Below are 43,321 nucleotides of genomic sequence, written 5' to 3'. Positions count from 1 at the left end.
TGCGGGGGGTTCGGGGCGGTGCCCGGGGGGGGGCCTGGTTTCGGGCTCCCCCCCCCCGCACCCCCGTGCGGGGCCCGGGCGGGGCCGGCCCACCGGTCCCTCCCCCTACCACCGAGGATCAGCGATGACCATGGACGTACTGGACTCCGCCGCAGGACCGGGCATGAATCATCTGTCCTTCCACGACATCGTGGGCGCGGCACCGGTGCTGCGGGGTGTCGTGGAGCGTACCCCGCTGCTCCGCTCGCCCGAGGCCGATGCCCTGCTGGGCCGCCCGGTCTATGTGAAGGCGGAGAACACCCAACGCGCCGGCTCCTTCAAGCTCCGCGGCGTCTACCTGACCGTGTCCCGATTACGGCGGCTCGACCGCCTCCGCGGCGTCGCCACAGCCTCGGGCGGCAACCATGCCATCGCCCTGGCCCTGGCCGGGCATCTGCTCGACGCCCCGGTCACCGCAGTCCTCCCGGCTGACACCGACGACTCCACCCGCAGCGCCATCACCGCGCTCGGCGCCACCGTCATAACCCACCAGCCGGACGAACCGGCCGAAGCCCTGCTGCGCCCGCTGCTGGCCCAGGGCCGCACCCTGATCAGCCCCGACGGCAGCCGGGACCTGATCAGAGGAGCCGGAACGGTGGCGCTGGAGATGATGGAAGACGCCCCACATCTGACGACCCTGCTGGTCCCGCTGGGCAGCGGAGCCCTGGCCGCCGGCACCGCCCTGGTGGCCCAGTGCCACCCTGGGGTCCGCGTCATCGGGGTCGAGCCGGAAACATCTGCTGGCACGCTGAGCTCGCTGAGTGTCGGGCGGCGGCTTGCCGATCGCGGGCCCTCCACCGGCGCGGGGTGCCTGCGCCAGTATCCGGCCCGCCTGCCGTTCGAGATCCTGCGACAACGCCTGACCCAGGTGATCACCGTCTCCGAAGCGGCCATCACCCAGGCCACGGCCATGCTGGCGCGGCGCTTCGGGCAAGTGGCCGAGCCCTCGGGAGCGGTGGCCCTCGCCGCACTGCTCGCCTACCCGCAGCGCCTGCCGGACGGCCCCGTGGGCGTGATCCTTTCCGGCGGCAACGCCGACTTCAAGCACTTCCCGCACATGATCGACGGCCCCAGCCGGACCACCGCGTCCGCCCCGCAGCCTGCTCCCTCGGTATAGGCCCGTCCTCGCCCCGCGGTTCTCCTGACCTTCGCTGTCCTCATACCGCCCCCTTCTGACTGAACGGCTCCTTCATGTCCCCCACTTCCTCTCCCTTGGCCCCGGCCGATGCTCCACCGGTCGCCGACGTCCTGATCGCCCTGTATATACAGGCGTTGCGCACCGGCCGCGGCTGGACACGGCGGGATCTGGCGGCCTCGCTCGGCCGGCAGCCGCACTGGATCGCCGACCTGGAACGAGCCCGCAGGCCTGCCACGGCAGAGGACCTGTCCACGGTCCTGCTGCGCTGCGGCATCGTGGACTACAACATCGTCCGCGGCCTGCAGGCATGGCTCATGCCGTCCCCGGATCCGCACACACTGACCGACCGCGCTCCCGGTGGTGACGAGCGGCTGCATCTTTTCGAATACTCCGCCAGCGCGATACGCCTCTGCGCCCCCTCTCAGCTGCCCGCAATCTTGCGCACCCCGGCTTACGCCCAGGCCCTGAAGAACGCCGCGGGCGACAGGGAAGAGCAGGTCAGCTCCGGCAGCCGCCTGCTGCCCGTCTGCGCGTCGTTCCTCGTGGTCCTGGACGAGACGGTGCTCAGCGAACTGGCGGGCAGCCCGGCCGTCAAGGCGGAGCAGATCGCCTACCTGCAGGAGATCGTCGAACGCGACGAAGTGCGGCTTCTGATCACGCCGAAGAACGCCGTGGGCTTTGCGGAGCAGCTGTGCGAGCTGACCCTGTACGACTTCGACCAACCGCTCTACGTCGTTGAGCAAGGGCACCCCACCTACCTCAACGGCCCTCCCGCCAGCTGCCACTCCCGCCACCAGTTGATCACCAACGCCCTCGAAGCCGCAGCCGACAACGACCACAGCCAGCGCCTGCTGACCAAGTACCTCAAACGCTTCCGGCGCCAGCTCACCGGCCAGGGCGCCGCTCGCCGCGACCAGCCGCACACCAGCGCAGCACCCGGTGGCGCCACAGCCGCCACGGCGGACCTCCCAGTTCCCGTCCCCTCGCCTGCCGCCTCGAGGAATCGATGAGTGCCCACACTCCGCCCCCACACGCCACCCCGTCCTCGCGTCACCGACGGCCGTCGTCGACTGTCCTGGCCCGAGCGGTTCTTGCCGGGGCGCTCATGTCGCCTGTCGTGGGCGGCGCGGCACTGGTGAGCGAGAAGGACGCCGGTGCCGACACCCATCATGTCGTGCGGTGGGGCGAGCGTGCTCCTGCCTCGTGGGACGATGCCATGCTCGGCCGCTTCTACGGTTACAGCGGGGGTGCCATCGCCGCCTACCTCGGCGCACGGATGCCGGCCGGGGCCGCTGTATGACTGTCCGCCTCAATCCCGCCGCGCCGTACGGCGCTGCCTGCTGCGGCCGCAATGCCGCAGGGTCGCCTTGGTGCCTGCCGCGGCGGCTCCGCACCAGTGGCTGTCCCTCCGAAACGGCGTCCTGCGCCAGCGCCCGGTCGGCGCGACGCCCCACCCGTCACGGAGCTGCTGGCCCGTTTCTACTGGTCGTGCGGCCGTTCGCCGGCGTCGGCCCAGTAGGCGGCCAGCATCTCCGTCGGCCAGGACGGCTGGACCACCGGGCCGCGCGGCAGCATCTCCCGGAAGGCGGCCACGACGTCGATGACGGGCGTGCCGTCGTCGGCGTCCAGGTCGGTCACATGCAGGTCCAGGCCGTCGACCCGCAGCAGCCGCGGGAACGAGGTCCCCAGGCGGGGCGGCCGTCGGTGGTTGTGGTGCACGAAGGTTCCCGTGGCTGGCCAGGCCGGATTGTCGCGCGGGCTACGGGCGTGCAGCGCCACATCCTCCGGGGAACCCTCGCTGAAGTGCCAGATCACCTGAAGGTGACTGAACTTCTCGATGCCCTGGAGCGTCTCGACGGGGTAATCGTCGTTGAGGCGGATGATCGACTCCACGCCTCCCTTGTAGTCGTCGAGGCGTCCGGTGTGGCCACCGACGACCCTTCCGATCACCGGCACCGTGATGAACTGCTCGGACACGAGCTGTCCCCCATCTGTTCTCGCAGGTGGAACGCTGAGCGGTGCGCTGGGCGCCGCACCGCCGCCATGGCCGCGTCAGCCTACGCCGCGCAGCACCTCCCGTGCGCGTTCGTCCAGCTCGGCGGCGACGCTGCCGCCGCGCTGGCGCAGCGGGGACAGGGCACGGCGCATCCGCACGACCGTCTCGCGGACCCGGCCGGACTGGATGCCGGCCATGGTGTCCAGGGCGGTCGACCAGGTGGCACAGGCCAGGTCGAGGTGTCCCTGGCGGGCCTGGACGTCACCCAGGTACCCGAGGGTGACCACGTGCGTGCGCGCCGAGGTGGGCAGGGCCCGGGTGCGGACGCTGCGCCGGAATTCGGCTTCGGCGCCCTTCAAGTCGCCCAGGTCGCGCAGGGTGCAGGCCGTCTCGTGGGCGAGCGAGGCCTCAGCGAAGAAGACGACGCGTTCGGGCTCCTCGCCGTCGGCGCGGCTCAGGTCGTCTTCGGCGCGCCGCAGAGCGGCCAGCGACGCGGCCTTGTCACGGTTCGCGGCCAGAGCCCGGGCGTGCACCACGCCCAGCAGCGCCTTTTCCCGTGGGCTCGCCAGGCAGTAGCGCCGTTGGTTCACGGAGCCGGTGGCCAGGTCCAGCGCCCGCGTCGGGTGGCCGAGGTCGACGGCCTGGTGGGCCGCGGCCCGCAGGATGTGTCCGGCCAGGGGGGCGTCACCGGCTTCGGCGGCCAGGCGCAGGGCGAGGTCGAAGGTGCGCTGGGCAATGGCGTGCTCGGAGGAGTCGAAGGCCTGCCAGGCGGCCAGGTAGACCAGTTCGGCTGCGGCCGCGAACATGCGTCGGCGCAATTGTTCGCCGGGGAAACGGGCTTGCAGATAGGCGGCGATGTCGGAACGGAGGTAGGCCAGGAGGGCGTCGCGGCCGGCGTGGCCGCCCAGTCGCTGGTCCTGGCGGCTGTAGAACCGCATCGCCTCACGCGCGCTGTCCACGTGGGCGCTGGTGATGGTGAGCCGGGAGACGGCCTGGCGGCTCTGCGCGGCCTGCAGGGTCTGTGGCCACCAAGCGTCCGGCGGAAGCGCCGCTCCGGCCAGCGAATAGGCAGACCTCTGCAGTATCTGCCGGCGGTTCATGTCCATGTACGCGTCCCCGAGATCGACCAGCGCAGCCACGACGTTCGTGCCGACGTCCCAGCTGAGCGCAGCCGAATCCGCCGCCGCAGCGGGCGCAAGCCCGATGTGTGCCGGCGTCACGAGACGTCCGAGCCGCCGCGAGAGCGTCTCACACACGATATGCGTGGCCTGCTCCCCCGGACAGGTGCCACTGATCCACATGGCGATGTGCGAGCGCGTCACCGTCATCGCGTGCGTAGCGCCCGCTTCGGTGGCGACGCGGACGACGTGGGCGGCTGTTTGCGACTGCGACCAGCCCGTTTCTTTGATGACTACCGCCAGCATGTTGTTACGCGTGCGCGCCATGGTGCATCCCTCGGTGCCGTAATGATCTTTGACGCCTTTGACGGCATCCGCGTTGACGGCCGGGTAGCCCGACGCATCGCTTCGCGGTTCGCTGATCACAACGATATTCCCCCTCAGGTCAACGCAAAGCACCGATTGGCCAGTTCAGGCCTCCTGCCCGTGCTGCGCAGTTCCTGCTCTCCCCCTACGTCTGGAGTCGTTTTCGTGGCAGCGATGCCCGCATCCGCCGGCTTGTACCGGTGTCTTCCACGCGCCCGGAGGCGCGGCGTATCCCGTGGCGAGGTGGGTCGTGTCTGACCGTGCCGCCCACGCTGTGGCCCCTTCGGACTTCGCTGGCACCGAGGCCCCGTTGCGTCTTCCTCCGGCGAGGTCCGCGGCCGCGCTGGCGGCTGCGGCGGTCGGCAGCGGATGGCTCGTCGACACCCTGGGGCTCCTGCCGGGCACGGGCAGCGTCGTCATCTCCTGCACGGCGGCCGCAGGCGTGCTGGGGTGGACCGCTGTCCGCACCCGCGAGACCGCAACGCGTGCTAAAGAGCTCCGTGCCGAGCGTGATGCCGCGCAAAAGAGGGTCAGCGAACTGCTGCATTCCCTGGACGGCGTGATGCCGCTCATCGAAGGCGGCCGCGCCCACGTGCAGTGGGCCCTCGAGCAGGCCAGCCACGGCACCGTGCGGGTCGACTACGAACCTCCGCGGGTCAAACCGCGCACGGGCGACATCATCGTCGATCTCAAGGCCGCCTTGGAGCGGGCATCCACCGAGGCGTGGCAGGCGGTGCTGACGACGGCGGCCCATACCCATCAGCAGCTGAGCCCGCAGGCGGAGCTGGCCGAGCTGTTCAACTCCATCGCCCCGCGCCTGCAAGGCCTGGTCAACCGTGCCATCCAGGACATCGAAAAGGTGGAGCGGCCGTTGGAGGACCCGGACTTGTTGCACGGGTTGTACGGCATCGACCACCTTCTGACGCAGATGCGACGACTCGTGGAAAGCCTGCTGGTGCTCGGCGGCAACCTGCCCGCCCGTGACTGCGAGGCGGTCCCCCTCATGCAGGCCCTGCGCCGCGCCGCCTCCGGAACCCACGATTACGCCCGGGTGCGGATAGCCCAGGCACCGGTGTCCACGGCAGTGCTGGGCTACGTCAGCCCCAACCTCGTGCATCTGCTGGCCGCGTTGATGGAGAACGCGACGCGGTTCTCCACAGAACGGGTGGAGGTCCACACCCGTCAGACGAAGGACGGTGTCGTCATCCGGGTGATCGACAGCGGCACCGGGATGTCGCCGGGCAAGTACGAGACGCTCAACCGGCTGCTGACCGCCCCGGAAGCCGAGGACCCCCGTGTCCGCCTGCGTAAAGGAACCCTCGGCCTGCTGGTGGCCGCGCTGCTGGCCCAGCGCCACCGCATCACGATCGAGCTGCGGCCGAACATCACGGACGGTACCCAGGCCATCGTGGTCCTGCCGGCCGCCCTGCTCGCCGAAGCCCCCACGCCCGCACGTAATGAATCGAGGGGACTGCCGGCACGGGCAGAGCAGCGCCCTGCCCTGCCCGGCGCCGCTTCATCCGCCGGACACCCGGAGGAACAGCCCCGGAACACACCTGCACCCCAGGAGCAGGCAGCACCTCCAAGGCCCCTCAGCGACGGCCGGCCCGCGCTTCCCCGCCGGGACGTTTCCGCTGCCGCGGCGCCTGCCACAAGGCCGCCGCAAGAGCCGCACGGTCAGCCGACCGGCGGGCTGATGGCCAGCTTCACGTCACGCACCCCCCGCACCCCGCAGCCCGAGCCCCCGGAAGCACCGGCGGCCGAGCCCGAGACCTCTGATACCCCCGCCCCGCACCCGATGCAGGAGGACCACCGTGCACGCTGAGCCCACCGACCTCGACACGGCACACGCCCGGGAGAAGCTGGCGAAGTTGCTGGAAGCCCTCGTCCAGCAGATCCCCGGGGCGCAGTGGGCGCTGCTGTCGACCGGCGACGGTCTCAAGCTCGCCTTCTGCAATCGGAGTGTGGCCGATGCCGACGACGGCGCCGCTGCCTGCACCGGCATCCGCTCGGCGGCCCGCCAGCTGTTCAAGGACTGCCCCGGCGGGGTGCGGCAGGTCGCCGTCGAGCACGATGACGGCTTCTGCTTCGTGATGGGCGCCGGGCTGGCGGACAAGGAAGCCGTCGGCACCCTCCTGACCGTCATGACCGGGCACGATGCTCACCCGGGCCAGGTCGGCCACGAGATGGCCCGGTTCGTCACCGGCCTGGATGAGCAGCTGGTCGTGGCCGCCCGCCGAAACGGCATCCTCCGGCTGGGCGCCCCCCGCAACGGCATGCGCCAGTTGGAGCAGTGACATGGCGGCCGGCGGCGGCTGGACCAGCAGCATCCTGGGCGACGTGCGCCCGTATCTGATCACGGCAGGACGCACCCGTCCGAAATACACGCTGCACCTGTCCAGCACGCTGATCACCAGACCCGCCACCCGGCCGCTGCACACCACCGCCGAACACGACGCCCTGCTGCTGCACTGCAGCGCCAGCGCCCAGGCGGTATCGGAGCTCTCCGGCCGCCTGGGGCAACCGGTGCAGGCGGTCAAAGTCCTGGCCAGCGACCTGATCGACGCGGGCGCGTTGTTGCTGGTCAACCCCGACGGCCCCACGGCCCCCGAAGTCCCATTACTGGAGGCGGTACTTGAAGGCCTGCTCAACAGCCACTGACGAGCCCGGGACCACGTCTGCTCCGCTCGACTTGAAGATTGTCATCGCCGGTAGCTTCGGGGTCGGCAAGACCACGCTGGTCGACACCCTCAGCGAGACCGGTGTTCTGCGCACGGAGGAGCTGCTCACCACCGCCAGCACCGCCACCGACCATCTCGACAACGCGACGGACAAGACCACCACGACCGTGGCCATGGACTTCGGGAAGATCACCTTCACCAGCCCCCGGTACATGGTCCTCTACCTCTTCGGCACCCCGGGCCAGGACCGTTTCGACTACCTGTGGGATGACCTGCTGCTCGGAGCGCTCGGCGTCGTGGTCCTCGTCGACACCCGGTGCCTGGCGTCCTCCTTCCACACGGTCACCTGGTGCGAGCAGCGCCAGGTGCCCTTCATCATCGCCGTCAACGAGTTCGACGGCGCCCACCGCTACTGCCCCGACGAAGTCCGCCACGCCCTGCGCCTGGCCCCTGCCGTCCCCGTCATCACGTGCGATGTCCGCCGCTACCCCTCCGCCCGCACCACCCTGATCAGCCTGGTCAGCCACAGCCTGCACCTGCGCCGCGCCGCCACACCTGGAGCCCGCCCATGACCCATCCCGCCCCGCCGCCACAGCACGAGACGGCCCCCCACCCCCTCGACCGTGACGCCGTGCTCCACGCCCTGGGCCTGACCGGCCCCGACCCGCAGTTGGATGCCCTCGCCCAGCACCTGGCCCAGGCCGCCGACGTGCCCTACGCCATGGTCAACATCTTCGGCGCCGAGCAGCAGCACTTCCTGGGCCTGTGCACCCCCGGCCCGGACAGCGGCCTGCCGGTGGTGGGCCGCTCGATGGCCCTCGAGCACGGCTACTGCCCCGAGGTCGTGCAGCGAGAGAAGGCCCTGGTCCTGCCGGACGTCCTCGTCCACCCGCGCTTCGCCGGCAACGAGGTCGTCGACCGCGTCAACATCCGCACCTACGCCGGCGCCCCCCTGATCCACCACGGCACCGTGCTGGGCACCGTGTGCTTCGTCGGCCCCGTGGAGAAGCCGAAGGCCACCGGCCGGGCCTCCCTGGCCCTGATCAAGGCCCACCGCGACGAGGTCATGGACTACCTCCTCCGCCGCTCCGGCCTCACGCCGCCCTAGCAGCGCTGTGCCGGATCGCCGTACACCGCCTTCATTCGAGGAGAAAAGGGGAGCTCCACGATGTCCGACTGGTTCTTGACGCCACACCACCAGACGCTGCGCCAGGAGGTGCGCACCTTCGCCGAGCGCGAGGTCGCCCCGCGCGTGGCGCACATGGAAGCCACCGGTGCGATCGAGCGCGAGCTGGCGTCGGCGATCGCCGCGCAGGGGTGGATCGGCGCCACCATCGACCGCTCCTACGGCGGGATGGGCGCCGGACATTTGGCCAAGACCGTCATCATCGAGGAGCTGTCGCGGGTCAGCGGCGCCATGGGCGCCATGGTGCAGGCGTCCCAGCTCGGCACCGCGAAGATTATCCACTTCGGCAGCGAGGAGCAGAAGAAGACCTGGCTGCCGGCCATCGCCGCGGGCGAATGACTGCCGACCATCGCCGTCACCGAGCCGCAGTCGGGCGGCCATGTGCTCGGCATGAGCGGCACGGCGGTCCGCGACGGCGACGACTACATCCTCAACGGCCGCAAGATCTACGTCGGCAACAGCCACATCGGTAACCTGCACGGCGTCGTGATGCGCACCGGCGAGGGCTCCTCGGGCCTGTCGGCGTTCCTGGTGGAGGCGGACCGGCCGGGCCTGCGGGTCGGCGAGCAGCAGCAGACCATGGGGCTGCACGGCTTCAGCTTCGGCGAGCTGATCTTCGACAACTGCCGCATCCCGGCGGCGAACCTGCTGGGCCGCGAAGGCGAAGGGCTGGCCGTCGCGTACTCCTCCAGCGTGCTGTACGGCCGGCCGAACCTGGCCGCGGTGGCGCTCGGCATCCACCAGGCCATCCTCGAAGAGACCGTGCGCTTCACCGCGGAACGCCAGCGCTACGGCCAGCCCCTGCACACGCTGTCCACCATCCGCCTCAAAGTCGGGCAACTGCAGTCCCGGCTGATGACCGCGCGCCTGGCCGCCTACCACGCCGCCCACCTGCTCGACCAGGGCCAGCCGTGCGACGCGGAGCTGATGAACGCCAAGCTGCTCAACACCGAGCTGGCCCTGGACTCCGCCCGCGCGGCCATGGAGATCCACGCCAGCTGCGCCCTGTTCACCGACCGCCCCGTCCAGCGCTACCTCCGCGACGCGCACCACCTCTTCGCCCCGGCCGGCACCTCCGACATCCAGCTGCGGCGCCTGGGCGAAATCGCGCTCGGCCTGGACAAAGGCCAGTGGTCGGCCCGCCTGGCCCCGGGCCACGGCCGCCCCGCCGACGACTGCGTGGAGGTATGACCATGCCCCCCACCCCCACCCCCACCCCCGTCCCCGCCCCCGCCCCCGCCCGGCGGCCGGGCCTCCTCGTCCGCCCGGGCGAGCACGCCGATCGCCGCGGGGGCGGACGACCTGGAGCCACTGCGTGATGTCCTGCTCCGTCGCCTTTCCGACCCGTTGGCAGGACTGGGAGGGTGACGCCCTGCGATGGCAGTTGGTGGGCCCGGGCTGGGATATCGTCCTGGTCCCCGAAGACGTGGCCCGCCGTGCCGTACGGGACCTCGACGCGTTGCCCCTCGACCCGGTGGGCACGGTCTTCGCGCTGGACGGCCGGTGGGGCTTCTTCCTGCCCGCCCACTCCGACGACCCGCCGTGGCCTGCGGACACCACATACCTGCGGGCCGGTTCCGAGACCTTCGTGCCACCGTCGCACTGGGTACGGGACATGGACGGCAGCGACCCCGGGTGGGTACGCCGCCGCCGCGACCTGCGCCTGCTGACCCCGCCACTGCTCCTCCAGCCCGTCGTGGCCGTCCTCAGCTGCTCCTGGCCGCCCCCGGGCGAGGCCCGGCCACCACCCCGCCGCGGCCGCCCCACAAGCCCGCCGGCCGCACGCGGCATCCAGCCGCCCGGCTGCCCCGTTCCGCGGCACAGCCCCGCCCGCCATGTCCGCGCCCTTCCCCGACGCTTTGAAGGAGCACCGCCCATGCCCAGACTCGAAGAACTCGCCCTGATCGGCGACCTGCGCACCGCCGCCCTGATCGACACCAGCGGCACCGTGCAGTGGTACTGCCCGCAGCGCTTCGACTCCCCCGCGGTCTTCGCCGCCCTGCTCGGCACCGACGACCACGGCTCCTGGCAGCTCGGCCCGGCCACCGGCATCGACACCGCCCCGCCGCCGGCCACCCACCGCCGCTACCACGACCAGAGCCTGGTGCTGGAGACCACCTGGGTCACCCCCGACGGCACCTTGCAGATCACCGACGTCATGCCGCCCTGGGACGGGCACGAGGCCCCCACCCGCCTCGTGCGCATCGTCCACGTGATCAGCGGACGGGTCACCGTCCGCTCCCGCCTGAGCCCCCGCTTCGACTACGGCTCCAGCATCCCCACCGTACGGACGCTCGACGGCCGTACCCAACTCGTCGCCGGCCCCGACGCCCTGTGGCTCGACCTCGACGCCCCCGCCGTTCCCGACGCCTTCGCGCGACTTCACGACGGGGTGCTGTGCCACGACCTGCCGCTGTCCGAAGGGGACCAGGCCTGCTTCACCCTGACCTGGCGGCCCTCCCATCTGCCCGCCCCGCCGGAGCCCGAGCCGCTGGCTGCGCTGAAGGACACCGAGACGTTCTGGCAGCGGTGGGCGGCTCAGTGCACCTATCGGGGCTCCTACCGCGACGCTGTGGGGCGTGCCCTGATCCTCCTGAAGGCCCTCACCTACGCGCCGACCGGCGCCATCGTCGCCGCTCCCACCACCTCGCTGCCCGAGGAGATCGGCGGCGCACGCAACTGGGACTACCGCTTCGGCTGGCTGCGGGACTCCGCGATCACCGTGTCGACGCTGCTGCGCACCGGCTACCGCCACGAAGCCGAAGCGTGGATGCAGTGGCTGCTGCGCGCCGTGGCCGGTGACCCCGAACACCTGCAGATCATGTACGGCATCGCCGGGGAGCGGCGCCTGCCCGAGACGGAGCTGGACTGGCTGCCCGGCTATGAGGGCTCCCGCCCGGTGCGCATCGGCAACGGCGCCGCCACCCAACGGCAGCTCGACGTCTACGGCGAGGTGATCGACACGCTGCACCACGGCCAGGCCGCGGGCCTGCAGCTGGCCCCGACCGCCGGCCTCCAGCTTCAGCTGGTCAAAAAGCTGGAGCAGACCTGGCAGCAGCCGGACGAGGGCATCTGGGAAGTGCGCGGCCCCCGGCGGCACTTCGTCCACTCCAAGGTGATGGCCTGGGTCGCCGTCGACCGCACCGTGCGCATGATCGAGGACGGGTACCTCGACAGCCCGGTAGAGCACTGGCGGGCGCTGCGCGAGACCATCCACCGGGAGGTGTGCGAGCGGGGCTACGACGCCGAGCGCAACACCTTCACCCAGTCCTACGGCTCCCCGGAACTGGACGCCTCGCTGCTGCTGATCCCCCGTATGGGCTTCCTGCCGGCCGACGACAAGCGCGTGGTCGGCACCATCGAAGCCATCCAGCGCGAGCTGTCCACCCCCGACGGCTTTCTCCTGCGCTACCGCACCACCGGGGCGGCCGCCGGGGTGGACGGCCTGGCCGGTGACGAGGGCGCCTTCCTGCCGTGCTCGTTCTGGCTGGTCGACGCCCTGGCGATGATCGGCCGCATCGACGAAGCCCACGAGCTGTTCGCGCGGCTGCTGGCCCTGCGCAACGACCTCGGCCTGCTCGCCGAGGAGTGGGACGGCACCGCCCAGCGCCAGGTCGGCAACGTACCCCAGGCCTGGAGCCTGCTCGCCCTGGTCGACGCCGCCATCACCCTGGACGCGGCCGCCCTCGCGACAGGAGCCACATCGTGACCGGGCAGGCGCCCGTCCTCCCCGGCCCGCCGGCCGCATACCGTCTCACCGCGGCGGTACGCGGCAACACGGCATACCGCCTGCAGCTCCTGCGCCAGACATGGACCGCCGAGGTTCTGCGCGGCCGGGCCCCGGGGGGCGTGCGGGTGGCGCCGTACGCGCTGGTTTGGCCCGGCCAGGATCCCGCGGACCTCCTCGCGCGGGCCCGCTCCGTGACCATCGGCGCCGGTTGGCCGGCCATCCCCCCTCTTCGACACCACCGGGCCGACCGACCCGGCCACCCGCCCCCAGCTGGCCCGGCTGTTCGCCGCCGTCACCCGCGGCGAGCTCGACGGCATCACCGTCACCTCCCGCACGGACATCTCCCCCTACGACCACGACTACACGACGGCCTTGCGACACCTGCGGGACCGCGGGGGCTTCCTCGCACTGGCCATCGCCGAGACCGCCCCCTGAAACCCACTACCTCCCGCCAGCTTGCCCAGACATAACAGCCCGCCAGGAGCACCAGTGAACAGCCCCGAACCCCTCCTCACCGACCACCTCAGCAACCACCAGCTCACGAACGCGCTCCCGTGCCGTATCGGGTCGCGGAGCCTGATCCGCAACGAGAAGGACGAAATCCTGCTGGGGCAGTCGCGTCTGCTCCCGGAAAGCGACCAGTTACTGACCTGGGACCTGCCGGGGGGCTGGGCCCAGCCGGGCGAAGAACCGCGTGCGGCCTGCCGGCGGACGATACGCGAGGCGTTCGGCGTGTCCGTCGATCCCATAGACCTGCTGCTCCTGCACTGGCAGCCTCCTCAGGACGGAGCCGCCGAGGAGCACACCTACGTCTGGAACGCGCCCCGGTTGCCCTCGCGCACCGCCTTCCAACTCGCCGACGACGAGGTCGTCCAGGCCCGCTTCGTGCCCCGCAACCAGCTGACCGCCTACGTGCCGGACAGCGTGGTCGAGCGGATCGACGCCGCGCGGGAATCCCTCGGCCGCGGCCGCCCCGACTACCTCGCCAGCCGTGCCGCGTCATGACAGCCGGGCATCCTGCGCACCGCCACCGGCGCCGGATGAGACCGCTCTTTGCCGCCCCCGCACCCGGTGCCGGGGCGGCACGGACAGCAGCTCGCTGCCCGGCCCCCATCGCTGCATGACGCCTCGCACCAGCCATCGGACGAAAGAGATGATGAAAGCACTGCTTCCCCGGCACCGGCGCGGACCGAGCCTTCGCACGGTGCGGTACGCGCTCCCCCTGATCCAGCACATCGGCGGCACGGACTCCGGTGCCACCGTCACCTGGACCAAGCCCGACCTCAGCCGGACAGGCGACAGCGTGGTGCAGTGGCGGTGCGAGATGCGCGAAACACCGACCGCGCCGGACGCAGTGCCGATGCAGCGGGACGCCGGGACCGGGCCGGCCCCGGCGGCGGCCCGGGCGATGCGATGGCTGACCACCTCGCTGCTCACCGCCGCTGCCGAGCTGCCCGCCCAGCACGCCGGGGCCCTGACGGGACTGGACCTGCGACCCCTTAATCCGCGACGCGTTACTGCTCGCACTGGACCGGTACAAGCTCGCCGTCAGCGTCGAGGTCATCCATGATCACGGCGCGCTGACCTGGACCGTCGAGCCGGTCGTCGTCATCCCGCACCCGGCTGTCGGCCCCGCCCAAAGGACTGCGCCGCGCCCCGGCCGGGGCACCGGCACCCCGCGCGCCACCGCCGCGAGCTGCACGACCTGTCCCTCACCGTAACCACCTCACCGCCCTTCAAGCTGCTCGAGGACGCCCGGCGGACGCCCTGCTTGAACACTGCGGCTTCTTCGCATGCAGCCGTCCCGTGACTACCTGGAACCGAGAACGAGCCATGAGCCCCACACCCCGCAAGCGGCCTTCCGGCGGCGCGGCCGCCGCGCCCCGCGACCTTGGGGTCCCCAAGATGCCCAAGGGCAAGCGGCTGACCCCCAGACAAAAGGAAGAGCTCGGCGCGGCAGCCGAACGGGCCTATCTGGATCGCAAAGCCTCCATCGCTGAGATCAGCGAAGCGTCCGGCCGGTCCTACGACAGCATCCGGCGCCTCCTGGTCGACCGTGGCGTTCCCCTGCGTCCCCGGGGCAGTCGTGCCCGTGGTGACAAGGCGTCAGGCAGCCAGGACGGAGCCTGCCGGTGAGCGCACTACCGAGGGCGCAGGGGATCCGCCAGGCGGCCTGGGCCGCCGAACGGTCCTGGCCTGTCACGGTGCGCAAGAGGCGAGGCGGATACGACTGCCCCGGCGCCGCGTTCCTTCCGTTCGGAGCACCCGGTCCCACGAGCAGGGCAGGCGCGCTGACGGCCGGTCTGCGGGCGCGATGCGGCCCTCCCGCAGGTCGCCTGACCGCACGGCACGGCGCTGTGGATACGGCGCAGCTCCTCATGGCCGCGGACCTCGCCTTGCCTGTCATGGTTCACCCCCCGCTCGTCCTCGTCCTGTTGATCACCGTCGTGTTTTTGACCAGGAAAGCCGGGCTGAAGACCGGGCATGCGCTGGTGACCATCCTCTTCGGCTTCTTCCTCCACGACAGCCATCTGGCTGGACCCCTCCAGAACGCCGTTGCCTCCCTCGCGCACGCGATCTCCCAGCTTCGCCTGTAAACAGCCCGCCCAACGCCCCGCGAGACCGGAGCCGCCCCGGCGTCCGCCCCAGCCGTCAGCACGCCTGAATCGTCTTCCCGCTGTCCCTCCCCTGTCCGACCGCGAGCGAAAGATCACCGCATGACCTCGTCCCTCACCGCAATGAGCTGGAACATCGAAAAAGGCCTTCACGGCGAGCAGGCCGCCGCCTGGGTCCGTGCCCAGGCCCCGGACATCTTCTTCCAGCAGGAGCTTCCCCCCGGTCAGCTCAAAGCCCAGGCCGAACGCCTCGGTATGAACGGCTACATCGCCCCGGCCCGACCCGGCTCCGGCCACATCCAGGACCGTCACCGCAATGCGATCTTCCTCAAGCCCAGCGGCCCGCTCGCCTTCGCTGAGGAGTTCGACCAGTCCTGGATGCCCTGGAGCGTCGCGGCGAACATCTCGGTACGTCTGCGCGACGCCGACGGGACGCTCAGCCCCCGGCGTATCTCCTGTGTCAGCGGCCACGCCTGCTACTGGAGCTCCGAACACCGGCAGGCCGAGGCCAAATGGTGCTCCACCCTCGCCAAACCGGGCTGGCTGGCCATCCATTTCTGGGACTGGAACAGCTACCGCATCGGTGAGGGCCCTCAGGACTGGTCGCAGTACACCGACCTTGCGTATGTCGCCAACCGCACGTACTTCGAGGGCGGCCGGCGTCGCACGGATGACCGCCCGGATCGCGAAATGCTGGCCGCCGGGTACACCGAGCTGGCCCGTCATGCGGCCACCAGACTGCAGCAGTACAACGCCACGAAGACCGCCTCCGGCTACCGCCGCCACCCCGGCCGCCCGGGCGGCCCCCGGCACTGCATCGACCGCGGATACCTCACCAAGGAACTCGCCCCCGCCCTGACCGGCTTCGAGGTCTGCGACACCGGCGAGCTGCGGCGGCTGTCCGATCACCTTCCCCTGCGCGCCACCTTCGACACCGCGACGCTGCGCGCTGTCCTGCACCGGCAGGCGGACGTCTACGCCCCCCATGCCAACCGTAGCGTCCAGTGGAAAGGACCGTTCCCCGCATGAGCGACAGCACGGCGACGCTGCTCAATCTGAGCGCCCTCCGGGCACGTCAGCGCTGCGCTTCGTAAGCGTCCGAACCCACCCCGGCGGGCCAGCGCGTACGGCCCACGCACCGCCCGTCGAACGCCCTGCACCCATGACGAAAGGAGCACCATGATGAGCACGCACGACATCGCGCTGACAGCCGCCGCGCTGGGGCCCGTTGTGCGGCCCTGGCTCGTGGCCTGGCTGACCGCGATCACCGCCCCCGCGGACCCTGCGGTCCGCTACGCCGCCTTCCGCACCCGCCCCGGAGGGACCCCGCACACGGCGCCGGGCCTCTTCCGCCCTCTCAAGGTTCACGTGGCAACCCCCGCAGGACAAGGCCGTTCCATTCCTCGGGCACCGACGGCCGGCCACGATCGTACGCAGAGGCCGTACGCGGCGTACGACCCCCGCCAGATGTCAGGGACACGCAGGTGCTGGACCTCCCCCGGCCTGTTCATGAACTGCCGCCACCTGCTCCGGCCTCCTTGGCCGGCGGCGTCTGTCGGGGCTGGCGCCCCCATCGCACGCATCGACGGCCATGCACGGTAACGGCGTCCCCGCGGCCCGGGCAGGCCGCGAAGCTGACAGCGAGCGGACTGCCGTGCTCTACGTGTGCCAGCCCGAGTTGGCCGTCGAGCTGCTGGCCCGCCTAGACCGCCACGCCCGCCTGCAATTGCATCTTCCCTGGCGGAAGGGGTTCCAGGACTGCACCGCGCCCCAGCTCGCCTGTGACCATCGCCCGCAGTGGAAGCGCATCAAGAAGACGTTCGAGGCAGTGCAGCCCCACCCTCGGCACCTGGTCATCCCTTCGATGAATCACATCGCGCTGTCCTGCGGCAAGCAGCGGGAGGTGTACAAGTGGGCGCACGCCTTGCAGGTCACGGTGCACTGCGTTGATCCGCCGTACTTTTCGGAACGGGACTTCCTCGGCGATGACCTGGATGTACTGGTCAGGCTGGAGGAGGCGCACCGCCTTACCTCCGGTGCCCGCTCCGTCGGCCGTGAGACGATGCTGTCCCTGTGCGGCACCCTGCAAAAGGACCTAGCCGAGGCCCTGCCGCTGGCCCGCCAACGACAGGCAGACCCCGCAGGTCCCTCCGATCACACCCATGCCGACTGGCTGGTCAGCGCCATCACCGGCGCTGAAGAGCTGCTGGTCGCCCGGTCCTCATCCAGCGCCAGGAGGGACCTGCACCACCTGGTCCACTGTCTTCGGGCACTTCTTCCACCGGAGATGACCAGCCTCTGGAACGACCCGTGGAGCCTTCCTCGCCCCGCTGCCCCGGCTCACGACCCCCGCAAAGTGCCGCCGGACCGCCTCTAGCCGTAGCCGCCTTACCGCCCTGTTCGCGATCCCGGCCTGGTGGGCCCTGGCGCTGATAGTGATGTCCATCGCGATCACTGTGCTGGGCCTCGCCCTGGCTTTATCGAAGGGCGGCAAGACCTGACCAGTTGCGCGCGGTGCTTCCTCACCCACGGCGCACAAGGCGCAGTTGGAGGTGACTGCGCCCCAGGCGTCCCGGCCACACCGCCCCTCAGTTCCACCCCTGCGGCAGTAGACATCCAACTGACGTCCCACACCACCAACTGGAGCCCCAATGTCTGATCCGACGCACATGACACACCGTCCGTCCGGACTCGTCTTGATCCGCCGTGCCGGCCATCCGCGGCAGGTCGGGGCCGTCCAGCCCAACTACGCCGACGACCCCGAGCACAGCCGCCAGCTGATCGGCGGCCAGACGGAACCGGGCGAGCCGCCGCGGGTGGCCGCCGCGCGCCACCTGCTGCGCGAGACCGGACTGCGGCTGCCGATCGGACGTCTGATGGCGCTCGACAACACCGACGCCAGGAAGGAAACCGGCCGCAAGACCTGCCAGAACCACATCTACGACGCCGGATTCCTGGAAGACGGCGTGCCCATCGAGCTGCCGCCCACGGCTCCGGGGAAGAAACTGCCGGAGCTGGCGCGCTTCCGCTGGCTCACCCTCGACCGGCGACACAGCGACCCGCCCGGCACCGCCTACCTCGACCAGTACACCCAGTCCTGGCAGGGGCAGCACATCCGCGCGTCGGTCGATACGGCCCGTGCCGGCGACCTCGCCGAGCTGCACCGCGGCGTGCCCGGGTGAGTGCCGCCGCCCTTTCCCCTCCGGACCGCCCCGCCAGTACCCGCGCCGGCCCTTCCCTATCACCGAGGAACAGCGATGACCCCGCACGTACTGAACGCCGCCCCGGGACCGGTTCCCCTCTGCCCTTCCACGACGTCATGCGCGCGGCACCGGTGCTGCGGGACGTCGTGGCGCGTACGCCTCCGCTCCGTTTGCCCGAGGCCGATGACCTGCTAGGCCGCCCGGTCTATGTGAAGGCCGACTTGCGGTTCACCCACGCCGTAGCTGCCTCACTGCTCGCTTCCACTGCCGAAGTCCCAGGGGACTCCGAACAACACAGACCTGCTGTGCACCGTAGGCACGTGCTCGCAAGCATCCGCCGGTGAGCCCGCCCGGTGGCGACACCGGAACGTGCCACCACTCGTATCTCACCATCACCGCCCGTCCGCTTCGCTCAGAAACCCGAATCCATGACGCACGCACACCAGTCCCGGCCGTCCGGCCCGAAGCCTCACCACACTGACCTCCGTCAGCCGCCCCCGTTGTATGCCATCACGCAAGGAACCTGGCGGCCCTGTTCGCCTCCCATCCGTCCGGAGGCGGCAACCGGTGTCAGGTGTACCGAGACGGTGCGCAACAGGATCAACGCGGCACACCGAATCGAGCCCTGGCTCGCCAACCGCCTCGGTGAGCCCTTGCTGGCGCATCTGCTCCGAGTCGGCACCTGGCGATTGAGCGAGAGCGGCATGTACGCGGGGCTATGGCCAGGCCGGCCGGACTCGATGTGCCACTGTGTCCTCTTCAACCGCAAGGCGCATCTCATCTACTCCTACGGCGCCCACCACACGGACGCCGACTGCGACCGCGCCCTTCTCGAACCGGCCCCGCGGATGTGGCTGCCAGCGCCGGAAGAAGAAGCAGGGCACCCTCCGGGGGGAGCGCCTCTGTCCGGCTGGCGTCACGTCCTGCGTGCCAGCGCCACACTGCCGATGCAGATCTCATGGCGAGCTCTCGACAACTTCGCTGCCTTGACCAGTGGGCTGGCCCTGACTCCCGGCACTGTCGGCGACGCTTACCTCGCCGCCGCCCAGCGGGCCCGGCGCCTCGGGCCCTTCCCCCTGGACGAGAGCGAAGAATACTGGGTCCTCGACGAACAGGGCCGCCAGCGTCTGCAATGGCGCATCGCTGTCGAGCCCTCCCGCTACAAACCGGTCGTGACGCAGATCCGAGCCGTATACAACTCCCTGCTCCCCCGGGTCACCAAAGTGCGTGCCCGCAGCGATTTTTATGGCGGCGTGGGATCGGCCGCGCGGCCGCGTCCACGACGCTGATGCGCATCCGGCGGCGGCTGGGCCGGCCACCGGCATTCGATGCCGTGAGCCTCATGTCCGCCAGGCCCACGGCCGTTTCTTCGACATCACGCACCCTCATAGCGACACTGACGAAAGGCACTGACGTGGACGGGTACTCGGGCCGCTGTCTCGCAGGACGTTACCGCCTGCTTGCGGAACTCACCGGCGGTGCGACCGCCGCCCGGGACATGGTCAGCGGCCGTATCGTGCGCCTTGTTGCCCTGTCCGTGCACGAGCACCGGTCGAAGCCCGGCGCAGCACCGCACGACCCCCTGCAGCACGCAGTGGATGCCGTCCGCGCGGTGACGGAACTGCCGCCAGGCCACCGGCTGGAGCGGGCCCTCGGCGCGGTGGTCGACGACACCGACGAGAGCACGCTGTGGATCATCGCTGAGCCAGTCGCGCACTCACGTCCGCTGGCAAGCATGGCTGATGACGGCCTGGTGGCTCCGGACTATGCCGCCGCGGTGGCCCACAAGATCCTGGCGGCGCTGGCCATCGTGCACGCTCACGGCTGGGCCCACGGCAACCTCACCGCGCAATCGGTACGGATCCGCGCGGGCGGGCAGGTCGTGCTCACCGGCCTGGCCGTCGGCGTGGCCCAAGAGGTGCTGTGCGGCTACCCGGTGCAGCCCGCGCCCCTGCCGGACCGTTCCGAGCCTGCATCGCCCGCGTTCCGCGGGCCGAGCACCCCGGAGCAAGCAGCCTGCGCCCACCGGTGCCGGATGCTGCGCGTCGGGGCGGTCACCGAGCGGTGGCCCCCCGAACAGGCGGCCGGCATCTGGCCCCTGGCGCCGGTCGGGCCCGCCACCGATCTCTGGGCCCTCGGCGCGCTGCTGTACCGCCTCGTGCAGGGACAGCCCCCGTACCCCGAGAACACGGTCGAGGACCTGATCGACGCCGTCGTACACACCGCGCCAGCACCCGCCGAAGACTGCGGGGCGCTGCGCCCGGTCATCGAGAGCCTGCTGCGGCGCGCTCCGGAGCAGCGGCCGCACGCCGATGAGGTGCAGGGGTGGCTGCGCACGCTGAGGTACGGCACCCAAGAACCCCTACCGGCTGCGCCCGTGTACCGGCTCCCGGCAGTCGACAGCAGACCGGCCGCGGAGCCGGACTGGTCACGCGGCGGCTCTTCCGCACGCCGGCACCGCGGCACAGGACGGCGACGGCGCCTGCCAGCGCTGCCCCGCCTGCCGCGCCCCCTCGGTGGCGGGGGGCTGACGCACCGGGCAGCACTGGTGCTTCTCGTCATGGTGCTGGTGCTGGCCGCAGCGGTCTGTGCCGTGCTCCTGACGGCCGAGGCCGACCGCGCTGCGGAAGACACCTCCACGTGCCCGTTTCCCGCGCCGGGCCGCTCCAGGACCAGCGAGAGCGTCCACCGCGACCCGTGCGGCTTCCGCCTGGCTCTGGGCCCCGGCTGGATACGCCAGCAAGAAGCCCGCCAGCGGGTGCGCTTCACCCGGGGCGCCCTGACGGTGCTGGTCGTACCCGGTCGTGATCCGGCTCGAAGTCACGGCACCGACCCGCTGGCCTACCAGCGCGGGCAGGCGGAGCTGACCGCATTCCGCGCGGACCCGCACGGCAGCGCCACCGACGTTCGGCTGATCACCGACGGTCCGGACGCCACCATCGCTCAGGGCACGTTCCGCTGGACGGGAGCCGACGGCCGGGGCGTCATCGCCCGCAATGAGGCGATGCTCCACCGGGGCCGCTACCACGTGCTGACCGTGCTCGGCCCCGCCGGGCAGCGGGATCAGGCCATCGCGCACTTCAACCGGCTGGCCAGCAGCTACCGGCCGGCCAGCCGGCGCGGTCCCCCGCCCTCGGACAACCGCCGGTGACCGCCCCGCCCCGTCCGGAGACCACATGCCCCGCCTTCACCACCCTCCTCATCCCACCGGCGCCCCGTCCACCGCGCCCGACGGTCACCGGACGCCGGGCGCACCGGCCGGCCATGCGAAGCCGGCGCCCGCACCGGAAGGGCCGCCGCGGTCCTCGCCTCCTGCCGCGATCGACTACACCGGCCGCCGCCACCGCCACGCGCTGCAGGACGCCACCTGGGCGGACTTGGCCCGGAGCATCCCCGCCGCGCTGGCCCAGTCGGCCCGTCTGGCCTGGGAGGCCGACCGGCGCATGGTCGTCACCATCGCCGTGTGCCAGCTCCTGGCCGGCATCGGCACAGCCGTGATGCTGACCTCCGCCAGCCGCGCCCTGAAGACGCTCTTTCGTGCACAGGACGCCCACCAGGGACTCACCGCGGTCTGGCCGTCCCTGGCCATGGCGGCCGCCGCCACCATGGTGAGCGCGGGGGCGGGAATCCTCGCCGACTGGGCCACCCGCCGGCTGAACCCCAAGGTCGCCGCAGCTGCCGATTGCACCCTCATCGGGCTGCACCTGGAGGCCGAACTCGGCGCGTTCGGCACGACGGGTTTCAGCGAGCGCAGTCAGGCGGCGGATCTCGGTGCGCAGCGCTCCGCCGTCCTCCTGGCGGACACGAAGGCCCTCACCCAGGGGGGCGTGCAACTGGTGGCGGCCGCCGTCGTCCTGGCGGGGCTGTCACCGGTGCTGCTGGCCGTGCTGGTGCTGTCCGTCGTTCCGCGGGCCGTAGGGGGTGTGATCGCCGCGCGGGTGGACTACGCGGTGCACGACCGTACGATCGCCGACCGGGCCCGGAGGAACATGATGCGCGGCTGGCTGACGCGGCCGACGCTCGCCGATGAGGTCCGCGTGAACTCGATGCGCTCCTTCCTGTACGGCTGGTACGACGTGATGTGCCAGGGAATGATCCGCACCGAACTTGCCGCCTCCGGGCCCCTGTTGCGTACCGGCTTGGTCGCCGCGGTGGTCGGGGGCAGTTTCACCCTGTGCATCTGGGCCGCGCTCGCCTGCCTGGCACTGACCGGCCATCTGAGCCTGGCCGGAGCTTGCGCCGCGGTCATCGCCGCCCAGACCGCCGGCCGGGCCCTGAACACAAGCGTCCGCGCCTGCACCGAACTGTTCCATCATTCCCTCTACCTCGCCGAGCTGTTCGACTTCACCTCCTGGCTCCGTCAGATGTCTTCACGGCGCGGCACCGCCACCGTCCAGGCCCCCCGCCACATTCACCTGCGGAGAGCGGCTTTTACCTACTGTGATCGCACCGTGCCCGCCCTGCATCCGCTAGACCTGACGTTGACTCGGGGAGAGGTGGTGGCGCTGGTCGGCCTGAACGGCGCGGGCAAATCCACCCTGCTGCGCCTGCTGATGGGCCTGACCCTGCCCACCGAGGGCACGGTCTCCTGGGACGGCACCGACCTAGCCGCCGCCGATCCCGAGTCGCTATGGCGCCGGATCGCGCTCGTGCCCCAGGAGATCGGTCGCTGGCCGCTGACCGTCCGGGAAAACATCGCCCTGGGCCGCGACGTGGACGACAGCTCCTTGTGGGCGGCTGTCCGGCAGGTCGGTCTGGAGGAGGTGATTCGCGGCCTTCCCCACCAGATGGACACGTTGCTGGCCGGCCAGATGTGGGGCGGCCAGGACCTGTCCGGCGGGCAGTGGCAGCGTCTGGCTATCGCGCGGGCACTCGTCCAAGAACCCGACCTTCTGGTCCTGGACGAGCCGGCCAGCGCGATGGACGCCTGCGGCGAGTACCACCTCTTTCGCACCCTGCGTGCGATGGCGCCCGGCCGGATCACGCTCGTGGTCACTCACCGTCTGGACCACCTTCAGATGGCCGACAGGGTCCTGGTCCTTGAGCAAGGGCGCCTACGCCAGTGCGGGCCCTATGACGCCCTGGTGTCAGAGCCCGGCTCGCCCCTGCGACGCCTGCGGGACTTCACCCAAGGCCAGCACGACGGACCCGTCCTTGCCGACGCGGCCGCCGGACCGGCACATCTTCGCCCCGCATCCCTCTGAAAGGAACACGAACCGCATGAAGCAAACCGCTCCCGCATGCGCAGCCCGGGCAAGCGCCCGAACGGACGGGTCCACCGGCGCGCCCGGCGCTGGCCACGGCCGCCCGGCACGGATCGACACTGCTCTCACCGGCGGATACGCGGACCGCCGGTCACCGGCCGGAGGTGCCCGATGACCGGCGCCTACCTACGGTTTCCGCATCTGCACGGCGACCTGGTCGCGTTCACGGCGGAGGACGACGTGTGGATCGCCCCGCTCGACGGCGGCCGCGCCTGGCGGCTGAGCGCCGACAACCGCCCCGTCATGCGTCCGCGGATTTCTTCGGACGGCGCCCACGTCGCCTGGGCCTCGACCCGCACCGGCGCCTACGGCGTATACGAGGTAATCGCCGCCCCCCTCGACGGCGGGCCGGCCACCCAACTCACCTACTGGGGCGGCCGGGCCATCGTGGGCGGCTGGACGCCGGACGGTGACATCGTCGCCATCAGCGCCCACGCGCAGCCCGCCTGGTGCCGCAAATGGGCCTATGCGGTGCCGCTCGACGCGGGGCCGGCCCGCCGGCTTCCCTACGGCCCGGTCGGCGACGTGGCCTACGGGCCCAACGGGCAGGTCCTGCTGAGATCGGCCGGGATGGGCGGCGGGGATGCCTCAGCGTGGAAGCGCTACCGGGGCGGCACAGCGGGCAAGCTGTGGATCGACCACACGGGCGACGGTGAGTTCGTACGCCGCCACGAAGACCTGGCCGGGAATCTGGAGTGCCCGTTGTGGGCCGGGGGACGCATCGCCTTCCTCTCCGACCACGAAGGAACCGGCGCCCTGTACTCCTCGCGCCCCGACGGCACGGACCTGCACCGGCACACCCCGCTCGGCGAGTTCTACGCCCGCCACGCCGCAACCGACGGCACCCGCGTCATCTACATGTCCGCCGGTGACCTGTGGCTGCTGGAAGATCTCGACGGGGCCCAGCCCCGGCGGCTGGACATCCGGCTCGGCGGCCAGCGCACCGACCTCACCCCTCGCCCCGTCACCGCCGAGTACCACCTCACCGCGGTCTCCCCCGACCACAGCGGGTGCGGCAGCGCCGTCACCGTCCGCGGCACCATTCACTGGCTCACCCATCGCGACGGCCCGGCCCGCGCGCTCGCCGCACAGCCCGGCGTACGGGCCCGGCTGCCGCGGACCTTCCGCCTGGACGGGCAGGAGCACGTGCTGTGGGTGACGGACGCCGACGGCGAGGACGGACTGGAGCTGGCGCCCGCCACCGGTACGGCGGACGGCACCATGCCGCGCCGCCTGGGCACCGGAGAGCTGGGCCGGGTGCTGGGCCTCGCCGTCGCTCCCGACGGCAGCCACGCCGCCGTCTGCGCGCACGACGGGCGCGTCCTGCTGGTGGACCTGGCCTCCGGGACCGTCCGGGAGGTCGACCGCAGCGAGCACGGCAATGCCACCGGCCTGGTCTTCTCACCGGACTCCGCCTGGCTCGCCTGGTCCCACCCCGGCCCCTTGCCGCTGCGCCAGATCAAGCTCGCCCACACCGCCGACCTAGTGGTCTGTGACGCGACGCCGCTGCGTTTCCGGGACTACTCCCCGGCCTTCACCCGCGACGGCAAACACCTGGCGTTCCTGTCCGAGCGGTCCTTCGACCCGGTCTACGACGCCCACGTCTTCGACCTGGCTTTCATCGGCGCCTGCCGCCCGCACCTGATCACCCTCGCCGCGACCACCCCGTCCCCCTTCGGCCCGCAGCGCACCGGCCGCGCCATAGAGCCGGAAAAGGAGGACGCGGCGCAAGAGGACAGCGACGTGCCCGTCACCGCTGTCGATCTCGAAGGGCTCAGCGACCGGATCATCCCCGCCCCCGTGGAGGCCGCCCAGTACTCCGCGCTGCGCGCGGCCAAGGACGGCCTGCTCTGGCTGCGCCACCCGCTGCGCGGCGTGCTCGGCGCGGCCCGGGCCACCCCCGATGCCGACGCCCCGAAGACCACGCTGGAGCGCTACAGCTTCGACAAGCGCACGTGCGAGGAGATCGGCTCCGACGTCAATTCCTTCGCGGTCACCGGCGACGGCAAGCGCCTGCTGGTGCGCTCGGACGGCAAACTGCGCCTGGTCCCGGCCGACCGCCGCCCCTCCAAGGACGAGGACAGCGACACCAACATCAGCGTCGACCTCAGCCGCATCCGGCACATGCTCGACCCGGCCGCCGAATGGCGCCAAATGTACGACGAGGCCGGCCGGCTGATGCGCGACAACTACTGGCACCCCGACCTCGGACGCCCGGACCACGGCGGCCTCGACTGGGACTCGGTCCTGGACCGCTACCGCCCACTGCTGGAACGCATCGCCACCCACGACGACCTCGTCGACCTGCTCTGGGAGGTCCAGGGCGAACTGGGCACCTCCCACGCCTACGTCTCCCCGCCCTGGGGCTACAACAAGGCCACCCGGCAGGGCCTTTTGGGCGCCGACCTCTCCCGGCACGCGGACGGCACCTGGCGCATCGACCGCATCCTGCCTTCCGAGACCTCCGACCCCGACGCCCGCTCCCCCCTGGCCGCGCCCGGCGTCGCCGTACACGCAGGTGACGCCATCACCGCCGTCGGCGGCCGGCCCGTCGACCCCGTCACCGGACCAGCCCCGCTCCTGGTCGGCTCGGCCGGACAGCCCGTCGAACTGACCATCCGCCCCGCCGACGGCGGCGAACCGCGCCACCCCGTCGTCATCCCGATCCCCCACGACCGTGCCCTGCGCTACCACGCCTGGGTCGCCGACCGGCGGGCCTACGTCCACGCGGCATCCGGCGGCCGGCTCGGCTACCTCCACGTCCCCGACATGGTCGGCTCGGGCTGGGCCCAGCTCCACCGCGACCTGCACCTCGAAGTCGCCCGCGAGGGCCTGCTCCTGGACGTACGGGAGAACTCCGGCGGCCACACCTCCCAGCTCGTCGTCGAAAAGCTGGCCCGCCGCGTCATCGGCTGGACCCTGCCCCGCGGAGCCCAGCCGTACAGCTACCCGCGCGACGCTCCGCGCGGCCCGATCGTCGCCCTCGCCAACGAATGCTCCGCATCCGACGGCGACATCATCACCGCCGCCGTCAAGGCGCTCGGCATCGGCCCGGTCGTCGGCACCCGCACCTGGGGCGGCGTCATCGGCATCGACTCCCGCTACCACCTCGTCGACGGCACCCTGGTCACCCAGCCCAAGTACGCGCCCTGGTTCGACGGATTCGAGTGGGGCGTCGAGAATCACGGCGTCGAGCCGGACGTCGAGATCCTCCACACTCCGCAGGACCACGCGGCCGGGCTCGACCCTCAACTCGACGAAGCGATCCGGCTCGCACTCACCACACTGCACCACACGCCGGCGAAGTTCCCACCCGCACTCCCCTCCCTGCCGGGCCGCCCCTAGCTCTTAGGCGGCAGTCCATGCCGGGCCGGTCGGCTCGGCATGGACTGTTCGAAGGCGGGACCGTCGCGTCTGTCTTCGCTCGGGTCTTCGAGCCCTCGGCTCAGGGCGTGCGGGCGGGCCCGTTCCCGTGGTGATGGACGCATGGCCGCCGCCGTCAGGTGTTGGCGCCGGCCGGCGCTGGGGCGGATACCTGGACCGCCCCGGCCTCGGGAGCCTCGCGTTAGAGCGAGGAACAAGCCAGCCAGGCCCCTCGGCGGGTCGAAGAGCACTTCCTTGGCTTCGACAGCGTGAAACGGCCCCGCTTGACAGTGGGATTCGGCCCCACTTCGCGATCTTTCGGGCATGCTCTGTCAATGGAATTTGGCCCCACCCAAGTCGCCGGGCATGCTGATCCGACATGCCGGGCCCGACGCGGGGCATGGCGACGGGGCGGGAGGATCGCGTTGATCGTCTGGGTGAACGGTGCGTTCGGCAGTGGGAAGAGCACCCTGGTGGACGAGCTGCGTCCGCGCTGGTCCGAGGCACTCGTCTATGACCCGGAGATGGTCGGCTATGTGCTGCGGGAGATCGTGGAGGTGCCGACCGGAGACTTCCAGGATCTCAGGCTGTGGCGTCGGCAGGTCGCCGACCTGGCGGTGGGCCTGGTCGAGGAGTACCGCCGCTCGGTTCTGGTCCCCATGACCTTGGTCAGCCCCGGGTATGTCGGTGAGATCTTCGACGCGTTGAAGGAGGCGGGCATCACCGTCCACCACTTCTTCCTCAAGGTCTCCCGAGAGGTCCTGGAAAAGCGGATCGACGGCCGGAGCTTCACCCCGGACGACCCCGAGCAGGACGAGCGGGTCCGGCGCTGGTGCAAGGACAGGATCGAACCGTGCATGGCCGCGGCCGGCACCCTGCCCAGCGACACGGTGTTCCTGGACGGCGAACTGTCGCCGCAGGAGCTGGCCGACCAGGTACTGAACCGTGTCGGCGTGGGCCCGGGCCGGTAGGGCACGCTGTGGTGGTGGCGGTGATGGCCTGCGGTCATCCGCCGTCTTGACGGGTCTTGGCGTGAGCTAGGCCGTGTTTTAGAACTGGGGCCCGTGTCTCGCTTCGTGCCGTGATGATCTTGGTGTGGGGCGAGGGGATCTTTCAGGTGACCAGTGGGCGGTACTGGGGCCGTTGTTGCCGGTCGCGGTGTTGGGCAGGCCGTCGGTTGGCCGGCGACGGTTGATCGACGGGATCCGTTGGCGGGTGAGGACTGGTGCTTTGTGGCGGGATCTGCCATTCGAATACGGTCCGTGGCAGACGGTCTATGGGCTCTTCCGCCGCTGGCAGCGCGAAGGTGTCTGGTCGGCAGTCCTGACCGGGCTGCAGGCCCGGGCGGACGCCACCGGTTTGATCACCTGGGACGTGAACGTCGACTCCACGATCTGCCGGGCCCATCAGCACGCGGCCGGTGCCCGGCGGGACGGCCGGGGCCAGAAGGAACCGCCGGGCGGCCATCGGACCGAACCCGACGACCATGGCCTGGGCCGCTCCCGCGGAGGCTGGAGCACGAAGATACACCTGGCCTGCGAGCAAGGGCAGAAACCGTTATCGCTGCTGGTCACAGCAGGCCAGCGGGGAGACAGCCCGGAGTTCACGGCCGTGCTGGAAGCCATCCGGGTTCCCCGTCTCGGGCTGGGCCGCCCCCGGGTCCGTCCCTTGCGGGTGCGGGGTGGCAAGGCGTATTCGTCACGCGCGAACCGTGCGTATCTGCGCCGGCGCGGGATCCGCTGCACAATCCCGGAGCCTGCCGATCAGGCCGGCCACCGCAAGCGCCGGGGAACGGCTGGCGGGCGGCCTCCAGCCTTCGACCGCGAGGACTACAAGGCCCGTCACTCGGTCGAGTGCGGCATCAACCGGCTCAAGCGGAATCGGGCGGTGGCGACCCGGTTCGACAAGCTCGCGGTCCGCTTGGAGGCGGCTGTTCTCATCGCCGCGATCAACGAATGGCTGTGACCTGCTGGGAGTGTCAGCCCTGCGTGTCATTCTGGCTGCGGTCAAGTCAGTGGGCTGAGGAAAGACAGGAGAACAACGTCACAGCCAGAGATGTACCCGCCCGAGGAAGATCACGACCGTTTGGAGACCACCTTGTGCGCAGCCGTGGAGGCAGTTGCCGAGATGCCCCCCGATACGGTGAGCACCGTGGTCTCCAGCCCACCCATGGCCTCCGAAGGGTGCCATGCCCCGACGAGAAGCTCCACGTGGCGGTGCACCCCGGAGACTGGGGGCACCGGCGCTCCTGCTGCCCCTCCGGGGCGATTACTGACGGCACCGCCCGTATCCGTTCACGCGGACTGACAACAGCGGTCCATGCGTCATCCGCGGCAGTTTCGGCAGCCGCCGCGCTCCTGGGTCACTGTTGAGAGCCTCACACGTTGGATCCTCCGGCACTTCCGGCACCGAGCAGTCCACGGGGCGTTGAAGCCGTGGTAAGGCTCGGTGGGGTCGAAGTCAGCTTCGCGCAGCAGTTGGGCCGCTCGATCGGCAGAGAGACGTTCTTGAGCTCCTTCGGCGAGCTGTGCCTCCAGGTCGGCCATGGCGTGTCTGATCTGTTCGGTTTCCATTCGGTGACGCCGCCGGGCCCGTGCGGCGGCTCGCTCCCAGAGACTGCGTTGCTCCGGAGAAACTTCGCAGCCGATCAGGAATGCGTCGAGCCTTCCTTTTGATGTTGGTACGGCTGCGCGGTTCAGTATGCGGTGGAGGGTGGATGTAGACAGCGGTGTGCATTCGGTGGCGTGCTGGCGAGCGCGATATTGCATGAGCCTGATACTGGGGGCCCCTTTTTTCGCGTGCAGGGCTACCAAGGCACTGCTCAGGTCGGCGAGACTGTTAACCAGTTTCGGAGGGATCGCCGGTGGGGGCGGCGCACCTCGCGTCAGTCGTTGTTTCTCGTGGTAGGCGGCTTCCCAGAGGCGGTCAACGTATTTGATGTCGAGTCTGCAGGCGTGCGCGTACGCGCGGACTACATCCCGGCGCGGCAGACGCTGGCCGGAGGCTGCACGTTGCAGCGTTGTGGCGCTGACGACCCCGGCCCGGCCGGCGAGCTCCGAGTAGGTCAGCCTGCTGCTGCGGCGCCCTTCCCGGAGATACGCCGCCAGCTCTACCAAGGGACTTTTCATACCGAGGGGTTTTTCCGGACGTGCCATGGCAATGCTCGTTCAGTGCTGGCTTCCGGATGTCAGCGCGGCGCGCACTGCGCGGCGAAGACTGCGCAACGGACTGATACCAGCGACCGCGGTAAGGGCTACGGCGAGCAGTCCGGTCTCGGACAGAAGTGGAAGGATCTGGTTAATCGGCATCCCGGTGAGCGCGAGAGCGCCACCGGTAATGAGAAAGGTCACGATGACGGCGGCTTCGCCGCCTCCCAGCCGCCTGGTGGTGGAAACGGTACACGCAACGCATGCGTGATGACGCTCAGACATAGGTTCGCTCTTTTCGGGGTCGTCCGGTGCCGCATGTCACGGCCCATCGGAGTGCGCTCCTGGCTCAAGCACGCTTGTTGCTCACTGCAGTTGGCCCCACCGTGAGCAAACAGCATCGTGTCACCCTGGCAGGCCTCCCCCGGACCGATCCTCGGAATTGATGCGCGTCCGCATCAGGCTCTGATAGAGGCTCCGCCCCGCGGACTTCTCATACCGTTGAGGTGAGACAGACTGCATCAATCGCTGACCAGCCATGTCACCTCAGCAGGCGCACAGTGCCAAAAGTGCGCCCCTTCACGGTGGACTTACTCATCTCACTTCGTCCCTTGGCTTCTTGTCGCCGAGGTTGCTCCCTGCGACGATGCAGGAACGCCGACATCTGGCGTGCTCCCGGGATGCTCCTGGCTCAGCAGGCTGATCGGGGAGAAACGGCAGTCTCACGTTGGCCCGTGACCTGCCCACGAAGGGACGACCCGCCCCACGGCCGGTCGTCCCTTCGTCGTTGTGGGTACCGGTCAGTCCAGGTCCCGGAACCGGGAGTGCCAGCGAAGCAGCCCGGCACCGCACGATCGGCAGGACACTGAGCAAGATCGCCGAACGCGTCCCGGTGTGGACTGCGCTGCTGACCACACTGCCGGTGACCTACCTGCCGCTGCCCGCCGGCCGTATGAACATCGGCGTCTCGTGCTACGCCCGGCCCGAGCACGTGCTCTTGTCTGAGCGCGCGTTCGCCCACCCGGCGATCCTGGCACAGCAGTTGCTGCACGAGCTGTGCCACCAGCGGCTGTACCTGTGCCAGGAACTCCCCCCGCCGAGCTCCCCGGCACCGCTCAAATCACCTGCGCCCTGCCCCGTCTGCGGCTCCCGCTCGACGTGGCCGCCCCTCCGCAACGAGGGCCTGACGCACCTCGATGACTACCTGCACAGCCGCCGGACCCTGCTCACCGCCGCGCGCCCTACCTGAGCGAGACGGTCACACCCTCGCCGACCGGATCCAGGGGATGCCCGCATGACCACCTCCTCGACGCCCAGCAGCCACAGCCTCTGGGCCCCCTGTACACCCGCACCATCGACGTCGGGGTCAGCGCATCCAGCCGGAGTGCGTGAGGGGCGCGCCGTGGCGGCCGGTGATCGCGTGGTCCGGAGTGTCCAGCCAGACGTATTGGCCGCGAGGGCTGATGCTCAGGCCGGCGCGGTCGCGGTCGGGCCGGCCCAGGTCCTGCCACGCTTGGTAGGCCGCTTCGGCCTCGTCCCACAGCCGACGGGGCCCGTACTGGCTGACCAAGTAGTCGTCAGCGCCGGGGACATAGTCGGCGGCCGCCCAGGAGCATCGGTCGTCGGCCAGAAGCCAGACGGTGGTTTCGCCGCTGTCGTCGTCGGCATCAACGGGCAGGTACCAGACGGTGGGCAGAGCAAGGCCGGTGTAGAACAGGGCGTCGGCGTTGGAAATGAGGCTTCGCGGGCACAGGGTGGTGCGCGTGTCGGCGGCGTATTCCTGGTGGTGGAGGAAATCACGGAGGTATCCGCGCGGGGGCCGCTGGTTGCGGGTACGCATGAAGGCCGGGTAGCCGGCGAAGCGGCCCTGGGCGCAGCCGTCGTGGACATCGAGGACGGCGTAGGAGTGACTGAAGAATGACCCGCCCCAGGGCGTGACGATCCGTCCTTGTGGAGACTGGCACACCCAGGCGTAAGGCACCTCAGGCACGGTATAGGTAGCAATTACGCGGTCGTACGGAGCACGAGCAGGCCAGCCCGCATCCCCGTCCGCGCACTCGATGAGCGGCCGCACTCCGGCCCGTCCGGTGTTGATGCGCGCCTGGTGGACCAGGGCTGGGTCCACGTCGACAGAGACGACGTGGGGGTCACCGAGCCGGTGGGCGAGCCAGGCCGCGTTGAACCCGGTGCCTGCTCCCAGTTCCAAGACGCGGTGCCCCTCCTTGAGGTCCAAGAGCGAGAGCATCTCCAGCATCAGGGACGGCATGGAAGTGCTCGACGTCGGCAGCCGGTATTCGTCCCCTGTGATCGGGGCACCGTCGTTGACCTGCGTGGTGATGGCCACGTCGTCATAGACCGCGGCCGACCATGTCTGCGGGTCGTCCCGGCGGCTGAGCACCTCGGCATCAATTTCTATGGCGTCCGGCAAGAACAGTTCACGCCGCACGGTCCGGACCGTTTCCCTCCAGTCCCCGAGCACGACGCCCTTGGCCTCCAGGGCCGCAACGAGCCGGTCGGGTCCGGTCATTTCGGCGGGACTGGCTTGGACCACTGGCCGTCCGACTCTTTCGGGCTTTGCTTCTTGTCTCCGTCGGACCCGCCCTTGCCGTCTCCGTGCCGTCCCATCCTGTTCCTTCCCGCACTTCTTACCATCGTGACAGGCCGTAGTGTCCCGCATCCGGAGGGGGATACGGAAGAGGCAACCGGCCGGAGCATCCGGGTCCTGGGCGCGCCAGAGCATTTCAGCACAAGCGTTCCCAAGGTGACGAGCGCAGCTTTGTTATGGCCGCCCAACCGCGGCGGGGGGATCAGGCCGGTGAGGTCCAGGCACAGGGTCTCGACGTCGATCAGGCGCATAGCGCGCTCGCCGCGGCGGTGGCGGACGTGTTCGGACTTGAGGCCGAGGTGGCCGACGACGATGGATGCGGCCCGTGCACGTCGACGCACAGGGACACGGCGGTGTGCCGGGCGCCAGGGTCGCCGATCCAGGCAGATGCGGAGGCCGCGGCGAGGCCGTCCAGGCGGAAATTGGCCAACGCCCCGGCGGGTGCCGGATCGAACATGGCCGGGGCGGCGTGGACAGCCGCGGCGGCTCCGGCCAGGGCGGCGGCTGTGTCGGCCGTCCAGTCGGCCGCGTCGGGTAGGTACTCCAGGAGCAGTAAGCGGGAGGCCTCGGCAGCGCGAAGCAGGTGCGGCAGCACCGGGCAGTGGCCGACCAGGGCATAAGCCAGGGCTCGGCGTCGTACGCGGCGCTGGTGGCGTGGCGCTTGAGGACCGCGGCCGGCGCGTCACCGAGGGCAGCGACGGTGGCGGGTTGGGCTTATCGAGGGCCCAGCCGGAGGCGGCGCACAGCAGGACTTTGCGCCGCAAGCCCCGACCGCCATTCCCGCCACACCTTGCACGAGGGGCCATACTCTTGCAAGAGTAGTCGTGTGTCACCGGTGGGCATCTTCATCCCCGGAATGCTGTCCGAACGTGGCCCGATGCACGGCCACCAGATTCGACTCCTGCCCGAGGAGGAGCACCTGGACCCGTGGACCGACATCACGATCGGAAGGCTCCGCGGAGCCATCAGACGCCTGACGGCAGAGGGCTTGATCGAGAAGGAACGGACGGAGCAGGTCGACTCGTACCCGCAACGCAAGGTGTGGCGGACCACCGAGTCCGACGCGCAGCCCCTGTCCCGCTCCGGCTGAGCGGCCTGAGCGAGATCGTGCAGCATCCCGCCCCCTTCGACCTCAACCTCGCCCGGCTCGACCCTGATCACCTCGCTGACCTGCCCACCATCATCGAGGCCCGGATTACGACGCTGAAGCCGACCGGCACGGAGCACGAAGCCCATACCCGGGTGATCGCCCGCTGCCTGACGATGGCGGAGTCGCTCACCACGCGGCGCCGCCTCGTCCGGCTACAAGCAGACGCCAACTGGCACGAACAGCTGCTGCGTCAGCTATCCGAACTAATCAAAAATGGTAAAACCCGGAGGAGTTGGCATGACTCAATGGCCCGAAGCACCGGCCGGTGATGACCACCGGAAGAAGGAGCTCGTCAAATCACGCGAACGCATCACCGCCTGGAACCGTGAGCTGCAAAGCGTTCATCACCGCCTGGAGAAGGCCCTGGAGGAGGCCCGAGACGCAATCCGCAACGGCACACGCACCCAGACGCTCTCGCCCGACCTGCGGAGCTTTTGCTACAACTTCTGTTCCGCGCTGGGGCAGCACCACAGGAGCGAAGATGCCGAATTCTTCCCAACCCTGCTGGAGCAGATGCCGGAGCTGGAACCCGCGATCACCAGTCTCACCCAACATCACCAGGTCCTCGCGCAGCTCCTCGACGACTTCCAGAAGAGTCTGGACTCCGCGGAAAGCTCTCCACGGCGGTTGCTCAAGCAGATCAACACCATCAAGTCCGTCATGAAGACCCACTTCTCTGCCGAGGAACGATCACTGAACTACGCCCTGCGCGTCCTTGACGCCCCGACCAGCGACAGTGTCCGGATGTTCGGCGACATCCGCTGACTCGGCTGCTTCAGCGGCTCCTGGGCAATGCCGTGGTCCAGCACTGCCGACTCGGCCATCTGACTGCCGGGATGAGGAGGGCGGTGGGAAACTTGTGTGCCGCCCAGCCTCGTCCTGCATTACCCATGCTGAGGGTCGGCCAGCCCGGCTGCGTGTTGCCGTCGGCGGGCTGCTCCTGGGCCGGGGCTTGCGGGGCCACGAGCGGACCGTTGCGTGATGCGGCCGGGACGTACTCGGTGAGAGCGTCCAGGGAGCGGATGACGCCGTACCCGTAGTACGCGTCCGGAGCACCGTCCGAGGTGCCGGACGGCCGCTGTGCGGTCGCGGTGAGGCGGTTGGCGATCTGCCCGGCGGACAGCTGCGGGTACTTGGCCCGCAGCAGGGCCGCCAATCCAGAGACGTAGGCCGTGGAGTCCGAGGTGCCGCTGGTGTACCGGTAGGACTGGCCGCGGCCGACGGAGCCGATCTTCTCGCCGGGAGCGGCGAGCAGCACATGCGGACCGTAGTTGGAGTCCTCCCAGATCCTCCCGCCGGATCCGACGGCGCCCACGGCCAGGACGCCGGGCTCGGCCGCCGGGTAGTTCGGGGACGCCGACCCGCCGGTCGACCGCGCCCTCGATCTGCGGGAACGCAGCGGAGACCGCACGGTCTACCGCACGGCCTTGGATGCGGCCGTCCGAGAGGACCCGCGGCAGGTCGACTGCTGGGCGCACCTGGGCAGCGACGCTCTCGATCGCGCCGAGCAGGACACCTCCGCACTGTCCGAGGCCCTGGGTTTCTACCAGACCGCCGTGGCCGTGGCGGAGCTGTCGCTGCCGCCGTCCTTCACCGGCGTCCTGGCCTGGAGCGAACTGGACAACCGCCCCTTCCACCGGGCGTTGCACGGCCTGGGTCTGACCTGGTGGCAGCTGGGCGAGACGGCGCACGCCACGGCGGTCTTCGGCAACAGCCTCTGGACCAACCCAGACGACAATCAAGGCATTCGCTACCTGATCGGGCAGGTGAAGGCAGGCGCCCGGTGGCGCCAGCGGGTCAGGGACTAGCGAGCGAGAGATATGTAAGGCGCCTTGCACTTCAGATGCAAGGCGCCTTACGCTTCGTGGGGTTGAGAGGAGGGCTGCGTGCCCGAGCCGTACGACATCCACGACGCACCGCCCCTGTACCAGGAACTCGTGCACCGGTGGGGCCCGCCGCTGGGCATCGAGGAGACCCGCAAGCGCTGGAGCGAGCTGGTCGGCGCCGCCAGGAACGGCACCGTCACACTGATCGCTCGCTTTGCCGATGGCCGACCGCAGTGGACGGCGCTGGTACCGCTCGCCGAGGTCGCCGAGCCGGCCGCCGACTGCCCGGTGTGGCCGCTGCTGGCCGCCCGCAAGAAGCTCGGGCAGCTGGTCGATGACGCCGCCCGGTGGCCCACCGGCCGCACCCAGCTCCTGTCGAACCGGCACACTCTGGTCGCCGCGCTGGTCCCGGCCGCCGCGCTGGTGGACCGCCACGGGGAACGCATCGACGTCGAGGAACTGCTCCGGGACGGCGGCACCGTGACCCTGCGCTTCGACCCCGGGGTGCGCGGCCGCGTCGACGAGGACGGGGATGTCGTCACCGAGCCGCAGGACGAGGCGTTCATCGTGACCGCCGCCTCGTACGACGGCACCGAGGTCGGCAGCGGCGTCGGCCCCACCATCGCCGAGGCGATGATCCGCCTCACGCGCCACCAGCCCTGGCCGGACGGCACCGAGCAGACGGCCAGTGGCGATCCTTGGGCCGTCGGCGGCTACAGCGATGAACCCCCCTTCTAGGAAGGCCCGGACACCGTGACCCACGATCGTGAGACCACCCCCCGGCCCGGACCGCACAAGGTCGCGCTCTCCCTGATCCAGACGGCCGCGCTCGACTACGCCGCCGATCACTTCCCGGCCAACGGGCCGCAGGAGCCCAACTGGGAGATGCACCGCGCCCTGACGGCCACGCTGGACAGTTGGCAGGCGAACGGCACGCTGCGCGAGGACTCCCTGCTGCTGACCGAGCAGCTGGCGGTCGATCTGGTCGCCTACCTCTTCCAGCAGCTCGGCGACCGGGCCCGCATGGAGCTGTGGCTGCGCGACTTCGGCGACCAGGTGTGCCAGGCCCAGCAGCACAGCCATCCAGCCGGACCCACCGCGATCGAGATCCTGTCGGTCGTCGCCGAGGACCTGGCTGTCCGTCCCCCGGAGCCTGCCGGGGCGGAGCGCCTCGCCCGGATCGGTGTGCCCTACCTGCTCTACCTCCGCGACGGCCACGAGGTCGAGGACGCGCGGGAGATGGCGCTGACGTTCGCACTGTGGGCGGGCGCGCAGTTGGCGGCGCTCATGCACCACGACGCCGAGCGGATCACCGCCTACCTCCATGCCCGCGAGAACGCGCACACCGAAGAATGAGGAGGTCCCCACCACCCATCCGCCGACGAGTTCACCGCCCTGTACCCGGCCGGCACTCAGGTGAGGGCATATCCGGGGGTTTGCGGCAAGGAACCGCGCGCCCCGGCGTGGGCGCTCGGGCGCGGCGCAGTTGTGGTCTCCAGTGGCCCACGAGCATGGCCCTGCCCATACAGCTCAGTACGACCCGGAGAACCCGGCATACCAGCGCCCACGGGCTAGGTGATGACCGAGGAACTGCTCCCCGTTTCCGTGCTGCCATCGATCGCACCACTGAACAGTGAGGACACCGACCATGGCGTACCCCGCCTACATGCCGCCCGTGGGTGGCACCAAGATGAGCCACCCAGAGATCACCGATCAATGCCGTCCCGACGACGAGACCACCTACCCCGAGCACGACTATCCGGCCACCGGGCCCGCACGCTGCCACCGCTGCGACGCCACCGAAGTTGATGGGGATCGGTGATTTTGGCTCTATCAAAGTGAGGACCCAGACATGGCCGACGTCGCCTGGGCCATAGTCTCAGCGCTGTTTTCGATCAGGTGGTGGGCCCACGCTTTGAGGATCGCCGCCCCAGAGCGTACTGCTGCCCCTTGCGCATCGGCGGTGGCCCATCCTGCCTCAGCTGGTGATCACCGCCCCGCGTAGAGTGGACGCGCCCGGCGGCGCGACGACGTCCGGCCGATGCTGCCGCCGCCGGGCCCAGTCGCCGGCGGAACTCAACGCCCTGGCGCCCACCGCTGTCGTGGCGGTCAGGCCGTTGCGGGGTGTTGCCGGCCGCGGCCGTCGCAGTGCATGCACCGCGCCGAACCGTCCACCGTCTCCCCTTCGCACGTCATCGTCTGGGTGCGTACCAATTGGCTCAGCACGGCGGCCGCGCCGGGACGCAGGTCGAGGGCATACCGCTCGCCTTCGGGCCCGGCGAGGGTGAGGGTGACGGCGGGCTCGGACCACGGCGGGTCCACCGGGTACCAGGCGATCAGCTCTCGCAGGGCGTCGGCGAGTTCCCCGGCGGCCGTGCCGCCGGGCGGTGCAGCCTCTTGCATGGTTCGTCTTCCCTTCCGGTGCGGTGCGGCCGGTGGCCAGCCGGTTCAAGGAGCTTGCCGCGGGCCAGGCCGCCGTCGGGGCTGTACCGGACCGGGGGCGCCCGGCCGGCGCCGCGAAGCGGCGCTGCGCCGCGGGCCAGGCCACCGTGGTCACCGTGCCGACGACGTTACCGGGACAAGGTGCCCGTCTCCGGCGTATGCCGAGAGTTGTGCTGTACAGGCGCGGATCAGCGGTCAGCTTCCGCCTGCTTGACGATGCGGCGGAGCTCGGCGATGTGTCCGGCGAGGGCCTTCCGGCCGGTCGAGGTGAGCGCGAGCCAGGCGCGCCGGCGGTCCTTCGTGACCGAGGCGTACTGCGCCTCCTGGAGGACCTTGACGTGCTTGCTCAGCACCGAGTCGCTGACCCCCAGCGCCTCGCGGACGACGGAGAACTCCATGGCGTCGACGGCGGCGAGCATGCTGCAGATCTGCAGCCGGTTCGGTGCGTGGATGACCTCGTCGAAGGCCGCGCCGGTCATCGTCCGGCCCGGATGTCGCGTCCGGCGACCGCGTCAACGCGGAACCCCACGGCCGCGGTGAGCACGCCGATGACACCGCCGGTCACGGCGATGGCCCACTGCACACCGGCCCCCCACTCCAGGTACATGCCGACGGCGGCCAGCAGGACGAAGGCGAGCATCCACCCGCCGAAGATCCTCATGGCGCCGAGCGTGGCGGTGAACCGCTGATAGGAGACGCCGGTCGCCCGCCGGACCGCGTAGTCGAGGCCGAGCACCACGACGACGAACACGGAGACCGCCCAGGAGGCCTCCCGCAGGCTCATGGAGAAGAAGACGAGCGCCACCGCGGCACCCAGGCCCACGTGGTACCACCACGGGGCCGCGATGTGGGTGGCCGCATGGGCCCGGGAGGCGGCGACGGAGTCCAGGGCGGAGCGGGCCGAATCCGGCGGCATCCGACTATTGCCCGAGTTGGTTTCCATGATGGAAAGAATCGCAGGATACTTGCCGTCATGGCAAGTATCCTGGTCGCAAGCCTCGCCCGGATCTGCCGCGGCCACTGCTCCGACCGGGATACCCGACGCAGAAGCACCCCAGGGGACGCCGCTCCGGAGGAATTGCGAGACGCGTGCTGGGAAGTCAGTCCCGAACGGCTTGCCCAGGCCGGCTCCCGCAGGACATCTCTCACAACCGTCGGGCCGAGACAGTTCTTCAAACCTAGGAGCCAAGGGAGACTATGGGGATGAACCTCACTGACGACGCCCGGTATCGGCACGACGCCATTGCCCAGGCAGTCGGCTTCCCTGCCGACTGGGCACCGGACTCCAGATCGTTCGAGGTGGGGCACCAACCATTTGTCCAGGCTCGGGACGAGGCTCGTCGTCTACGCGCTCAAGCTGTCACCGGAGATTCCGAGGCTGGAGCGTATGAGCGTGCAGTGACCAAGCTGGAACGCCTGTGGGCCGACCTCCGCAACCTGCCTCCGCACAGATAGCGCAGTACATGATCATGACGTCGTAGGCTTCGGCGCATGCACAGCACGCTGACCGAGCACGCCCGGTGTCTTTACGGAGATGAGTACCGTCCGATACCGGCGTGCGGTCAGGAGCATCGCGAGCACTACTTCGTCGAAGAGCTGACGTTCGCTGATGCGGACGCGATTCTGTCGATGCTGCGGGAGCTGTGCCCGCACGTGGTCGACGGTCAGCTCCCGGTGCGGATTCGCAATCTCGCCTATCGGCTCGTGCTGCTGCAGAGGCCGGACGAGCCGGCTCTTCTGCGGGAAGCCGCGGAGAACCTGTGGCTGCACGGTCCGGATTGGGACGACATCGCGGCGGGGCTCACGAAGCGGGCCGAAGAGCTGGAAGCCCGCTAACGGAACCTGATCGTCAGGGCTTGAGCCACAGGCGGACCGAGGCCACAGTGACGGTCCCCGTGAACACGTAGGCGAGTGGCCCGTACGACACAGGCAGGGCTCCACCCTGTGTGTCACCGCCGCCCCGACCGAGCATCGCTGTTCCTTAGACCCGAGACCGGCCGGGTCCGGCTCTCCTACCGCCGGGCCGAGGAAATCTTCGAGGAGAACACCCGGCTGCCGGCCAGCCCGCTGGCCTCACCCGAGGGCATCGGGTGACGCAAGATCACACAGGAGAGTCCCGGTTTCTGCGCGGCGCACCGTAGTTGGCGGCCAACTCGGCGGCATAGGCGGCGGGGACGCGCTGGTTGCCGAAAACCTGCGGCAGCCAGGACGCCAGCGCGCCGGCCGCGTCGGCGCACGGCCCGTACCGGACGTGCCAATCGTGGCGTGCGGCCTGGTCCGGGAAGCCTCGGACGACGGCGACCTCCGGGTCCCGTTCGCCCCAGCAGCCCCAACGGCCGGAAGGACCGGTCAGTGCGACGGTCCGCGCCGCGATGGTGACCGACTCCAGGGCTTCCTTGCCCGAGTCGAATCCGATCTCCGCCCAGTAGTCGTCAGGCGTGGCCCCGACGGACAGCGACAGCCCCGATCCGGCGATGCCGTCCGCCTCGACCACGAGGAGGTCGACCTGCCGGTCCCCGTGCAGCCTGGCCAGCGCGGAGAGTGCTGGCCAGGCGTCCGGGTCACGAAGTGGTGTCCTGGTTCTCAGTCTGGTGCGGAGCTGGCGTGGTCAGTTACAAGGCGAGGGTAACCGCGTCATGATCGCCCGGACAGGTCCTAGAGGGACGGGCCGCCAGGAGCGGCGGCAGCGGCCCCCGCCTGCCCGCAAGGGGCGTTCGACGCGCTTTCTGCACGACGCGCCCGCGCGGCTCCTGCGCTGGAGCCCCTGCACCCTCCGACACGAAGGACATCGATGGACACCCCAAGCCAACCCCATGCATTCACCGGCCCGCAGATGGTCATGTTCGGCACCGTTGTGGCACTCACCCTGGCAGCGTCCTCGGCCGCGCTCTGGGGAAATGCTGAGCAGAGCGAGCGCGGCTTCCGGATGCTGCACTGGCTGCACAAGCTCAGCGAGAGCGAGCTCCCGCCCGCAGGGTCGGGCCGGTAACTCCGGTAGGCGGTTCTCGTACCGCCACGGCGAGGTGATGTGTGGCCCGTCCCGCTGGCCCGCCTCCCGGGCTCAGGCCGCCAGGCCGAGGATCAAGGTCGGGTTCTGGCTCCAGGGGATGGTCTTCTTGCGGTAGGCGTCAAAGGCCGAGCTGCGCAGGGAGTGGCGGGAGTGGGCGGCGACCACCTCGGCCGGGGCGCCGGCGGCTAGGGCCGCCTGGATCCAGCCGCGGCGCATGGAGTGGCCGGTGATGCGGCGCACCGCCCGGCGGGCGGCCCGCACCCCGGCCCGCCAGGTCTTGAGGACGGCGTTGGCCTGCTCGGCGGTGGGGGCCTGGGCGGCGGCCGCGTACGCCTCCTGCTTGGCCCGGGCGGCGGCCGCCCGCTCCTCGGCGGTGGGGGTGGGGGTGAGCCCGGCGGCGCGGGCGGCGGCCTTGATGATGTTGTTGACGGTGTCGGCGGTGATGCCGCCGCGGCGCCGCGCATCGCGGGTCAGGCGGCCCGCGGCCTTGGCGCCGATGTTGCCGTGCCGGTCGATGCGGCGCAGCAGCGGCCCGGCGGTCAGCTGGCCGTCGTCGGCGAGCACCTGCAGCCACTCCTCCAGGGCGTGGATGGGGCACAGCTCCTGCTCGCCGGGGGCCAGGATGCGCACCTCCTGGCCGCGCGCGTGCTGGTCGGCCTTGGACCGGCGGACCTTGATGATCAGGGCCCGGCGCGGCACCTTCGTACCGGTCGCGTCCTTGATCTTCACGGTGGTGATCTTCGCGTCGTGCAGGTTGAGGCGGGCGGGCTCGCTGGCCCGCCCGGCCATCCAGAAGTCGATGAGCATCGCCGCGGCGTCGCGCTTGCCGCGCACGGTGGTGCGGTCCAGCTTGCGCACCATCAGCCGCAGCTCGTCCAGGTCGACGGCGTCGGCCTGCAGCGGGCCCGGCTCCAGGTCCGGGTCGTCGGCCTCCTCCCCGGCACGGTGGCTGACGATGCGCAGGGCCGCCTTGACCTCCGCGTCGCCCAGCGGCGCCTCCTTGACGGCGCGCAGCGCCCGCAGCGTGCCCAGGTGGGCCTCGAGGGTCTGGGCCGGGTGGCCGCGGTCGGCCAGGTCGGCGAGGTAGGAGACCACCGCGTTGGGCTCGTCCAGGGCCCAGCCGTAGGCGGCGCACCAGTCGCGGTAGGAGCGCCAGCGCGACGCCCGGGCGTCGTGGGAGTTCTTCGGCACCGAGTCGGCCAGCCGGCGGGCGGCCGCGGCGGTCAGCCGGGTGCCGGTGGCGGTGCGCACGTCCGGCTCCGCGCGGCGGCGGACGGCCGGGGCGGCCCCGACGGCGGCGGGCACGAGGTCGGTCGACATGGCTACGGCTCCTGGTGCGGGATCGGACGGGGGCGGGCGGGGGCGGTGCCGGGCACGGTGTAGACATCCCAGCGGTCCCATTGCCGGTTGGGGACGTCGCCGCTGGTCAGCGTGGTGGCGAGGGCCGCGCGCAGCCGCGCGGGCCACGGCCGGGCGGGCTGCCCGTCGGTGAGCAGGGCCTCAATCAGCGGGGCGAACAGCGACTCGTGGTCGTAGGGGGCGTTGTCGTCGCACGCCAGCAGGGTCAGCGGCGGCAGATCGGCGGGCCGGAGCGCGGCCAGGGCCGCGCGGAAGCGGCGGCTGCTGCCGAAGCAGGTGAAGGCGACCAGCACCGGCGCGCGCAGCGGTCCTGCCACGGAGGCCAGCTCGGTGCCGACGAAACTGTCCGGCGACAAGTTGTCGATCCCTCGGGAGTCGTAGCTGTGCCCGGCGGCGAAGAGCACCTCGGCGTCGGCCCCGAGCACGGCGGGCACCTCCTCCGCGGTCATCTCCGTCGGGGTCTGGTAGCCGAGCAGGTCGGTGCCGGGCAGGACGGCGAGGTGCCCGGCGACCTGTGCGGCGCACGCGGCGAACCGCGGCTGGCGCTTGAGCGCCGCCACCGCGACCCGGGTGCGGCCCGGGTCGCAGGGAGCGGGCAGCGGCCGTGCCCTCGTGGCCGGGGCGGGCCGGGCGGCGGTCGGCGGCCCGGCGTGGCGGGAGCCGGTCTTGGCGCTCATCGCGGGTCCTCCTGCGGCTGGTCGCCGGCAGGCGGCACGCAGGCCGCCGCGGCGCGCGCGGGCTCCGGGGCGCCGGTCCCGGTCAGGGCCGGGTCGTCGCGGTCGACGCCGTTGGCGACGGCCATGTCGGCGTAGGAGTCGTACAGCTCCATCCCGGCGGGCAGTACGGGGCGGGCCAAGGCGCCGTCGGCGAGCTGCTGCTGGACACCGGCGTGGTGCTCAGCCCCGCGCAGCAGCCACCCGGCGCACATCTGGGGCTGCCCGGGGCGGCCGGAGTGGCAGCCGAAGTGCCGGTCGGTCCCGGGCCGCGACGTCGCGGCCGAGTGCCGGTACGCCTCCGCCGGGAACTGGCCGGGCGGGGCGTCGCGCCGCCACGGGCACGGCTCGGCTCCGCTGCACGGCCGCGC

Annotated in this window: 45 protein-coding genes and 1 pseudogene; 32 read left to right on the top strand and 14 right to left on the bottom strand. The window is 70.7% G+C overall.

Features of this window, described 5'->3' with window-relative positions; translation table 11 throughout:
- Positions 1-124 precede the first annotated feature (124 nt).
- The 3 genes from ACFV57_RS12915 to ACFV57_RS12905 all read left to right on the top strand — a co-directional run bounded on the left by ACFV57_RS12915 (position 125) and on the right by ACFV57_RS12905 (position 2,477).
- Positions 125-1,156, top strand: coding sequence for a threonine/serine dehydratase (locus tag ACFV57_RS12915; protein WP_385229636.1), 1,032 nt, complete (start codon positions 125-127; stop codon positions 1,154-1,156).
- A gap of 74 nt (positions 1,157-1,230) precedes the next feature.
- Complete coding sequence (locus tag ACFV57_RS12910; protein ID WP_385229633.1) at positions 1,231-2,187, top strand: Scr1 family TA system antitoxin-like transcriptional regulator; 957 nt, start codon at positions 1,231-1,233, stop codon at positions 2,185-2,187.
- On the top strand, positions 2,184-2,477 hold the full coding sequence (locus ACFV57_RS12905) for a DUF6302 family protein (RefSeq protein ID WP_385229630.1): 294 nt from the start codon (positions 2,184-2,186) through the stop codon (positions 2,475-2,477). The genes ACFV57_RS12910 and ACFV57_RS12905 overlap by 4 nt, the downstream gene beginning before the upstream one ends.
- A 179-nt stretch (positions 2,478-2,656) precedes the next feature.
- Here the strand turns inward: ACFV57_RS12905 and ACFV57_RS12900 are convergent, their stop codons facing one another.
- Positions 2,657-3,154, bottom strand: coding sequence for a TrmO family methyltransferase (locus ACFV57_RS12900; protein ID WP_385229627.1), 498 nt, complete (start codon positions 3,152-3,154; stop codon positions 2,657-2,659).
- A 75-nt stretch (positions 3,155-3,229) separates the two neighbouring features.
- Positions 3,230-4,618, bottom strand: a complete 1,389-nt coding sequence (locus ACFV57_RS12895; protein WP_385229624.1) for a Tat pathway signal protein — start codon at positions 4,616-4,618, stop codon at positions 3,230-3,232.
- 289 nt (positions 4,619-4,907) lie between these two features.
- Here ACFV57_RS12895 and ACFV57_RS12890 point away from each other — a divergent pair, with 289 nt between their 5' ends.
- The 19 genes and pseudogenes from ACFV57_RS12890 to ACFV57_RS12800 all read left to right on the top strand — a co-directional run bounded on the left by ACFV57_RS12890 (position 4,908) and on the right by ACFV57_RS12800 (position 28,664).
- A complete protein-coding gene (locus ACFV57_RS12890; protein WP_385229621.1) occupies positions 4,908-6,482 on the top strand; it encodes an ATP-binding protein in 1,575 nt (524 codons plus the stop codon).
- Positions 6,472-6,954: a roadblock/LC7 domain-containing protein gene (locus ACFV57_RS12885; protein WP_385229618.1), complete on the top strand. Its 483-nt coding sequence runs from the start codon at positions 6,472-6,474 to the stop codon at positions 6,952-6,954. Before ACFV57_RS12890 ends, ACFV57_RS12885 begins: the two co-directional genes overlap by 11 nt.
- A gap of 1 nt (position 6,955) precedes the next feature.
- Complete coding sequence (locus tag ACFV57_RS12880; RefSeq protein WP_385229615.1) at positions 6,956-7,318, top strand: DUF742 domain-containing protein; 363 nt, start codon at positions 6,956-6,958, stop codon at positions 7,316-7,318.
- A 31-nt stretch (positions 7,319-7,349) separates the two neighbouring features.
- Positions 7,350-7,910, top strand: coding sequence for an ATP/GTP-binding protein (locus ACFV57_RS12875; protein ID WP_385229612.1), 561 nt, complete (start codon positions 7,350-7,352; stop codon positions 7,908-7,910).
- Positions 7,907-8,446 (top strand): GAF domain-containing protein, encoded by a 540-nt coding sequence (locus ACFV57_RS12870; protein ID WP_385229609.1) that lies wholly within the window; start codon positions 7,907-7,909, stop codon positions 8,444-8,446. The genes ACFV57_RS12875 and ACFV57_RS12870 overlap by 4 nt, the downstream gene beginning before the upstream one ends.
- 60 nt (positions 8,447-8,506) lie before the next feature.
- Positions 8,507-9,715, top strand: a pseudogene (locus ACFV57_RS12865) (acyl-CoA dehydrogenase family protein).
- A 685-nt stretch (positions 9,716-10,400) separates the two neighbouring features.
- The gene (locus tag ACFV57_RS12860) at positions 10,401-12,233 is read left to right on the top strand and encodes a glycoside hydrolase family 15 protein (protein WP_385230022.1); all 1,833 of its coding nucleotides are present in this window, start codon (positions 10,401-10,403) and stop codon (positions 12,231-12,233) included.
- Between the two features lie 510 nt (positions 12,234-12,743).
- Positions 12,744-13,259 (top strand): NUDIX domain-containing protein, encoded by a 516-nt coding sequence (locus ACFV57_RS12855; protein WP_385229606.1) that lies wholly within the window; start codon positions 12,744-12,746, stop codon positions 13,257-13,259.
- Between the two features lie 828 nt (positions 13,260-14,087).
- Positions 14,088-14,390 carry a helix-turn-helix domain-containing protein gene (locus ACFV57_RS12850; RefSeq protein ID WP_385229603.1) on the top strand — a complete coding sequence of 101 codons (303 nt, stop codon included), beginning with the start codon at positions 14,088-14,090 and terminating at the stop codon, positions 14,388-14,390.
- A 269-nt stretch (positions 14,391-14,659) separates the two neighbouring features.
- Positions 14,660-14,851, top strand: a complete 192-nt coding sequence (locus ACFV57_RS12845) for a hypothetical protein (RefSeq protein ID WP_385229600.1) — start codon at positions 14,660-14,662, stop codon at positions 14,849-14,851.
- Positions 14,852-14,971: 120 nt separating this feature from the next.
- Entirely contained in the window at positions 14,972-15,898 is a 927-nt protein-coding gene (locus tag ACFV57_RS12840; protein ID WP_385229598.1) for a hypothetical protein, read from the top strand.
- Between the two features lie 562 nt (positions 15,899-16,460).
- Positions 16,461-17,246: a hypothetical protein gene (locus ACFV57_RS12835; RefSeq protein ID WP_385229595.1), complete on the top strand. Its 786-nt coding sequence runs from the start codon at positions 16,461-16,463 to the stop codon at positions 17,244-17,246.
- A gap of 274 nt (positions 17,247-17,520) precedes the next feature.
- Positions 17,521-18,051 (top strand): NUDIX domain-containing protein, encoded by a 531-nt coding sequence (locus ACFV57_RS12830; RefSeq protein WP_385229592.1) that lies wholly within the window; start codon positions 17,521-17,523, stop codon positions 18,049-18,051.
- 608 nt (positions 18,052-18,659) lie between these two features.
- Positions 18,660-19,361, top strand: coding sequence for a hypothetical protein (locus tag ACFV57_RS12825; protein ID WP_385229589.1), 702 nt, complete (start codon positions 18,660-18,662; stop codon positions 19,359-19,361).
- A 125-nt stretch (positions 19,362-19,486) separates the two neighbouring features.
- Positions 19,487-21,223, top strand: a complete 1,737-nt coding sequence (locus ACFV57_RS12820) for a hypothetical protein (protein ID WP_385229586.1) — start codon at positions 19,487-19,489, stop codon at positions 21,221-21,223.
- Positions 21,224-21,248: 25 nt separating this feature from the next.
- Positions 21,249-23,276, top strand: a complete 2,028-nt coding sequence (locus tag ACFV57_RS12815) for an ATP-binding cassette domain-containing protein (RefSeq protein WP_385229583.1) — start codon at positions 21,249-21,251, stop codon at positions 23,274-23,276.
- Between the two features lie 171 nt (positions 23,277-23,447).
- The gene (locus tag ACFV57_RS12810; RefSeq protein WP_385229580.1) at positions 23,448-26,681 is read left to right on the top strand and encodes a PDZ domain-containing protein; all 3,234 of its coding nucleotides are present in this window, start codon (positions 23,448-23,450) and stop codon (positions 26,679-26,681) included.
- Positions 26,682-27,124: 443 nt separating this feature from the next.
- Entirely contained in the window at positions 27,125-27,670 is a 546-nt protein-coding gene (locus ACFV57_RS12805; protein WP_385229577.1) for an AAA family ATPase, read from the top strand.
- 124 nt (positions 27,671-27,794) lie between these two features.
- The gene (locus ACFV57_RS12800) at positions 27,795-28,664 is read left to right on the top strand and encodes an IS5 family transposase (RefSeq protein WP_385229574.1); all 870 of its coding nucleotides are present in this window, start codon (positions 27,795-27,797) and stop codon (positions 28,662-28,664) included.
- A gap of 359 nt (positions 28,665-29,023) precedes the next feature.
- Here the strand turns inward: ACFV57_RS12800 and ACFV57_RS12795 are convergent, their stop codons facing one another.
- Complete coding sequence (locus ACFV57_RS12795) at positions 29,024-29,854, bottom strand: helix-turn-helix domain-containing protein (protein ID WP_385229571.1); 831 nt, start codon at positions 29,852-29,854, stop codon at positions 29,024-29,026.
- A 12-nt stretch (positions 29,855-29,866) separates the two neighbouring features.
- Complete coding sequence (locus ACFV57_RS12790; protein WP_385229568.1) at positions 29,867-30,130, bottom strand: hypothetical protein; 264 nt, start codon at positions 30,128-30,130, stop codon at positions 29,867-29,869.
- A 607-nt stretch (positions 30,131-30,737) separates the two neighbouring features.
- Here ACFV57_RS12790 and ACFV57_RS12785 point away from each other — a divergent pair.
- The gene (locus ACFV57_RS12785; RefSeq protein WP_385229565.1) at positions 30,738-31,094 is read left to right on the top strand and encodes a hypothetical protein; all 357 of its coding nucleotides are present in this window, start codon (positions 30,738-30,740) and stop codon (positions 31,092-31,094) included.
- 117 nt (positions 31,095-31,211) lie between these two features.
- Here ACFV57_RS12785 and ACFV57_RS12780 read toward each other — a convergent pair whose 3' ends face one another.
- A complete protein-coding gene (locus ACFV57_RS12780) occupies positions 31,212-32,372 on the bottom strand; it encodes a methyltransferase domain-containing protein (RefSeq protein ID WP_385229562.1) in 1,161 nt (386 codons plus the stop codon).
- 319 nt (positions 32,373-32,691) lie between these two features.
- Positions 32,692-33,045 carry a hypothetical protein gene (locus ACFV57_RS12775; protein ID WP_385229559.1) on the bottom strand — a complete coding sequence of 118 codons (354 nt, stop codon included), beginning with the start codon at positions 33,043-33,045 and terminating at the stop codon, positions 32,692-32,694.
- Positions 33,046-33,306: 261 nt separating this feature from the next.
- Between ACFV57_RS12775 and ACFV57_RS12770 the strand changes: the two genes are divergently transcribed.
- From ACFV57_RS12770 to ACFV57_RS12760, 3 genes are read left to right on the top strand one after another with little or no spacing between them, the layout of a single operon-like run.
- On the top strand, positions 33,307-33,540 hold the full coding sequence (locus tag ACFV57_RS12770) for a hypothetical protein (RefSeq protein WP_385229556.1): 234 nt from the start codon (positions 33,307-33,309) through the stop codon (positions 33,538-33,540).
- A gap of 17 nt (positions 33,541-33,557) precedes the next feature.
- Positions 33,558-33,869 (top strand): hypothetical protein, encoded by a 312-nt coding sequence (locus tag ACFV57_RS12765; RefSeq protein WP_385229553.1) that lies wholly within the window; start codon positions 33,558-33,560, stop codon positions 33,867-33,869.
- Positions 33,838-34,365 carry a hemerythrin domain-containing protein gene (locus tag ACFV57_RS12760; protein ID WP_385229550.1) on the top strand — a complete coding sequence of 176 codons (528 nt, stop codon included), beginning with the start codon at positions 33,838-33,840 and terminating at the stop codon, positions 34,363-34,365. The genes ACFV57_RS12765 and ACFV57_RS12760 overlap by 32 nt, the downstream gene beginning before the upstream one ends.
- A 10-nt stretch (positions 34,366-34,375) precedes the next feature.
- Here the strand turns inward: ACFV57_RS12760 and ACFV57_RS12755 are convergent, their stop codons facing one another.
- Positions 34,376-35,011 carry a S8 family serine peptidase gene (locus ACFV57_RS12755; protein ID WP_385229547.1) on the bottom strand — a complete coding sequence of 212 codons (636 nt, stop codon included), beginning with the start codon at positions 35,009-35,011 and terminating at the stop codon, positions 34,376-34,378.
- A gap of 16 nt (positions 35,012-35,027) precedes the next feature.
- On the opposite strand from ACFV57_RS12755, the gene ACFV57_RS12750 reads away from it, so the two are divergent.
- The 4 genes from ACFV57_RS12750 to ACFV57_RS12735 all read left to right on the top strand — a co-directional run bounded on the left by ACFV57_RS12750 (position 35,028) and on the right by ACFV57_RS12735 (position 37,248).
- Positions 35,028-35,408: a hypothetical protein gene (locus ACFV57_RS12750; RefSeq protein ID WP_385229544.1), complete on the top strand. Its 381-nt coding sequence runs from the start codon at positions 35,028-35,030 to the stop codon at positions 35,406-35,408.
- Between the two features lie 78 nt (positions 35,409-35,486).
- Positions 35,487-36,164, top strand: coding sequence for a hypothetical protein (locus ACFV57_RS12745; RefSeq protein WP_385229542.1), 678 nt, complete (start codon positions 35,487-35,489; stop codon positions 36,162-36,164).
- Between the two features lie 15 nt (positions 36,165-36,179).
- On the top strand, positions 36,180-36,782 hold the full coding sequence (locus tag ACFV57_RS12740; protein ID WP_385229539.1) for a hypothetical protein: 603 nt from the start codon (positions 36,180-36,182) through the stop codon (positions 36,780-36,782).
- A gap of 292 nt (positions 36,783-37,074) precedes the next feature.
- Complete coding sequence (locus ACFV57_RS12735) at positions 37,075-37,248, top strand: hypothetical protein (RefSeq protein ID WP_385229536.1); 174 nt, start codon at positions 37,075-37,077, stop codon at positions 37,246-37,248.
- Between the two features lie 287 nt (positions 37,249-37,535).
- Here the strand turns inward: ACFV57_RS12735 and ACFV57_RS12730 are convergent, their stop codons facing one another.
- The 3 genes from ACFV57_RS12730 to ACFV57_RS12720 all read right to left on the bottom strand — a co-directional run bounded on the left by ACFV57_RS12730 (position 37,536) and on the right by ACFV57_RS12720 (position 38,811).
- Complete coding sequence (locus ACFV57_RS12730; protein WP_385229533.1) at positions 37,536-37,829, bottom strand: hypothetical protein; 294 nt, start codon at positions 37,827-37,829, stop codon at positions 37,536-37,538.
- 227 nt (positions 37,830-38,056) lie between these two features.
- Entirely contained in the window at positions 38,057-38,347 is a 291-nt protein-coding gene (locus ACFV57_RS12725) for a transcriptional regulator (protein ID WP_385229530.1), read from the bottom strand.
- Positions 38,344-38,811, bottom strand: a complete 468-nt coding sequence (locus tag ACFV57_RS12720) for a hypothetical protein (protein ID WP_385229527.1) — start codon at positions 38,809-38,811, stop codon at positions 38,344-38,346. Before ACFV57_RS12720 ends, ACFV57_RS12725 begins: the two co-directional genes overlap by 4 nt.
- Positions 38,812-39,359: 548 nt before the next feature.
- Here ACFV57_RS12720 and ACFV57_RS12715 point away from each other — a divergent pair.
- Complete coding sequence (locus tag ACFV57_RS12715) at positions 39,360-39,704, top strand: hypothetical protein (protein ID WP_385229524.1); 345 nt, start codon at positions 39,360-39,362, stop codon at positions 39,702-39,704.
- A gap of 265 nt (positions 39,705-39,969) precedes the next feature.
- On the opposite strand, the gene ACFV57_RS12710 is transcribed toward ACFV57_RS12715, so the two are convergent.
- Positions 39,970-40,362: a hypothetical protein gene (locus ACFV57_RS12710; RefSeq protein WP_385229521.1), complete on the bottom strand. Its 393-nt coding sequence runs from the start codon at positions 40,360-40,362 to the stop codon at positions 39,970-39,972.
- 297 nt (positions 40,363-40,659) lie between these two features.
- On the opposite strand from ACFV57_RS12710, the gene ACFV57_RS12705 reads away from it, so the two are divergent.
- Positions 40,660-40,857: a hypothetical protein gene (locus tag ACFV57_RS12705; RefSeq protein ID WP_385229518.1), complete on the top strand. Its 198-nt coding sequence runs from the start codon at positions 40,660-40,662 to the stop codon at positions 40,855-40,857.
- 72 nt (positions 40,858-40,929) lie between these two features.
- On the opposite strand, the gene ACFV57_RS12700 is transcribed toward ACFV57_RS12705, so the two are convergent.
- The 3 genes from ACFV57_RS12700 to ACFV57_RS12690 form a co-directional block, all read right to left on the bottom strand.
- Complete coding sequence (locus ACFV57_RS12700) at positions 40,930-42,198, bottom strand: integrase (RefSeq protein ID WP_385229515.1); 1,269 nt, start codon at positions 42,196-42,198, stop codon at positions 40,930-40,932.
- 2 nt (positions 42,199-42,200) lie between these two features.
- A complete protein-coding gene (locus ACFV57_RS12695) occupies positions 42,201-42,914 on the bottom strand; it encodes a hypothetical protein (protein ID WP_385229512.1) in 714 nt (237 codons plus the stop codon).
- Positions 42,911-43,321 (bottom strand): DUF6283 family protein (locus ACFV57_RS12690; RefSeq protein WP_385229509.1); only part of this gene is annotated, 411 nt, incomplete at its 5' end. The genes ACFV57_RS12695 and ACFV57_RS12690, both read right to left, overlap by 4 nt.

Origin of the sequence: Streptomyces sp. NPDC059788, from assembly GCF_042732265.1 — a bacterium.
Classification (GTDB): domain Bacteria; phylum Actinomycetota; class Actinomycetes; order Streptomycetales; family Streptomycetaceae; genus Streptomyces.
This window is presented reverse-complemented; position numbering and strand designations above follow the sequence as displayed.

What these genes read in the sequence shown, in the direction of transcription:
- ACFV57_RS12795 (WP_385229571.1), bottom strand. Translation starts at nt 29,854, where the DNA reads ATGGCACGTCCGGAAAAACCCCTCGGTATGAAAAGTCCCTTGGTAGAG.
- ACFV57_RS12880 (WP_385229615.1), top strand. Translation starts at nt 6,956, where the DNA reads ATGGCGGCCGGCGGCGGCTGGACCAGCAGCATCCTGGGCGACGTGCGC.
- ACFV57_RS12730 (WP_385229533.1), bottom strand. Translation starts at nt 37,829, where the DNA reads ATGCAAGAGGCTGCACCGCCCGGCGGCACGGCCGCCGGGGAACTCGCC.
- ACFV57_RS12715 (WP_385229524.1), top strand. Translation starts at nt 39,360, where the DNA reads ATGCACAGCACGCTGACCGAGCACGCCCGGTGTCTTTACGGAGATGAG.
- ACFV57_RS12705 (WP_385229518.1), top strand. Translation starts at nt 40,660, where the DNA reads ATGGACACCCCAAGCCAACCCCATGCATTCACCGGCCCGCAGATGGTC.
- ACFV57_RS12760 (WP_385229550.1), top strand. Translation starts at nt 33,838, where the DNA reads ATGACTCAATGGCCCGAAGCACCGGCCGGTGATGACCACCGGAAGAAG.
- ACFV57_RS12915 (WP_385229636.1), top strand. Translation starts at nt 125, where the DNA reads ATGACCATGGACGTACTGGACTCCGCCGCAGGACCGGGCATGAATCAT.
- ACFV57_RS12870 (WP_385229609.1), top strand. Translation starts at nt 7,907, where the DNA reads ATGACCCATCCCGCCCCGCCGCCACAGCACGAGACGGCCCCCCACCCC.
- ACFV57_RS12840 (WP_385229598.1), top strand. Translation starts at nt 14,972, where the DNA reads ATGACCTCGTCCCTCACCGCAATGAGCTGGAACATCGAAAAAGGCCTT.
- ACFV57_RS12735 (WP_385229536.1), top strand. Translation starts at nt 37,075, where the DNA reads ATGGCGTACCCCGCCTACATGCCGCCCGTGGGTGGCACCAAGATGAGC.
- ACFV57_RS12790 (WP_385229568.1), bottom strand. Translation starts at nt 30,130, where the DNA reads ATGTCTGAGCGTCATCACGCATGCGTTGCGTGTACCGTTTCCACCACC.
- ACFV57_RS12770 (WP_385229556.1), top strand. Translation starts at nt 33,307, where the DNA reads ATGCTGTCCGAACGTGGCCCGATGCACGGCCACCAGATTCGACTCCTG.
- ACFV57_RS12905 (WP_385229630.1), top strand. Translation starts at nt 2,184, where the DNA reads ATGAGTGCCCACACTCCGCCCCCACACGCCACCCCGTCCTCGCGTCAC.
- ACFV57_RS12830 (WP_385229592.1), top strand. Translation starts at nt 17,521, where the DNA reads ATGTCTGATCCGACGCACATGACACACCGTCCGTCCGGACTCGTCTTG.
- ACFV57_RS12850 (WP_385229603.1), top strand. Translation starts at nt 14,088, where the DNA reads ATGAGCCCCACACCCCGCAAGCGGCCTTCCGGCGGCGCGGCCGCCGCG.
- ACFV57_RS12720 (WP_385229527.1), bottom strand. Translation starts at nt 38,811, where the DNA reads ATGGAAACCAACTCGGGCAATAGTCGGATGCCGCCGGATTCGGCCCGC.
- ACFV57_RS12895 (WP_385229624.1), bottom strand. Translation starts at nt 4,618, where the DNA reads ATGGCGCGCACGCGTAACAACATGCTGGCGGTAGTCATCAAAGAAACG.
- ACFV57_RS12835 (WP_385229595.1), top strand. Translation starts at nt 16,461, where the DNA reads ATGCACGGTAACGGCGTCCCCGCGGCCCGGGCAGGCCGCGAAGCTGAC.
- ACFV57_RS12860 (WP_385230022.1), top strand. Translation starts at nt 10,401, where the DNA reads ATGCCCAGACTCGAAGAACTCGCCCTGATCGGCGACCTGCGCACCGCC.
- ACFV57_RS12695 (WP_385229512.1), bottom strand. Translation starts at nt 42,914, where the DNA reads ATGAGCGCCAAGACCGGCTCCCGCCACGCCGGGCCGCCGACCGCCGCC.
- ACFV57_RS12725 (WP_385229530.1), bottom strand. Translation starts at nt 38,347, where the DNA reads ATGACCGGCGCGGCCTTCGACGAGGTCATCCACGCACCGAACCGGCTG.
- ACFV57_RS12910 (WP_385229633.1), top strand. Translation starts at nt 1,231, where the DNA reads ATGTCCCCCACTTCCTCTCCCTTGGCCCCGGCCGATGCTCCACCGGTC.
- ACFV57_RS12780 (WP_385229562.1), bottom strand. Translation starts at nt 32,372, where the DNA reads ATGACCGGACCCGACCGGCTCGTTGCGGCCCTGGAGGCCAAGGGCGTC.
- ACFV57_RS12700 (WP_385229515.1), bottom strand. Translation starts at nt 42,198, where the DNA reads ATGTCGACCGACCTCGTGCCCGCCGCCGTCGGGGCCGCCCCGGCCGTC.
- ACFV57_RS12845 (WP_385229600.1), top strand. Translation starts at nt 14,660, where the DNA reads ATGGTTCACCCCCCGCTCGTCCTCGTCCTGTTGATCACCGTCGTGTTT.
- ACFV57_RS12815 (WP_385229583.1), top strand. Translation starts at nt 21,249, where the DNA reads ATGCCCCGCCTTCACCACCCTCCTCATCCCACCGGCGCCCCGTCCACC.
- ACFV57_RS12810 (WP_385229580.1), top strand. Translation starts at nt 23,448, where the DNA reads ATGACCGGCGCCTACCTACGGTTTCCGCATCTGCACGGCGACCTGGTC.